At 49.4% G+C, this 44306-nt stretch carries 44 protein-coding genes and 5 pseudogenes; 34 read left to right on the top strand and 15 right to left on the bottom strand.

The genetic code is table 11. The annotated features are described in order from the left end of the window. From ABGT54_RS10715 to ABGT54_RS10675, 9 genes and pseudogenes are all read right to left on the bottom strand, one after another. Positions 1–138: Maff2 family mobile element protein (locus ABGT54_RS10715; protein ID WP_346664087.1), on the bottom strand; the 138-nt coding region annotated here is incomplete at its 3' end. Between the two features lie 214 nt (positions 139–352). Then, positions 353–2185 (bottom strand): annotated as a pseudogene (locus tag ABGT54_RS10710) (type IV secretory system conjugative DNA transfer family protein). Next, positions 2182–2682, bottom strand: coding sequence for a PcfB family protein (locus ABGT54_RS10705; protein WP_346664086.1), 501 nt, complete (start codon positions 2680–2682; stop codon positions 2182–2184). The pseudogene ABGT54_RS10710 and the gene ABGT54_RS10705 overlap by 4 nt, the downstream one beginning before the upstream one ends. Positions 2683–2769: 87 nt before the next feature. Further along, complete coding sequence (locus ABGT54_RS10700; RefSeq protein WP_346664085.1) at positions 2770–3537, bottom strand: BRO family protein; 768 nt, start codon at positions 3535–3537, stop codon at positions 2770–2772. Between the two features lie 39 nt (positions 3538–3576). Next, entirely contained in the window at positions 3577–4455 is an 879-nt protein-coding gene (locus ABGT54_RS10695) for a DUF6017 domain-containing protein (protein WP_346664084.1), read from the bottom strand. A 59-nt stretch (positions 4456–4514) separates the two neighbouring features. Continuing rightward, positions 4515–5018 (bottom strand): hypothetical protein, encoded by a 504-nt coding sequence (locus ABGT54_RS10690; RefSeq protein ID WP_054334596.1) that lies wholly within the window; start codon positions 5016–5018, stop codon positions 4515–4517. Further along, entirely contained in the window at positions 4993–5286 is a 294-nt protein-coding gene (locus ABGT54_RS10685; RefSeq protein ID WP_346664083.1) for a DUF5720 family protein, read from the bottom strand. The genes ABGT54_RS10690 and ABGT54_RS10685 overlap by 26 nt, the downstream gene beginning before the upstream one ends. 14 nt (positions 5287–5300) lie before the next feature. Further along, complete coding sequence (locus ABGT54_RS10680) at positions 5301–6236, bottom strand: ParB/RepB/Spo0J family partition protein (protein ID WP_346664082.1); 936 nt, start codon at positions 6234–6236, stop codon at positions 5301–5303. Next, the gene (locus ABGT54_RS10675) at positions 6193–7014 is read right to left on the bottom strand and encodes a ParA family protein (protein WP_346664081.1); all 822 of its coding nucleotides are present in this window, start codon (positions 7012–7014) and stop codon (positions 6193–6195) included. Before ABGT54_RS10675 ends, ABGT54_RS10680 begins: the two co-directional genes overlap by 44 nt. Before the next feature lie 303 nt (positions 7015–7317). On the opposite strand from ABGT54_RS10675, the pseudogene ABGT54_RS10670 reads away from it, so the two are divergent. From ABGT54_RS10670 to ABGT54_RS10655, 4 genes and pseudogenes are all read left to right on the top strand, one after another. After that, positions 7318–7488: pseudogene (locus ABGT54_RS10670) on the top strand (site-specific integrase); the annotation flags it as partial. 117 nt (positions 7489–7605) lie between these two features. Beyond that, a pseudogene (locus ABGT54_RS10665) lies at positions 7606–7980 on the top strand (transposase); the annotation flags it as partial. Between the two features lie 99 nt (positions 7981–8079). Further along, on the top strand, positions 8080–8463 hold the full coding sequence (locus ABGT54_RS10660; protein WP_346664080.1) for a TnpV protein: 384 nt from the start codon (positions 8080–8082) through the stop codon (positions 8461–8463). 12 nt (positions 8464–8475) lie between these two features. Further along, complete coding sequence (locus ABGT54_RS10655) at positions 8476–8760, top strand: DUF6809 family protein (RefSeq protein WP_346664079.1); 285 nt, start codon at positions 8476–8478, stop codon at positions 8758–8760. 59 nt (positions 8761–8819) lie between these two features. On the opposite strand, the gene ABGT54_RS10650 is transcribed toward ABGT54_RS10655, so the two are convergent. Next, entirely contained in the window at positions 8820–9665 is an 846-nt protein-coding gene (locus ABGT54_RS10650) for a helix-turn-helix transcriptional regulator (RefSeq protein ID WP_346664078.1), read from the bottom strand. A 219-nt stretch (positions 9666–9884) separates the two neighbouring features. On the opposite strand from ABGT54_RS10650, the gene ABGT54_RS10645 reads away from it, so the two are divergent. From ABGT54_RS10645 to ABGT54_RS10550, 20 genes and pseudogenes are all read left to right on the top strand, one after another. Continuing rightward, entirely contained in the window at positions 9885–10316 is a 432-nt protein-coding gene (locus ABGT54_RS10645; protein ID WP_346664077.1) for a hypothetical protein, read from the top strand. After that, positions 10300–10605 (top strand): molecular chaperone, encoded by a 306-nt coding sequence (locus tag ABGT54_RS10640; protein WP_346664076.1) that lies wholly within the window; start codon positions 10300–10302, stop codon positions 10603–10605. Before ABGT54_RS10645 ends, ABGT54_RS10640 begins: the two co-directional genes overlap by 17 nt. A 430-nt stretch (positions 10606–11035) precedes the next feature. Next, entirely contained in the window at positions 11036–12280 is a 1245-nt protein-coding gene (locus ABGT54_RS10635; protein ID WP_346664075.1) for a serine/arginine repetitive matrix protein 2, read from the top strand. After that, positions 12277–12978, top strand: coding sequence for a CHC2 zinc finger domain-containing protein (locus tag ABGT54_RS10630; protein WP_346664074.1), 702 nt, complete (start codon positions 12277–12279; stop codon positions 12976–12978). Before ABGT54_RS10635 ends, ABGT54_RS10630 begins: the two co-directional genes overlap by 4 nt. Continuing rightward, entirely contained in the window at positions 12938–14296 is a 1359-nt protein-coding gene (locus tag ABGT54_RS10625; RefSeq protein ID WP_346664073.1) for a virulence-associated E family protein, read from the top strand. Before ABGT54_RS10630 ends, ABGT54_RS10625 begins: the two co-directional genes overlap by 41 nt. A gap of 267 nt (positions 14297–14563) precedes the next feature. Beyond that, positions 14564–14731 carry a hypothetical protein gene (locus tag ABGT54_RS10620; RefSeq protein WP_346664072.1) on the top strand — a complete coding sequence of 56 codons (168 nt, stop codon included), beginning with the start codon at positions 14564–14566 and terminating at the stop codon, positions 14729–14731. A 72-nt stretch (positions 14732–14803) separates the two neighbouring features. Continuing rightward, entirely contained in the window at positions 14804–16447 is a 1644-nt protein-coding gene (locus tag ABGT54_RS10615) for a recombinase family protein (protein WP_346664071.1), read from the top strand. A 198-nt stretch (positions 16448–16645) separates the two neighbouring features. Beyond that, positions 16646–17248 (top strand): recombinase family protein, encoded by a 603-nt coding sequence (locus tag ABGT54_RS10610; RefSeq protein ID WP_346664070.1) that lies wholly within the window; start codon positions 16646–16648, stop codon positions 17246–17248. A gap of 219 nt (positions 17249–17467) precedes the next feature. Continuing rightward, a complete protein-coding gene (locus ABGT54_RS10605) occupies positions 17468–17884 on the top strand; it encodes a PqqD family protein (RefSeq protein WP_346664069.1) in 417 nt (138 codons plus the stop codon). 1 nt (position 17885) lies between these two features. Beyond that, on the top strand, positions 17886–18281 hold the full coding sequence (locus ABGT54_RS10600; RefSeq protein WP_346664068.1) for a hypothetical protein: 396 nt from the start codon (positions 17886–17888) through the stop codon (positions 18279–18281). Positions 18282–18360: 79 nt separating this feature from the next. Beyond that, positions 18361–19470: a radical SAM protein gene (locus ABGT54_RS10595; RefSeq protein ID WP_346664067.1), complete on the top strand. Its 1110-nt coding sequence runs from the start codon at positions 18361–18363 to the stop codon at positions 19468–19470. Beyond that, a complete protein-coding gene (locus ABGT54_RS10590; protein ID WP_346664066.1) occupies positions 19463–20329 on the top strand; it encodes a hypothetical protein in 867 nt (288 codons plus the stop codon). The genes ABGT54_RS10595 and ABGT54_RS10590 overlap by 8 nt, the downstream gene beginning before the upstream one ends. A 46-nt stretch (positions 20330–20375) precedes the next feature. Then, the gene (locus ABGT54_RS10585) at positions 20376–20744 is read left to right on the top strand and encodes a hypothetical protein (RefSeq protein ID WP_346664065.1); all 369 of its coding nucleotides are present in this window, start codon (positions 20376–20378) and stop codon (positions 20742–20744) included. Between the two features lie 49 nt (positions 20745–20793). Beyond that, complete coding sequence (locus ABGT54_RS10580; protein WP_346664064.1) at positions 20794–21660, top strand: AP2 domain-containing protein; 867 nt, start codon at positions 20794–20796, stop codon at positions 21658–21660. 79 nt (positions 21661–21739) lie between these two features. Next, positions 21740–22663: pseudogene (locus ABGT54_RS10575) on the top strand (IS110 family transposase); the annotation flags it as partial. A 560-nt stretch (positions 22664–23223) separates the two neighbouring features. Then, entirely contained in the window at positions 23224–24855 is a 1632-nt protein-coding gene (gene istA / locus ABGT54_RS10570; protein WP_346664063.1) for an IS21 family transposase, read from the top strand. Then, positions 24839–25588 carry an ATP-binding protein gene (locus ABGT54_RS10565; protein WP_346664062.1) on the top strand — a complete coding sequence of 250 codons (750 nt, stop codon included), beginning with the start codon at positions 24839–24841 and terminating at the stop codon, positions 25586–25588. Before istA ends, ABGT54_RS10565 begins: the two co-directional genes overlap by 17 nt. A gap of 370 nt (positions 25589–25958) precedes the next feature. Continuing rightward, positions 25959–26369 carry a transposase gene (locus tag ABGT54_RS10560; protein WP_346664061.1) on the top strand — a complete coding sequence of 137 codons (411 nt, stop codon included), beginning with the start codon at positions 25959–25961 and terminating at the stop codon, positions 26367–26369. Then, the gene (tnpB, locus tag ABGT54_RS10555) at positions 26363–26704 is read left to right on the top strand and encodes an IS66 family insertion sequence element accessory protein TnpB (RefSeq protein ID WP_072524981.1); all 342 of its coding nucleotides are present in this window, start codon (positions 26363–26365) and stop codon (positions 26702–26704) included. The genes ABGT54_RS10560 and tnpB overlap by 7 nt, the downstream gene beginning before the upstream one ends. Before the next feature lie 143 nt (positions 26705–26847). Beyond that, positions 26848–28464, top strand: coding sequence for an IS66 family transposase (locus tag ABGT54_RS10550; protein ID WP_346664060.1), 1617 nt, complete (start codon positions 26848–26850; stop codon positions 28462–28464). Positions 28465–28686: 222 nt separating this feature from the next. Here ABGT54_RS10550 and ABGT54_RS10545 read toward each other — a convergent pair whose 3' ends face one another. Together ABGT54_RS10545 and ABGT54_RS10540 are read right to left on the bottom strand one after the other, a co-directional pair. Beyond that, positions 28687–29565 carry a hypothetical protein gene (locus ABGT54_RS10545; RefSeq protein ID WP_346664059.1) on the bottom strand — a complete coding sequence of 293 codons (879 nt, stop codon included), beginning with the start codon at positions 29563–29565 and terminating at the stop codon, positions 28687–28689. Beyond that, complete coding sequence (locus ABGT54_RS10540; RefSeq protein WP_346664058.1) at positions 29547–30011, bottom strand: helix-turn-helix transcriptional regulator; 465 nt, start codon at positions 30009–30011, stop codon at positions 29547–29549. The genes ABGT54_RS10545 and ABGT54_RS10540 overlap by 19 nt, the downstream gene beginning before the upstream one ends. Positions 30012–30305: 294 nt before the next feature. Here ABGT54_RS10540 and ABGT54_RS10535 point away from each other — a divergent pair, with 294 nt between their 5' ends. The 5 genes from ABGT54_RS10535 to ABGT54_RS10515 all read left to right on the top strand — a co-directional run bounded on the left by ABGT54_RS10535 (position 30306) and on the right by ABGT54_RS10515 (position 34260). Then, positions 30306–31178 carry a tyrosine-type recombinase/integrase gene (locus ABGT54_RS10535; RefSeq protein ID WP_346664057.1) on the top strand — a complete coding sequence of 291 codons (873 nt, stop codon included), beginning with the start codon at positions 30306–30308 and terminating at the stop codon, positions 31176–31178. Then, a complete protein-coding gene (locus tag ABGT54_RS10530; protein WP_346664056.1) occupies positions 31171–32328 on the top strand; it encodes an IS91 family transposase in 1158 nt (385 codons plus the stop codon). The genes ABGT54_RS10535 and ABGT54_RS10530 overlap by 8 nt, the downstream gene beginning before the upstream one ends. A 435-nt stretch (positions 32329–32763) precedes the next feature. Then, positions 32764–32952: a hypothetical protein gene (locus ABGT54_RS10525; RefSeq protein ID WP_024720800.1), complete on the top strand. Its 189-nt coding sequence runs from the start codon at positions 32764–32766 to the stop codon at positions 32950–32952. A 31-nt stretch (positions 32953–32983) separates the two neighbouring features. Beyond that, complete coding sequence (locus tag ABGT54_RS10520; RefSeq protein WP_346664055.1) at positions 32984–33880, top strand: site-specific integrase; 897 nt, start codon at positions 32984–32986, stop codon at positions 33878–33880. 71 nt (positions 33881–33951) lie between these two features. Next, positions 33952–34260, top strand: coding sequence for a hypothetical protein (locus ABGT54_RS10515; RefSeq protein WP_346664054.1), 309 nt, complete (start codon positions 33952–33954; stop codon positions 34258–34260). A gap of 195 nt (positions 34261–34455) precedes the next feature. Here ABGT54_RS10515 and ABGT54_RS10510 read toward each other — a convergent pair whose 3' ends face one another. Further along, positions 34456–35082 carry a TetR-like C-terminal domain-containing protein gene (locus tag ABGT54_RS10510; RefSeq protein ID WP_087156614.1) on the bottom strand — a complete coding sequence of 209 codons (627 nt, stop codon included), beginning with the start codon at positions 35080–35082 and terminating at the stop codon, positions 34456–34458. A 198-nt stretch (positions 35083–35280) separates the two neighbouring features. Here ABGT54_RS10510 and ABGT54_RS10505 point away from each other — a divergent pair, with 198 nt between their 5' ends. Further along, the gene (locus tag ABGT54_RS10505; RefSeq protein WP_346664053.1) at positions 35281–38427 is read left to right on the top strand and encodes a YhgE/Pip domain-containing protein; all 3147 of its coding nucleotides are present in this window, start codon (positions 35281–35283) and stop codon (positions 38425–38427) included. Positions 38428–38544: 117 nt separating this feature from the next. On the opposite strand, the pseudogene ABGT54_RS10500 reads toward ABGT54_RS10505, so the two are convergent. After that, positions 38545–38727, bottom strand: a pseudogene (locus ABGT54_RS10500) (MerR family transcriptional regulator); the annotation flags it as partial. Positions 38728–38996: 269 nt separating this feature from the next. On the opposite strand from ABGT54_RS10500, the gene ABGT54_RS10495 reads away from it, so the two are divergent. The 4 genes from ABGT54_RS10495 to ABGT54_RS10480 all read left to right on the top strand — a co-directional run bounded on the left by ABGT54_RS10495 (position 38997) and on the right by ABGT54_RS10480 (position 42207). Beyond that, positions 38997–39329 (top strand): DUF3795 domain-containing protein, encoded by a 333-nt coding sequence (locus tag ABGT54_RS10495; protein ID WP_346664052.1) that lies wholly within the window; start codon positions 38997–38999, stop codon positions 39327–39329. 151 nt (positions 39330–39480) lie between these two features. After that, the gene (locus ABGT54_RS10490) at positions 39481–39840 is read left to right on the top strand and encodes a hypothetical protein (RefSeq protein ID WP_346664051.1); all 360 of its coding nucleotides are present in this window, start codon (positions 39481–39483) and stop codon (positions 39838–39840) included. Between the two features lie 592 nt (positions 39841–40432). Then, positions 40433–40903 (top strand): LURP-one-related family protein, encoded by a 471-nt coding sequence (locus ABGT54_RS10485; protein WP_346664050.1) that lies wholly within the window; start codon positions 40433–40435, stop codon positions 40901–40903. Positions 40904–41160: 257 nt separating this feature from the next. Then, positions 41161–42207, top strand: a complete 1047-nt coding sequence (locus ABGT54_RS10480; protein WP_346664049.1) for a helix-turn-helix transcriptional regulator — start codon at positions 41161–41163, stop codon at positions 42205–42207. Between the two features lie 710 nt (positions 42208–42917). Here the strand turns inward: ABGT54_RS10480 and ABGT54_RS10475 are convergent. Continuing rightward, a complete protein-coding gene (locus ABGT54_RS10475; protein WP_346664048.1) occupies positions 42918–44096 on the bottom strand; it encodes a tyrosine-type recombinase/integrase in 1179 nt (392 codons plus the stop codon). Between the last annotated feature and the right edge of the window lie 210 nt (positions 44097–44306).

Here is a 44306-nt window from a genome sequence, read left to right as displayed (position 1 = left end):
CATGCCCTGGCTTTTCGCGCCGGGGTTGTCGTTGCCGTAACCTTCCAGCAGGTTGATGACGCCCCATACGCCGAGACCGGCACCGAGGGCGATAACGAGGGTCTGGAGAACGGTGATTGCCTGATTGAAAAATTCCATAAATAAAGTTGGCCGGAATCAGTTTGAAAAGTTTGATTTAGTCATGGTTCATAGGCATACAAAAGCCGGATGATCGCCGCCCGGTTTCCGGGGGCTTGATTCCGGCCTTCCTCCTTTTTCATTTTTTTGATAGAGATCGTCCGCTTTGTACGCCGATGGCCCCTTCGGGGCGGTTGTGGCGAGTAGATAGGACCCCTCCTTTCACAGCGGAACATCATTCGCCAGCTGCGGCGTCGATCTCATACACGTCGCAGACCTGGTTGGGTTTGAGCTTCAGCCGGGCCTTGAGGTAGCCTTCGATGTCAAAGGCGTTCTTCGGGTCGGCGTCAGCGGTGTACTTGTAGTTGGGGTGCTGGGTGATGTCGTACTTATCCGACAAAAACGGCCGCACCCCGCGCAGCTGGAGGATGCACTTGCCGCCGTCCATAACGGCCAGCTCATCCTGGCTCATCAGCGCCTTGCCCAATTTTTGATAGTTGAGCGAGTGGGAAGTCTCCCGCCCCCCGGCTCTCGCCGGTGTTGTAGGTGTCGATGGTCTCCTTGCCCAGCACGGCCTCCAGCTCCTTGAGCGTGGTTGGCTCCTTGCCGCCTAGGAAAATGGAGGAATCCATATTTCCGATGATGGTGTCGGCGTTGTCCTTGTAGATGGCCTTGAGCTGGCTCTGTGCCTGCAAGACCAGGCAGGCGGAAATCTCCCGGCTTCGGATGGTGGCGACCAGCTTTTCCAGCTTGGGGATCTGGCCGATGTTGGCGCACTCGTCGATGAGGCAGCGCACATGGACCGGCAGCCGCCCGCCGTACACATCGTCGGCCTTTTCACAGAGCAGGTTGAATAGCTGGGTGTAACACATGGAGATTAAAAAATTAAAGGAATCGTCCGTGTCACTCATAATCAAAAACAGCGCCGTCCGCCGGTCGCCCAGCGTGTCCAGCTCCAGCTCGTCGTAGGACGTGACCTCCCGCAGCTCGGCAATGTCGAACACCGCCAGCCGGGCACCGCAGCTCACCAAAATCGACTTAGCGGTTTTGCCCGCGGCCAATTTATATTTGACATATTGCCGCACCGCGAAGTGGTTGGGTTCCCGCTCTTTCAGCTCATCGAACATCAGGTCCACGGCGTTTTTGAACTCCTCATCGTCCTCCGGACCTCCATGCTGTTGATCATCTCGATGAGGGTGGAAAAGTTCTGTTCCTCCACCGGGGCTTCGTAGTGGATGTAGCCGATCAGCGCGCAGTACAAAAGCGTCTCTGCCTTGACCCAGAAATCATCCCCGGCCTTGCCCTCGCCCTTGGTGTTGGCGATCAGCGTTGTCACCAGCTTCAAGATGTCCTTTTCGCTATGGATATAGCTGAAGGGGTTATAGTGCATCGACTTCTTGAAGTTGATGGTGTTCAGCACCTTGATCTGGTATGGCTCATACACGATTTTGCCGTGTTTGTCCTTCACCGGCTTGCCGTCCTTGCCCAGCTTGGGCGCACCCCGCTGGAGCATTTTGCCGCACTCCACCAGGATGGTGCCCTTGGGATCGGTAACGACGTAGGAGCTGTGCATCTGCATCAGATTGGGCTTGAGCCAGAAGCGGGTCTTGCCGGAGCCGCTGCCGCCGATGACCAGCACGTTCTTGTTGCGGGCATACTTGGGGTTTCTTGGGGCGGCTGGACATGGTAAGGCGCTCGGTTTGGGTCAGAATGACGTTATTCTGGAACACCGGGTCGATGTAGGGGGCAATATCCTCATGGGTGCCCCAACGGGCCGAACCATACTCCACGTTGTGGCGGTAACTTCTTGGCGTTCTTGCCTTTCAGGTACACCGCCAGCCGCAAGCCAGCGCCGCAGCAAAGCCCCACCAGAAAATCCAGCGGGTGCAGGCTGGGCCACCCAGCTCGCCAGCGCCACCGGCAGGGTGGAGAAGAACGAGAGCATCTTGGCCGAGGCATCCGCGCCGGTCGCCAGCCGCCAGGCTTCGCCCAGGTTGGTGGCAAACAGGCCCAGCAGGAAGTAGGGCAGGTTCAGCAGCACCAGCTTTTTCACATTCACCTGCTTCATCGTTCCAGCTCCTTCCGGCGGCTGCGGTCCACCACGGTATTTTTGAGCAGCTCTTTGAACTGGGCGAGCTTCTCCAGCACAGGCGGGCGCTCGCTGCGGTCCGCCTTCTTGACCTTTTTCTGGGTGTATTCAGAAAAAGCAGCGGTCAGCGCGTCGGCGTCCCGGCCCTTGAAGAAGATCAGGTACTTGGGCGGCGAAGTGCTGCGGTCCTTTTTCACCGCATAGTCCACGCCGTACTTGCGGGCGATACGCTCAAAGTCCCGGATGGACGGGTCGTTGATCTCAATGTTGGAAACGCCCTGGTTCTGCCCGATGAGCTGCTTTACCGTCTGTTTGCCCTTGGGGGTGACGGGGGAATCCCGGCTGCGCTGCTTTTCCAGCTTCTTCTCCCTGCGGTGGGCCATGTACTTGGATATGGCGGCCTTGAACAGCCGCCCGGTGAACTTTGTGCCGCTGACTACCAGCGTCAAAGTCCTGTTTTCCACTTCCTCCTGCATTTTTCTCGCCTCCCTTCGTCGGTTATGCAGAAAGCGGTCTTGGGTACTAAGGCGGGACCACCAGCCGCCGTAACAGGTGGCGGCCCGTCATACCGTCACCAAAATCAGGGACCGAAGTTCCGCAAAGTGCAGCTTGCCCTTTGGCGTCACCAGCGTGTAGGAGCCGGTGTGGCCGTTGCGGCAAAAATCCTTGACACAGAACAGGCCCTCGTTGCTGCCTTTGGCGTAGGGCAGCACACAGCCCGACGGAGTGCGGTAGACGTACCGGCGTTCCAGCAGAAAGCGGATAAAGCGCCGCTCCGGCACGTCCAGCTCCTTGGCGGTGGTGCGCAGGTTGGTGCTGTGCCGCAGGTCGATGAACAGGTCGTAGTAGACGGCCTTGCCTTGCAGCCGGGCGTTGTCCGCTTGCAGCGCCGCGTTCTTCTCGCGCTCCGCCAGCAGGTCGGAGCAGAGCTTCAACAGGGCTTCCGGCGAGGTGGCGACCTCCCACAGCTTCTCCCTGGTGAGGTAGGCCCCGTGCTGGCGGATGCTGGGCAGGACTTCATCGAACACCCAGCGTTCAAATCGCTCCGCCGAGGGCAGCTTGCTGTGGACGATGAGCCGGTAAACGTCGCCTTCGGGGATAAAGAGCATCTCCACCATCTGTACGGCGGGTGAGCCATCTGCCTTCTTGCCGGTCTGGACCCCTATGGAACATTTCGTTCCACAGCGGGTGTGGTCGCGGACGGCCTTACGGGGATTGGCATATCCCAAAGCAGTTGCTACATCCGTTCCGCAGAACAGCACCTTGCCGTCCTGCTCAAAAGTGCGGATGCTTCCAAACTCCGGGTTTTTGAAAATTTCCATCTGGTTCATATCGTGCCTCCTTGGGCGGTGCAGCAGAAAAGGCAGCCATTACCAGCCGCCTGCGTGCATATCGTGGTTGACCTGGGCCGTGTAGTGATTGTTCATGGTGGTGGGCGCGTTGAACAGCACGGTCAGCAGGTACTGCTTCATGTTGCGGACCTCGGTGGTGTTGTTGTGCAGGCACTCCATGACGAACTCGATGTGGGAGCTGTCCAGCTTCAAGAACCGGGACCGCACCACCTCATGGGGGAAGTCCGCCCCGGCGATCCGGGTGGTCTTACGCCTGGCGCAGACCGTCTCCACGATCAGCTCCACGATCTCGTCCAAATCCTCCCGGTAGGTGGCAAACTCCCGGCACAGGTGGTCGTACTCGATGTTCTCCAACACCAAATCCCGATAACTCTGCATTTCTTCCACCGACATCGCATCCCGTCCTTTCCGTTCCGGCGGCCTGGCCGCCGCAGTTTCCCGGAAGGGAATGGAATCGGTACTTGCTCCCTGGGTATTTGATTTTTGGGTCTTTGATTTCTCTATATTTAATTCTGCGGGCTTTTCCGTATCCGGGCTATCCAGATACGGGTTTTCCGTATCTGGTGAAGCCGTATCCGGCTGGGGCGTATCCGGCGCTTTGGGCTGGGGCTGCTCATAGATGACATACTCGGTGTCGCTGATGCGCCCCTGCCGGTCCCGCATCTGGTGGCGGACGATATACCCGGCGGCTTCCAGCTCCCGCAGCGCCCCGCCGATGGCGTCCACGCCCTCCTTGCAGATTTTGGCGAGGCCGCGTGTGGTGTAGTTCCAGTCCTCCGGCAAGGACAGCATCATGGAAAGCAGCCCCTTGGATTTCAGCGACAGCGCCTTGTCGCGCAGGTGGTGGTTGCTCATAACGGTATAATCACGGGTCCGTTCAATACGAAAAACGGCCATTTCATCACTCCTCTCGGCATTCATGGCATAAAAAAAGCCGCTGTCAGTTATGACGCGGCTCAAACTTCATAGAAAACTCCGGGCATCCCGTCAAAGGGATGGTCGTTGATGTCCTCAAAGGCATCGGCAATCTCCTCTGGCGGATAGCCCTGCCAGTCCCGGCCCTTGACGATATGGTGGACTGTGCGGTAGCAGGTAGAAAACCGCTCGTATGCCGAACGGTATTTTGTGGTTACACCGGACACCTCCACAAACCGTCCATTCTCCAGGAGCCACAGTTCCCGGATACAGGCGGCATCCACCTGGGTGGAATGACTTTGGACCGTTTTTTGATAAATGCAGCATCCCCGCTGGGGAAACAGCTCCGGCCCGTAATAGTCCAGGGCGCGCTCATGGCTGCCGGAAGTCTGGTAGGCAAGGACGGTTTCCCCACGATAGCGCACACCCTGCGCCACAAGCTCCAGGTCCAGTCTGGAGAGCGCCCGTTTCCGTTCCTTTTTATCAGGGAACAGGTGCAGATACGCTGTGCGAATGGCATCACAGATTTCTTTTTCTCTGAACATCTCGTTTCCTCCGTTTTTTCTTTACATACAGGACGTGGCCCTCAATCACATGGGCGCACTTTTTGATTTTGATCTCCCGGCGCTGCTGGCTGAGTAAGGCGGCCTGATAACTGTCCTCGGTGAGAAACAGCCGCATTTCATCGCCGGGGCTGCCGTAGGAGCCGGGGCGCAGGACGGAAAACTCGATCATCCAGCGGGTATTGTCCCGAAAACGCTCCACAGCCAAAATGTTATGTCCTTTCAGCTCACGGGCTGAAATATCCCTCATAGGCGGCTCCTTTCTCAGCGTTCGTGCTGTTGCTGGCGCTTGCGCTGCCACTGTTCCAGCAGCTTGATGATGGTCTCCTGCATCCGGGCGGGGGTGTAGCTCTTTGGAAAATACTTGCGCAGGGTGTCGCTGGTGAAGGTGATCTTGTCCAGGTCGTTTTTCTTTTCTTCCCCCATGATGACGCGCATCATGTCGAGGGTCAGGTGGCCCTCCTGGCTGTACTTTTTCAGCCGCTGGGCCTGAGAGAGCGACGGCGTGGCCTGTTCGCTGTCCATCGCGTCCAGCAAATCCCGCTGTTCCTCTTTCTTGAGAAAGGACAGCTCATAGGCCGGATTGAAGGCGATTTTCTTCTCATCCACCATGTCCAGCATCTCGGGAATCAGCTCGGTCAGGCGGATGTAACGAAAAATCTGGTTTTTACTCTGGCCAACCTGTTCAGCCAATACCTCGCTCGACTTCTTCCCAAAATCGTTCCCAAGTTGGGAACAATTTTCTTTAGACGGTCTGCCAGCCTGTCGCTTCATGGCCTCCAACTTCATCTTATAAGCAAAAGCCCGCTCACTGGGGAGCAGGCTTTCCCGCTGCAAATTGCTGTCAACCATGATAATGGTGGCCTGGTCATCGTCCAGATCCCGGACAATAACCGGCATGGTATCCTTGCCAGCCAGTTCGCTGGCCCGGTGCCGCCGGTGCCCGGCGACCAGCTCATAGCCGCCGTTCGGGTCCGGGCGGGCAATGGCCGGGACCAGCACGCCGTACTGCCGGATGCTGTCGGCGGTCTCCATCATGGCCTCGTCATCCTTGACCTTGAAGGGGTGGTCCTTGAACGGATGCAGCTCGGACAGGGGGATTTCCAGAACCTTCTCCCGCTGGGCATCGGCGCGGCTTTCCTCGGTAGAAAACAGGTCATCGACTGAGGCCAGCTCTACTTTTTTCGCGCTGCTTTTCAAGTTTTATCACCTCCCGTGTCAGATTTTTATAGGCTTCCGCCACCTTGCCGCCGGGGTCATGTGCGAAGATGCTCTTGCCCTCGGCGCTGGTCTCCTTGGCCCGGACCGAATGTGGAATCTCGGTGCCAAACACCTTGATTTTGCTGCCGTAGGTTTCGCGCAGCAGGGCGGCGATCTCTTTGGCAAAATTGGTTCGGTTGTCCACCATCGTCAGCAGGATGCCGTCGATCTGGAGCTTAGGGTTCAACTGCCGCTTGACCTTGTTGATGGTGGACAGCAGCTGTTCCAGTCCCTTGGCGGGCAGATACTCCGCCTGGACGGGGACTATGATCCTGTTGGCGGCGGCCAGCGCGTTGACCGTGAGCATTCCCAGGGAGGGCTGGCAGTCGATGAGGATATGGGAATACTGTCCCTTCACCGTGTCCAGATACTGCCGCAGGATGGTCTCTCGGCTCATGGCATTCACCAGGGATACCTCCATGCCGGAGAGCTGGATGTCGGCGGGCATGAGGTCCACGCCCTCCGGGTGGTGCAGGATGCCCTCGCCGGGGCGCAGCGGCTCGTCCATGAGGATGCGGCCCATCGCGTCCGAGAGGGTAAAGGGCAGCTTGTCCGGCTGCGGGTTGCCCAGGCTGATGGTCAGGCTGGCCTGGGGGTCAGCGTCCACCAGCAGCACCTTCTTTCCGGCCTGCGCCAGCCCGATGCCTAAGTTGGCGCAGGTAGTCGTTTTGCCGACGCCGCCCTTCTGGTTGGCAACGGCGATGATTTGTGGGTTCAATGACTTCACCTCATTTCTGATTGGGTGTTGTCATGTGCCTGCATAACAGCCCTGGAAACAACAAAAGCCGCCACTTAAAACAAGTGACGGCTTCGCTTAAATCCAATATTCTGTTGTGTTTGGAATCAAAAGGTTTTGAGTTCCTTTCTGCTATTCATTTGTCGTTAATGAAACACCACCTGCAATTCGACTTATTTCAGTATGATTTTTCGGTTTGGAAAAGGATGAAAAAATCAGACTGAAAACCTCAAAACCCTTGATCCTACGGGGCTTTTCCGGTTTGTCGTAATTATACCGTAAGGGCATTCGCATATTTCTCTGCTGATCAGTATGGGATTTTCGGCTGTATCAATTGGAAATAGGGTAGGACATGAAAGTGTTGATATTACTTATCGTTATGCCCATATGTTTCCAACAGAGCAAACAAAAATGGCAAAGTTATTGAACGAAGAATTTAAGGAGCTTCCTGTATAATTCAAATATAGGGAATCCCATGAAAGGTGGTTGAGAAAAAAGGATACCTCAGAGTAAAATAAGATTTGCTGACTTTGCGGGTTAGTAAAAATCTTATTAAACAGAGAGGTATCTGAAATGAAGTATAACACACAAAACGCAAAAATTGCATCTATTACGGAAGAAACTTTAGTCCTTGGGATTGATGTCGGAAGTGCAACCCATTATGTAAGGGCATTCGACTGGCGTAATTATGAATTTTCCGATAAGCCACTGGCGTTCAGTAACGATGAAGCAGGGTTCCTGACATTCATGGCATGGGTTGAGGATATCAAGGAGAAAGCTGGCAAAACCGCTGTGATCCCCGGAATGGAACCAACGGGACATTACTGGTTCAATTTGGGGAAGTTCCTGCAGGACAGTGGGATGAGGCCAGTCCATGTAAATCCGCACCATGTAAAAAAATCGAAGGAGATGGATGACAATAATCCGGACAAGAATGACCGTAAAGATATGCCATAATTCATGGTGACGAGTTCAGTTGCCTTGAATAACGGATGGACAGGGACACGATCAACTGGATTCGTACAAAAACGAATACAGGAGATCGATATGGAAGAATTGAACAAACAAATTCATGATGACAGCAACGGCCTGGATTATGTCCTTGCCGGAGATTACTACATTCCAGACCTGAAGCTGCCAGAGGAAAGCCGTCCCATCGGGCGGTGGGGACGGATCCACAGGGCATTTTTGAAAGAACACCGTCCCGGCAGGTACAATGAACTGCTTCTGTCAGGGACACTCTGGACGTATCTTGCCGACCTGAATGACCAGGCCGCTGACCGTCTGGCGTGTATCATCTCGCAGATGCAGGCGGCAGAAGGCATCACCGAGGAACTGAAATCCCGTGACCCGCTTGCCTGGGTCCAAGCCATGAACAGCATCCAAAGCCGGGCAGAGGAGATCATCTTCTCTGAGATGGTCTTCGTCTGAAGGAGGTGCTGCATGGTCCTGGAAGAAATGTATAACGGCAGGTTTTATCCCTGTGAAACGGTGGTTGCCGACTCGCAGGAATACAGGAGGGCAGTCAAAGCCTGTGCCGATCTGATGGAGAGCTTATCGGAACGGCTGAGCAAGGAAGACTATAACCTGGTGGAAGAACTGCGTACACAGGAGGCAATCATCCAGTGCGAGGAAAACGAAAGCCACTTTAAATATGGTTTTTCAGCGGGGCTGCTCGTCCAGCAGGAAGCCCGGGAGCAGGTGAAGCTGCGGGATAGAAACAAATAGTTCCGGTCCGGAGCCGGGAAACACGGAAGCCATTCACTTTTAACGGTGGATGGCTTTTGTTACCTGCGTTTCTTGCGCCTGGGTGCGCAGTGCGGCTGTAGCCTGGTTTTCCCCCGCATGTTGTTGGGATTTTTGAGTATCCGGGACAGGCTTAGTATCCGCAGGAATGCCGAGAAATCTTCCGAAGAGATCTTCTCAAAGGGGATCTGCAGCTTATCGCAGAACTCCTGGATCAACATTTCCAAATCGCTGCCCTGCCCCACGGCCTGCTCAAATTTTTCCTTCACATCCTCCAGCGAGGGCTGCGCATCGGCAGTGGTCCTGTCTTTCCTGTGGGCCTCCCGGATATCCCGGATGATGCCGTCCAGGTCCTCATGCAGGACATGGCTGAAAAAGTCGCTTTCCTGCACCTGCCCCAGTTCCAGTGTCCGCACATAGAGGTCGTTCTCTCCCGGGGCATATTTATCCAGGACAGCCTGCCGGGCGGCCTCCAGCACCAGGTTCATCTGCTCCACCCGCATATCGGCGATCCGGTCGATAAAGATTTCCATATCTGTCATGAACCGCTGAAAATCCGGATGCGTAGCCAGTTCGCAGAGAAGCCGGTTGTTGATCTTTCTGCTGCTCAAAAGTTCCACCATATCGTCACTCAGATGCAGGGCCTGGAGTTCTGTGTCTGGGTGATTTTTATTTTCCGCCAGCCCCATCAGGTAGTCGGTAGATACGCCGTAAAATTCCGCCAGCGTTGCGATCGCAAACGGGCTGATGTCCTTGTAGTCATCGCTCTCATATTTTCCCAGCGCCGATTTGGACAGGCCGGTCTGTTCCGCCAGCTGTTCCAGTGTCAGGTGCCTTTCCTTGCGCAGATCCTGGAGCCTTTCCGGGATCGTCAGTTTATAATGCATCCAATGCCCCCTCTCTCTTACATTTCCTGAAGTAGCTGCCCCCATTATAACACGATTCCAAAAGCGTGGAAATATAGGGATTTTGGGAAGTTTTCCAACGTCTTGGACATAGGAAGATAGCCCAGTTTTTTCGGTAAAATGGTTCCTGTAAGAAAGATATAGAACCTTAAAACTGAATGACCGGGCGCAAGGGGATATGCCCCCCGGGGAAGTGACGCCATGACGAGAGCGCACCAAAGGGGGCGATACGCCGGGAGAGATTCCGGGCAGGAACGGCTTGCGGGCAGACCGGCACACAGCAACAAGTTTATCATGCGGGGCTATGTCCCCGCAGCAAAGAAACGGAGGAATATCATTATGACATTGAGCAGGAAAGAAAAGAAGATTTTGTATGCTTTTGGTTGTCCCAGCCGCAATCATACGGTGACCCGGCTGAAGTGGCTGGCAGCCATGGCTGTTGACCCGGAGGCAAAACGCCGGATGCTGGGTCTGGTCCGGAAGATAGACACGGAGACCGGAGAAAGCTGGTATGAAGCTTTTTACCACCATCTTCGCAGGGAGATGGACGAGTGCCGCCGTCTCAAGCGCAGCCTGCGTGTACTGAAAACCACTACGGATTATGAGGAGGGAATGTATGACAAAGCTGTCTAAATATGAGAAGGAAACCATCATCAACTGGAATGAGGGGGAGCGCCTTGCCAGTATCTATACCTTCAACGCCAGCCTGAAGCGCAGGCTTGCCGATTTCAGCCGGAACTATCCGCTGCTGTGCCGGTTGGAGCGCAGCACACCGGAGGGCGGCGTGGTCTATGTGCTGGACAAATCCCGGCTGTCCATCCGGCTGGTGCCGCCCTACAGTGAGGAACGGAAAGCTGCCGCCAGCGCCTACGCCAGGGAACACGGCTTTCAGGTCCTGACACCAGGGAAGAAAACCGCATGATTTCGGGGCATTTACGGGAAAAACAGCGGGCCTGTATCCGATACTTTGACCGGCAATCCCCGCAGGCGTATTCCGTATCCAGATCCCGCTTATGGGCGCAGCGGTGTGGATACGGAACCGGTGAAACGGGCGGGCACCGCTCTTTGGGTGGATGCCAGGTTCACCGGCGGGAGTACAGAGGGCAGCCAGCCCTTTGTTGGAGTCAAGGGGCAGCGCCCTTTGGCCGGGTACAGGGCGGCAGCGCCTGTGCGGCGTGGAGAGGCGGCGAGCCTTTCCTCCGGTGTCCAGAGGTGGAAAACCTTGGCCCAGGGAAAGTTGATGCCTGCGTCAACTTGTACTGGGTATTACCTGACGCAGACTTTCGCAGGATCTGCGGCTTCGCCGCCTTTCCCCGTCCCCGGAACATCTTCGCAGGAAGGAGGAAAATTGTTTGAAACTGACACGACACAACGGGCGCTCCGGCAGGCATGGCACCTACAATCCCCGCCACAATGACCGCCGGTTCGATGTGGAGAACAGCGAACACATTGACGCCGGGCGGGCCAGGCAGAATGTCTACTGGGACTGCTATCGGGGCTTCACCCTCCATGCGTTCCGTGAGAACCCGGAGCAGCCGGATTTCAGCTTTGAGGAAATCGAGCGGATGTACTACACGGAGCATTACGGCGGGCATGTCCTGGCCCAGAACGCCCGGAATGAAAAGACCCGGCATACCGAACGCAACCGCACGGTGGAAGACCTGCTGAAGAATAAAAAGACCTGCCCGGAGGAGACGCTGTACCAGATCGGCACGGTGGAAGGATCGGTTCCGCCGGAGGTGCTGTTTACGGTTGTCCGGGAATTCCAGGAAGAGTTTGAGCGCCGCTTCGGCTCCCATGTCCACATCTTAGATTGGGCGCTCCATCTGGACGAGGCCACGCCCCATATCCATGAGCGCCATGTGTTTGACTGTGGGAACCGCTACGGGGAACTATGCCCCCAGCAGGAGAAGGCGCTGGAGGAATTGGGCATCCCCCTCCCGCACCCGGAGAAGCCAAAAGGCAGGCACAATAACCGGAAGCAGACCTTTGATGTGGTCTGCCGGACACTCCTGTTTGAGATAGCAAAGCGCCATGGGCTGCAACTGGAACAGGAGCCGTCCTACGGCGGGCGAGAGTATCTGGAAAAGCAGGATTATATCCTGATAAAGCAGAAGGAACAGCTGACGGCCCAGGAGCAGAAGCTGGAAGAACTGACGCTCAAAATCGGGGACGTGGAGACGCTTATTGATGAGGTTTCCGATGCGGCCTATGACAAGGCGGTGGAGGTGGTGGCCGATACGGTCCGGCAGGAAACCCACAAGGAAGATATCCGCCTGATCGAGGAGACAAAGAAGTGGGTGCTTTCGCCGGAGCGCAAAGCACCGAAGAAGGAGCGTGACTACGCCGCCGCCCGCCTGGATGGCGTGATCAAAAAGATCAAAAATGCCATGCAGAACGCCCTGGCAAACATCCAGAAAATACTGATGCAGCCGGAGACCAAACAGGCCGGGAAGGCGCAGATCAAAGAAAAAGCCAGGGAGACAATGAAAGACCGTCTGGCAAGGGCAAAAGCGGACGCTGACCGGAAGAACCGGGAGCGCTGGGAACGTGAGGGGCGGACCGCTCCTGCAAAGAAACACAATGTGGAGTTATGAGGCATCTGATTTCAGGATTCAGATGCCTTTTCTTAAGTCTGGAGGTGACAACATCGAATGTGTTTGAAGCGGTGAAGCAGGCTGTCCCCACAAGGCAGGCTGCGGAATTTTATGGGATCCAGACCGGCAGAAATGGGATGGCCTGCTGTCCCTTCCATGATGACAGGCATCCCAGCATGAAGGTGGACCGCCGGTTCCACTGCTTCGGCTGTCAGGCGGACGGGGATGTGATTGATTTTACCGCCCGTCTGTTCGGGCTGAGCAATAAGGAGGCGGCGCTGAAGCTGTCGGAGGATTTCTCTGTCAGCTTTGATGCCAAAGGACATGACCCGCCCCGCAAGAGACCGATCAAACGGAAAATCAGCGAGGAACTGCGCTACCGGCAGGCGGAGCAGAAATGTTTCCGGGTACTGTGCGATTATCTGCATCTGCTGGAACGATGGGAACAGGAATACGCCCCGCAGACGCCGGAGGAAGCATGGAACCCGCTGTTTTTGGAAGCATTACACAAAAAAACCTGTACCGAATATCTGCTGGACGTGCTCCTGTCCGGCAGCATGGAGGAACGGGCATCTATTGTCGCTGAGCACGGAAAAGAGGTGAGGAAGATTGAAAAGCGATTATCAGAGTTTACCGCCAGCCACCCGGCAGGCCGTCATGAGCGCAGCCGAAGCATTAGCGCCGGTGCAGAGCGTTGACGAGGTGCGGGAAAGCCTGTCCGTCACGGAGAAGGGCCAGCCCGCCAACACCATCGGCAACTGCCGGACGGTGTTCTGCCATGACCCGCTGCTGCGGGACGCCATCCGGCTGAACCTCCTGACGGGCCGGGTGGATATTGTGCGGGATCTGGGCTGGCGCAGGGATACCAGCGCCCTGACGGATACGGACGTGAAGTACCTGCTCCTTTATTTTGAGCAGAACTACGGCCTGACCAGCGAGAAGAAAATGACGGCAGCCCTGTCCATTGTGGCGAATGAGAACTGCTACCATCCCATCCGGGATGTGCTGAACGGCCTCGTGTGGGACGGGACGCCCCGCATCCGCTCCTGCCTCCACCATTTCCTGGGTGCAGACCAGAGCGACTATGTAGAGGAAATGTTGAAGCATTTCCTCCTGGGCGCCATCCGCCGGGTGTTCTCTCCCGGTTCCAAATACGAGGAAATGCTCTGCCTAGTGGGCGGGCAGGGGGCCGGGAAATCCAGCTTCTTCCGCCTGCTGGCGATCCGGGACGAGTGGTTTTCTGACGACCTGAAAAAACTGGATGACGACCGGGTGTATCTGAAGCTGCAGGGTCACTGGATCATCGAGATGTCGGAGATGCTGGCTACTAGCAGCGCCAAAAGCATTGAGGAAATCCGTTCGTTCATCAGCCGCCAGAAGGAAACCTACCGGACGCCCTATGAAGCCCAGCCCAAAGACCGACTGCGGCAGTGTGTGTTCGGCGGTTCATCCAACACGCTGGACTTCCTGCCCCTTGACCGGGCCGGGAACCGGCGTTTCCTTCCCATCATGATTTACCCGGAGAAAGCGGAGGCCCACATCCTGGAAGACGAGGACGCTTCCAGGGCCTATCTTCTGCAGGTCTGGGCAGAGGCCATGACCATCTACCGGAGCGGGAAGTATTCCATGAAGTTCAGCAAGCCCATCCAGCGGCAGCTTGTGGAGGTGCAGAAGGATTTCATGGCGGAGGACACCGAGGCCGGGCAGATCCAGGGTTTTCTGGAACATTACACCGGCAGCATGGTCTGCTCCAAACAGCTGTTCCAGGAGGCGCTGGGCCACACCTATGAGGAGCCGAAGCGGTGGCAGCTGCACAATATCAACGAGATCATGAACACGGTGGTAACTGGCTGGAAGCCTTTCTCCAATCCGAGGATGTTCGCCGGATATGGCAGGCAGAGGGGCTGGGAACGGGACGGTTCCGGCAACGAACTGCCCGGCAACAAAGATGGATTTTTGGAATTGAGCGAGGATGAATGCCGCCAGCTGGAACTTCCAAAGGAGTGGATCGCATAAAATCAGCAGTCTGTTGCCGGGATGGTTGCCATTTGGTTGCCGGGTTCGTTGCCGGGAATTTCCCTGCCTGAGTACGGGAAAAGCCTGTAAATCAGAGATGTTTTACTATTTATCTTTATCTCCGGCAACGAAAGCAACGACATTTTTCAGGAAAATTTATAAAATAAGATTTGCAGGCCAGACGGTAGTTTACAGGTTTTTTAAGGCTCGTTGCCGGATTTCGTTGCCGGTGCTGCCCACAGGCCTGCCATTCTATGGAGGCAGTCTATGGAAAAAAGCAAAAATCAGAACAAGAAAATACGTTTTATCGTGGTTCGGGAGTTCTCCGGGGAGAAGCCCATGGAGGAGGCTTTTGAACAGGTCATTGAGCGCCAGGCCTGCAAGCGTTTCGAGGACTGGCTGGACACCCGGGAAACCAGGAAGGAAGCTGCGTAAAAACGGTTGAACCAGGGGCAGGGACATGGTATTATCATAGTATCGTGTCCCTGTTCATAGAAGGAGAACGCTATGAGCAGGAAAAAACAAGTCTATGAAAAGATCACCGCTCTCTACTGCCGGATCTCTCTGGATGACGGCGGCGACAATGAGAGCATGAGTATCAGCAACCAGAAATCCATGCTCCGGGACTTCGCAGAAAAGAACGGGATGTTCCGGTATGAGTATTACGTGGACGACGGCTATACGGGCCGCAACTTCAACCGCCCGGCCTTCCAGCGCATGATCGCTGACATTGAGGCGGGCAAGGTCGGCTGCGTGGTCACGAAAGACCTGTCCAGGCTCGGCAGGAATTATATCGAAGCCGGAAGTTATATCGAGATCTTTTTCCCCCAGCACAAGGTACGCTATATTGCCATTACGGACGGCGTGGACAGCCTGACCCGCCAGGAGATGGATATCACGCCCTTTAAGAATATCCTGAACGATATGTACAGCCGGGATATCTCCAAAAAGGTACTGGCCGGGCGCATGGCCCGTTCCCGGCAGGGAAAGTTCTGCGGCGGGAGGCCTCCTTTCGGCCTGATGCGTGACCCACAGGACAAGGGGCATCTCATCCTGGACCCGGAGACAGCGCCGATCATTCGCAAGATTTATGACTATGCCCTGGACGGGATGGGTTCCATGAGGATCGCCAAGCGGTTGATGGAGGAAAAGATCCCGATCACCCAGGTGCGGGCGAACACGGAATTTGGCGCTAACTATTACGCTTGGGGCGTGACCAGGATCTGCCATATCCTGCGGAATCCTTTTTATAAGGGGGCGCATCTGGTCTGCCGGACCCACCAGAAGGGCATCCGCTCCAACACTTATGACATCATCCCCCGTGACCAGTGGGAAGTGATCGAGGGCTGCCATGAGGCCATCGTGACGCCGGAGGAATGGCAGAGGGTGCAGGAACTGATCGACGGCAGGCCCACGATCATGGAAGGGAACGCCTGCCCCTACTACAACATCTTCCACGGCATCATCTACTGCGCCACCTGCGGAAAATCCATGCAGGTGCGGTATGAAAAGGTGGGCAGGACAGACCGGAACCGCTTCACCGGGAAAATGCGGGAACCCATTGACCGTGCCTATTATATCTGCCAGACTTACAACCGGATGGGATGCAAGGTGTGCTCCAGCCACAAGATCGAGGCCAGAGACCTGTACGACCTGGTGCTGAAGGACATCCAGGAACTGGCAGCCCAGGCCATGAAGGACGCTGATGCTTTTTACCAGCGCCTCAGCCTTCGGATGGAAAGCCGGTATCTGGCAGACACGGACGGGCTGCACAGGGAAAGGGAGCGGCTCCAGAGCCGCAACCAGGAGATCGACGATATGTTCTTAAACCTTTATACGGACAAAGCAAAAAGGATCCTTTCAGAGCAGCGTTTTTTGAAGCTGACTGCCGCCCTGGAACAGGAGCAGGAGGGGAACCAGCGCAGGCTCCGGGAACTGTCCGATATGGAGCGCCGTTCCAGTGAGCAGGAAAGGGACGTGCGGGCGTTCCTGTCGGAGATCCGGCAGTGCGCCGCCATCACGGAACTGGACGAGACGGTGCTGCACCGGCTGATCCATAAGATCCTGGTCGGTGAGGTCCAAAAGGTGGACGGCCAGAAGGTGCAGGAAGTCAGGATCGTGTATAACTTTGTCGGGGAACTATCGGCATAAAGAATAAGGATACTTTTTAAGACCGTAAAAATGCCGGAAGGCAGAAGAAAATAGAAAATACGGTAAAAACCTGGTAAAATCCAGGAAGGCAGTGTGTCAGCAAACGATGCACTGTCTTTTTTATTGCCTTCCGGCAGGCACACAGACAGTGGCGGGACGGGATATTTTTCCCGGCATCCGCCAGGAAAGGAGGAACGATTGGCAATGACATATGGCTATATCCGTGTCAGCAGCCGGGACCAGAACGAAGACAGGCAGCTGACTGCCCTGAAAGCATGGGTAACGCCCGAAAATATTTATATGGATAAACAATCCGGAAAAGACTTTAACCGTCCACAGTACAAAAAGCTGGTCCGGAGATTAAAAAAAGACGACCTGCTCTATGTCAAGAGCATAGACCGTCTGGGACGCAACTATGAGGAGATCCAGAACCAGTGGAGGATCCTTACGAAAGAGAAAGGGATCGATATCGTAGTCCTGGATATGCCGCTTCTGGACACCCGCCGGGGGAAAGACCTGATGGGAACCTTCCTGAGCGATATCGTGCTGCAGGTACTCTCCTTCGTTGCGGAAAACGAGCGAACCAACATCCGCCAGCGGCAGGCGGAAGGGATCGAAGCGGCGAAAGCCAGGGGCGTCCGGTTTGGAAGGCCGCCGCTGGAAACGCCGGAGCATTTCGAGAAAACTGTGCACCTGTGGGAAAAGAAAAAAATAAACATCCAGGAAGCCCTCGAACGCAGCGGAATGAGTGAATCTACGTTTTACCGGAAGGCCCGGATGTACAGAACACCGAAAAAATAAGTTGTCAAATAGTACACTTTATAACATCAAATTTACAGATAACATTATAATGCATATCTCTTAAAATGGCAAGCATTTTCCGTTTTTTTGTAAGATTTTCTTTGCTTTTTCGGCGTTTATGCAGGTAATGCAGGCTGATTTTAGAAACATTCATAAAGTGTACTATTTGATTGATGTCCCTACTTAAGAGATATCCAGGAAAAGTGAGGAAGGTGTTATGTGAAAGAATACAAAAGCCCGGAATACCACTTTGTCCGTAATCCAGGCGGGCTAAGCGGTAGCGAACTTGCAAAGCTGTCCGATGACGAACTGTCCAGATATCTCAGCGGTGACAGTTATCAAAGGGAAAAGAAGAAATACCGGATCAAATCCGGATACATACTCAGGGAGATCGCCGGAGAATATGCGATCGTCCCGGCCGGGGCGGAAAGTGAAAGCCCGCTGGAGAACACAGTAATGGCTCCAAACGGTTCGGCGGTTTTTATCTGGAAAAGCTTTGAACAGCCCAGCACACTGGAAGATGTGGTCATCCAAGGAATGCTGGAATATGAAGTCGAAGAAGAGACGATCCGGAGATCGATCAATCGTTTTATAAAGGAAATGCTGGAGTATAAAATTTTAGAGGAGGTAGATTGAAATGAAAAAGAGATGGGAAGAGCCAAGAATTCTGGTTCAGAAGTTTATGCCGAATGAATATGTGGCAGCGTGTGGAGATGAGAATAAGGTTTATAAATTTACATGTGATGCTCCAACTGAATGGGGAAGTGGACTTGTATATGTAGAGAGTAATGGAGAACCTGGTCTACAAGTGAGTCTCTTTGGAGGGGGAGATACTTTTAGAAGTAACTATCATCCTTGTGGTGAAACACATGAAGCACCTGTTACAGATGACTTCCTGCAAGGATATTATATCCATGATTTGGAAAGTGTCTTTAATCCAACACAAATTATAATTTGGACAGGATTGAACAACGATAATACACATTGCACTACAAATCTTGAGATGAGTACTTGGGAAACAGATAAATCCTGATACTAAATAATGAAAAAATAGCAATTATTTTAGAACCGGGGGCTTCGGCTGCCGGTTCTTTTCATAAGAGAGGGAATCAATGGCTTGTATAGACAATATCACTTCTTCCGTAGAACGTGCTTTGATTAACCAGGCAAAAGAGAAAAAAGTACCTATCAACGGAAGTCTGGAACTGCTTCCGCTATGCAACATGAACTGTGATATGTGCTATGTCCGGCTGAGCCGGGAAGAAATGGAGCAAAAAGGTCGGCTTCGCACAGCAGATGAATGGCTGGAGGTCGGGCGGCAGATGAAAGACGCCGGTGTGCTGTTCCTTCTGCTGACAGGAGGGGAGCCGCTGCTGTTCCCGGATTTTAAACGCCTGTATCTGGAACTGCGTAAAATGGGTTTTATTCTGACGATCAATACGAATGGAACCTTGATAAATGAGGAGTGGGCCGATTTTTTTGGAAAGTATCCGCCCCGCCGAATAAACATCACCCTTTATGGCGCTGACGGGGAGGATTATAAGAGACTCTGCCATTATCCCGGCGGATTTCAAAGGACAATACAGGGAATGCGACTGCTCCGTGATCATGGGATTGATGTGAAAATCAGCTTCAGTATCACAAAAGCAACCCGTCATAGCATGGGCAGAGTGTTTTCTATCGGGGAAGAGTTGCAGATTCCTGTACATATCGATCCTTATATGATGCCTGCAATACGGGAAAGAAACCGTCCTTTTTCAGAGCAGACCCGTGTCCTGCCGAAAGATGCAGCTGTAGCCGCTCTGGAGGCGCTGAAACTCCAATTTCCAGGAGAAATCTATGATCAGTATGTTAAGCAGGCAATTGCCCGGGTGGAAGATCCGGATTTTCCCCGTGGAGACGGACATGTATCCTGTTTGGCTGGAAATTGTTCGTTTACCATCAACTGGCAGGGACAGATGCGTCCCTGTGTTGTGATGTCTTCTCCATCCGCTTCAGTCTTTGAGAAAGGGTTTGCGGCTGCCTGGGAAGAGGTAAAAAAGGAAGCATGGAAGCTGACAATTCCTAAAGAATGTACAAAATGTAAGTTCAAGCCAATCTGTAAAGTATGCGTGGCTGCTTCTCTGCTGGAGACAGGGGCATATGATGGGATTCCGGATTATCTCTGCCAGTATTCCCAGGAGTATTACCGTCTGTTGTTGGAGGAACAGAACCATGGATAAATTATTTCGGATCGGTGATTTCTGTTTCCGTGTTATCTCAGAGTTGCCCTATGCGGCCCCGGATCATTTCCAGCAGTTTGCTATAGAAGCTGGAAGACCGGAGTATACCTACCATATACAGGAGGCACAGGTCCTTCCAGGATTGGAAGGAAAGCGGATCGCCCGTCGTCCGGATATGGAAGTGATCCGAGAAGGAACGAAAGAAAGCCGTTTGATCGGGATAAAAGGGACACCCGGATATTATGCATGTTATCGGGAAATCTCTTCAGGGAAAGCGGATATATGGGTGACAAAACTGGTCCAGGAACTTATGCCTTCGGATACCGTGTATGGTTCTCTGTTTGCCCTGGATCGAAGGATGATTGAGCGTGGAGGGCTGATCCTGCACTGCGCATACATAGAATACCATGGAAAGGGCATTCTTTTTTCGGCTCCGTCAGGAGTAGGAAAATCTACACAGGCGGCATTATGGGAGAAATACAGGAATAGTGTAACTGTAAATGGGGATCGGGCGCTCCTTCGGAAGAAAGAAGGAAAATGGCTTGCCTGCGCATGGCCAGTCTGCGGCTCGTCACAAATCTGCAAGAGGGTTGATGTTCCTGTCCATGCAATCGTCATGCTGTGTCAGGGAAAGAAAAACAGCGTGATGCGTTTATCACCCATAGAGGCATTTCGCCAACTATATCCTCAAGTAACAGTCAATCAATGGAATCCGGAATTTGTCCAGGCTGTGATCAATGGGATGGAAGACCTGATCTTGCAGGTTCCTGTCTGGCAGCTGACCTGTGACATCTCAGAAGAAGCCGTACAGTGCCTGGAGAACGCACTCTTTCCGGACGATACAAGTAAGGCGAGATAAAAAAATAAAAACATAAGAAGGAAAGGAAGGCGGTGAATCTTCTATCATGGATGAAATCAGATATATTGCGGAAAATTTAGGAAAAACAGGAATGTCCATAGAAAAGATCGCCAATGTCCTTGAAGTGGATATTCATACCGTAGAACTATGGCTGGATGATGCGGGGATCAATCCAAGGGAATACAAGGATATGCTCTATCAGCGGCAGATGGATGGGATCGCTGAGGCAAAAGCCAAAGGCATAAAATTCGGACGCCCGAGGGTTGAGCCGCCGGATAATTTTTCAGAGATAGTAAACGCATTGGAAAATAAGGTGATCACTACAAAAGAGGCGATGCAGCAAAGCGGTATGGCGGAAGCTACCTTCTATCGTCGGCTGCGGGAATACAGAAAAAGACGCAGTGAAACTATTTAAAAAGTTCCTTTTCGGCTCAAGAGTGCCAGGTATTGATGGGGGTGGTGTTTTGAAAGGGAAAGACCTGACCGGAAAACGTTTCGGAAAACTAACGGTTCTGGAGCCAACAGATCAGCGTGTGCGGGATGCGGTGGTGTGGCGCTGCCGTTGCGAATGTGGAAACGAAATATTGGTAGAAAGCCGCCGGTTAAAACCGGGTGCAATCTTTAGCTGTGGCTGTGAACCATCTCCCTATGAAGGAGTCAAAGACTTAACAGGATATCACTTTGGAAAACTGCTTGTCAAAGGCCGGTCTGGAAATAAAGCAAAAGATGGCAATCCCCTCTGGCTCTGCCAGTGTGATTGCGGGAAGGAAATCGAGACAACAAAGCGGAGACTGATCACAGGCGGAGTGAGAAGCTGCGGCTGTGGAAAAAGACCGCCTTTAAAAGACTGGGTGGGAAAACAGTTTGGTGCACTGACGGTTCTGTCTTATGCCCGCAAAGAGAACGGCTTCCATTTGTGGCACTGCAAATGTGACTGCGGAAAGGAACTGGATGTACGCCAGTCCAATCTGCAGAACGGATGGACGAAAAGCTGTGGGTGCCTGCGTCAGCCTCAAAATAATCTCCACTATGAAAACGGCACGTGCGTGGAGATGCTCCAGCCGGGCGTTATGTATAAAACAAACACCAGCGGAGTCCGTGGTGTCTATTACAACAAGAAACGCCATAAATGGATCGCCCAGATCATGTTTCAGCAAAAATGCTATTACCTGGGCGGATATGACCAGATTGACGATGCTGCTGAAGCACGAGCCGAAGCTGAAGAAAAACTTTTCGGGGATTTCCTGAAATGGTATGATACGGCGTATAAAAAATCGAAAGAGGATATTCGGAATAAGATCGAGGCTGACAATGCTGTTAAAAGTCAATAACGTTTATTTACAGTACCCTTCTCCTGGCGGAGAGGGGTTATTTTTTTGCCCTTTTGAATTCATCACTTGACATTGTGGCAAAGATCCAAAGACTATCGCTGCATTGGTAAATGAAGGACGCTTTTCCTATCCCTATATTCCAACAGGGGTTTATGCAGAGATCCGGAGCCTTTCAAATCTGCGTTTTCAGACGCAGGAAGAGATCACAAGGATCCGGAACCGGATTGCACGATGGATCAGTATCTATTTTCCCGAATATAAAGACGTTTATGGGAAACTGGATGCAGTAAGCGGGATGATGGTGCTTAAGGAGGCACCACTTCCGGTGCAGATAAAAGAACTGGGAGCGGGAGGGATCAATCAGATCTGGCGGGACGCAAAGCTGAGGGGCGCCGGGATGAAGAGGGCAAAGACCCTGTTATCGGCAGCGGAGCACAGCGTTGGGAGCCAGGAAGCACCAGAAGCGGCAAGCATGGAGATCTGGAACCTGTTGGAAGACTATGAGAAGTACAGCAGCCGCATGGATGACCTGATGGCTAGGATAGAAGAAAAGATCAAAGAAGTCCCCTATGTAGATAAACTTCTTGAGATCAAAGGGATCGGGCTGAAAACGGTATGTGGATTTATCGCAGAGGTCGGCGACCTGAGCAGGTTTGATGACCCAAAGCAGCTGCAGAAGCTGGCAGGATATGCGATTGTAAAGAACAGCTCCGGGAAACATGCAGGTGAAAGTCATATCAGTTACCGAGGACGGAAGAGACTGAGATATGTGCTGTACGAAGCAGCGATATCCGTGATAGGAAAAAATGGTGAATTCAGGGAGATCCATCGGTATTATCAAACCAGAGAGAAAAATCCCCTGAAGAAGATGCAGTCGGTGGTAGCGATAGCATGTAAAGTCCTTCGAGTTTTCTATGCCATACTAACAAAAGGTGTAGATTATGATGGAGAAAAGATGCTGGGAGATATCAGGAGACCCGCAATGAGTGTCCAGGCTGCATAAGAAGCTCAGTAGTCCTAGGGAAGACTGACGTGGTTGAAGTGAGCAGTCAGATACAAAGCGTTCTGTCTGCTGACCTCAGCCACGCCGGGAAGAAAACGGAAGACTGAAAGAACTGCTGTGAAGCAGAGGAAAAGGTAGAACGTGGAAGGGGAACGTCCGCTGGGAACAGCGCTGTCACGGGAAGCCGATCAGCAAATGTTATGAATACAAAGAATGAGCCAGTAGTCGGCAGGAATATTTTCCATAGGGCAAGACCCTGGCAAGGAGCTAAGCTGACACCCTGGTTATGGGCAGGTGGAACGAAGGAAGTGAGGACTAGTACAGAAATGTGCAGAGATCCTGGTAGACACGGGAGGTGCGCCGCCATAGATGGATGGGGTATATACAAGGCCATGTAAAACGGAAAAATAGAGACGTTTTATTTCGTATACCTATAACCACCTATTTTCGTACCAGATACAGAAAAATGCTCATGATCGAGGCTCATTCATCTGAGATAGAAACTTAGAAATCCCTTGATTTTAAGGGAAAAAACACTTGACTAAATAGGGAGGTAATGTATGCTCGATTACAAAGACATCATTATCAAGCACTATGCTCTGCATATGTCTGGCAGGCAGATTGCAGCAGCTATAGGTGCAAGCAAATCAGGAGTCAACGATTTCCTGAAAGCGTTTGAGCAGTGTGAATCACTGTCGTATCCGTTGCCTGCCGGGATTACCAACTATGGCATAGCGGAACTGGTCTATGGCAGAAATCCTGAAGGAGTGAATGGACGAGATCTAAGCTTTGAGCTTCCCGACTTTGCTGAAGTGGAAAAGCAAATGAGCAGCCGGAAGAACATGACGCTGGTGTTTCTTTGGGGACGGTATAAAAACCGCTGCATGGCAGAAGAGAAAAAATTTTATTCCTATCGCCAGTTTTGCGACCGATATATGTCTTGGCGTGAGGCGAATTATGAGACACTGCATTTCAATGCTGTGATCGGCGAAAAAATGGAGGTGGACTTTGCAGGGAAAACATTCTCTATGATCAACCGTCTGACCAGAGAACTCAGTACGATCGTCGTATTTGTGGCAGTGCTTCCCTATTCTCAGTACATTTACGCAGAAGGGATGCTCTCTACCAAGGAACCTCAATGGATTGATGTAAACAATCATGCATTGCGCTTTTTTGGCGGCGTTCCTGCCATTGTCGTTTGCGATAACTGTAAACAGGCTGTGACGGTCAATAAAGACTGGATCGAGCCGGAGCTTAATAAGGATTACGCTGAATGGGCCGAGCATAATGGTACTGTGATCCTTCCAGCCAAAGTACGGAGGCCCAAATTTAAGAGTTCAGTTGAGAACTCCGTAGGCATTCTTGAAAAAGGATTTTTCCATGATCTAGAGGAGCGGCAGTACTTCAGCCTTGAACAGTTTAACGCAGATTTATGGGAGAAGCTGGATGAACTGAACGAGCAGAACCTGAAAAACCGAGACTATAGCCGCCATGATCGCTGGCAGGAAGAAAAAGATGAGTTGATGCCGCTGCCTTCTACTTTTTATCACTACATGGAACGGAGAGAGGCCAAAGTATCAAGTGATTTTCATGTCCGTTTTGATAATGCGTATTATAGTGTTCCCCGGCAATACGTACATAAGCGGGTACTTATCAAGGCAACTGCAACACTGATCCAGATCAGTGCATTATCAGGCGATCTCCTTTGCGAATGGCCCAGAGCCAAATATAAAGGTCAGTGGCTCACAAATCCAGAACACCTGCCTGGGAACAGCCGTGAAATGGCTGAATGGAATGGCCCATACTTTATACAGAAAGCGATGACGATTGGCCCCAATACCGTGGAGGTGATAAAACACATCCTCTCCAGCAGGAAATATGAGGTGCAGACCTATCGGCAATGCGTTGGCGTACTTGGTTTTGCTAAGAGATACGGAAAAAAAGTGCTGGAAGAATGCTGCAGGCAAGCGCTTGGACTGAATAAAATCACCTATACTTTTATTAAGAACTCTGTTCCTGCGATTGCCGAAGAACTGACTGACAGTACTAAGATTTCGCAAAGGAATGAAGAAAAGAATAAAGGCGCTTATGTCATGAGTTCCGCATCTGCTGATATCAATCGCCTTCTGGCCAAAAGCCAGTCCCTTGTAGAACAGACACAGAAGGGAGGGCATCATGATGAAAAACGCTAATTCCCTGCTTATGGATCTGGAAGAACAGATGAACATGATCGGACTCCCGCTGATGGCGCTCAAGTTGGATGAACTCTACCGGTCATCAGATTTTCTTACCATGGATCGGCTGGAGATGGTATCATCACTTCTGAAACCGGAATACGAAGATAAAACAACAAAACGCTTTAACAATCGGCTCCGCACTGCCCATTTGATTGGCACGCCTTGTGATATCTCGCAGTGCAGAGACTCTTCCCAGCGGCGATATGAGCCAACCGATGCACCGAAAGTATTGTCAACCCTCCAGTTTATTGAAGACGGTCTGAATGTCTGCATACTTGGACCATCAGACAGCGGTAAGACGTTCCTGGCAAAAAGCCTTGGTGTAGCTGCTTGTGAAAAATACCGCGTTAATTATTGCCATTGCAGCGAATTATTGGAACGCCTTGTTGCTGCGAAATCTGCAGATTATACAAAATACCTGCGTGAAATAAAAAAGATTCTTGGGTTTCAACTCCTGATCCTGGATGATTTTTTGTTAAATACAATCATGGATGAACGGGAAGTCAAAGTATTGATGGAAATCCTTGAAAAACGCATCGAAGCATCCAAAAGTACCATCGTCTGTTCTCAGCGTGAACCTGGGAGTTGGAAAGCGATGATCATGAATGACGAAGTATCGGCCAACGCTATAATGAAGAGGGCAACGAAGCACTACATTGTTGTCATTCAGCCTATCGAAAACCCTTAATAAAGGTGGCCGTTGTGCTCCGCCGAGTGGCCGCTGGCAAACGCACCAGTGGCCGCTGCTCGGCGCAAATTGCACACCAACGGTTGTTATGAGAATAAAAGATAAAAAATAATGCAAATCTTCCAGTTTTTTGGATATAATTACATGGTGCTAGCACCATGTAGATAGAGTGATTAAGAAGAAATATTCGTGATACCCGTATGATACCTGTTTGATGGGAAACTATAAATAAGGCGTGAAATTTGGATATTATGAATATAAAAATCGTAAGCGCCAAATATTCCTGCGGATTTCCTGATCCCCAAGTTTTGCCTATAATTGTAGTCGATAGATATTTAGACTATTTCACTACAATTATGGAGGATAGGTTATGGCAGGTACTCGCAAAGCCCGGGTTCCGATGGCGGAACAGATCCGGCTTATCAATGAATGCCGCAAAAGCGGCATGACAGATGCTGACTGGTGTCGTGAAAACGGCATTGCAGTAAGCACCTTTTATAACTGGGTCAGCCGGTGTCGGAAAGCGGCTCCGGATCAGATCCCAGCGGCGAATTATGGTCATCTTGAGGCCCCACGCCCGAAACAGGACGTGGTCCCCATTGACATTGTTCCGGATCACATTCCGGAACAGCATACAGCATCACAGATGCAAAACCCGTACCTTGACAATTCACATACGATTGAAGTTGCTATGAAGGATATCACAGTCCGCATCAGCAATGATGCCGATCTTGTCCTGCTCACCAGGACATTCCGCCTGCTTCAGGAGTTCTCGTGTTAGGTGATATCTCCGGGCTTGAGAAGATCTACATTGTCTGCGGCTATACCGATATGCGGAAATCCATTGACGGACTCTGCGCCGTTATCGAGGACCAGCTTAAGATGGATCCGTCGTCCAGTGCTCTCTTCCTTTTCTGCGGAAGAAGACGGGACAGGATCAAAGCCTTGTTCCGGGAACCGGACGGCTTCGTTCTGATCTACAAGCGGTTGTCTGTCCGCGGCGGCTATCAATGGCCCAGGAAGCAGTCGGAAGTCCGGAATCTTTCCTGGCGGGAGTTTGACTGGCTGATGTCCGGGATTGATATTGACCAGCCCAAAGCCCTCAAAGCAGAGTAAAAAATCATCTGGATTTCAGCAGAAATCCTGCACAGAAAAATCCGAAAATCCCCTGTAGATTCGGCATTTTTCAGGAGCCATTTTCCTTTAGTAAAATCTCCGTTTCTGGTATAATAAAGGTATCAAATCCGAGGAAAGAAACGATGGCTTCCAGTGCGAAAGATATGCAGCTTCGAGAGCTGAAAGATACCGTATCACAACTGAAAACAATGATATCTGAACAGACGGAACTGATCCGATCTCTCCGTCTTGTGATTGATGAAAAATCCAATCACGAGAAAGCGCTCCAGGAACAGGTAGACTATCTGACCAAAAAGCTTTTCGGCTCATCCAGCGAAAAAAGATCCGATGACATTCCGGGACAACAGAATCTCTTCGATGAAGCGGAAATGGAACAAGCCCCGTCTTTGCTGGAAGAAGAGACCGTGATCCGGGAGCATACCCGTAAAAAGAAGGCAACCCATGAGGAACTTTTCAAAGGCCTGAAGGTTGAAAAAGTAGTGATCCCTCTTCCGGAAGAAGACCAGATCTGCCCGGTCTGCGGTACGCAGATGGTCCTGATCGGTGAGGAGTATGTCCGCCGGGAACTGGAATTCATTCCTGCCACCTGTAAAGTGATCGAATACTACAGCCAGAGTTACGGATGCCCATCCTGCAAAGAAGGACTCGGTGATACGGAAAAGCCTGTGATCGTAAAGTCTCAGGTTCCGGCGGCTCTGGTTGGGAAAGGTCCTGCCTCAGCATCCACTGTTGCATGGACCATGTATCAGAAGTATGCCAATGGGCTTCCCCTTTACCGGCAGGAGAAAGACTGGAAACAGTATGGGGCCCAGATCAGCCGCACCACTCTTGCCAACTGGATCATCTACTGTTCACAGAACTATTTCCAGCCATTGTATGATTACTTCCACCGTGAGCTGCTGAAGCGCAGTTTTGCAATGGCAGATGAGACACGGGTCCAGGTATTGAATGAGGAAGGCCGCAGAGCACAGATCCAGTCGTTCATGTGGCTGTTCCGAAGCGGCGAGGACGGGCTACCGGCAATCATCCTGTATGGCTATTCCCCGACCAGGAGCGGCAGCCATGCAAAGGAGTTCCTGGAAGGCTACAGCGGATACCTGGAAACGGATGGATATCAGGGATACAACAATCTTCCAGGGATCAGACGCTGCTCTTGTTGGGCGCATATCCGCCGATACTTCATCGATGCCGTTCCCAAAGGAAAACAGTATGACTACAGCCAGCCGGCAGTGCAGGGAGTCCAGTACTGCAACCGGTTATTCGCCATTGAGGATTCTATTAACAAAAAGTATCCCGGTGATTATGAAAAGCGGAAGCAGCTGCGTCTCGAGAAGGAAAAACCTGTTCTGGAGGCTTTCTGGTCGTGGCTCGATCAGCAGAAGCCAGTCCGGAATACCCGGATGGATAAAGCTGTGAATTATGTTCTCAACCGGCGTGATACAGCAGAGACCTATCTGGAAGACGGACGATGCAGCTTTACTAACAATCTCAGTGAGAATGCGATCCGTCCATTCGCAGTAGGCCGGAAGAACTGGCTGTTCAGCAATTCCGTAGAGGGAGCGAATGCCAGTGCCGTGGTCTACACAATGGTTGAGATGGCAAAAGCACACGATTTGAATATTTACGGATATCTTAAATTTCTGCTGGAGCACCGGCCAGGTAAAGACATGACCGATAAACAGCTGGCAGAGCTGGCACCTTGGAGTGAAAAACTCCAATCTATCAAAAATCGCATGTGAATTATAGTGAATTACTCCAACTCGCAAAGGGCTGGGGTAATTTTAAATTTTACCGCGGTATTATTTGGCGGTTACTAAAAATCGGCAAAAGGTAATTATATATTTAACAATTATGTTATAGATGCAGGGAGTTTGAATAGGAGAGTAAAGCCCACAATCCCAGCATTTATGCGGGGTTGCGGGCTTTTTCTATGTTTCGTGACAATCAAATGACAATAATAATTAAGTATGAGATTGGATATTTTTGTTTAAACTAAATAAATTATTTGGTAGATTACAAGATTTATGAAGTCTACAAAAGGTAATTTCTTCAAAATTTTTTGAAAATTCATCAGATTCTTCTTGGGATATTTCAAATTCGTAGGTGCATTGTTTACATTTATCAACACCATAGTGGATAGAGAGATTCAATAAATATTTGTCTGCTTTCCAATAAAAATATTGTTTTAAAGTTTTATTTATTGAAGAGTATTCGTTTGTTCGTTTATATCCAGCTTTGATAGAGGCAATTGTTGTTTTCAGTTCATCAATAGTTTTGCATGAGCTGATTTGGTAATCAGGATTGAAATGCATAAATTGAAAAAGAGAAGTTTCATTAGCATTACATTCAGAATTAACTTTTGACGCATCATCTTGAATTAAAAATTCGATAATAAATGGTTCTAATGTATTTTCCTTAATTTTGTAAGGGCGGGCATATGTTGCAGAGTTTATTCTATTTGCTGTGTTATTGCCAAACCAATTTAAGTATATAGAATCAAGGGAAGACCATTTGTATGTTTTTTCCCATGTATCAGATTGTCGTTTTAAGGTAACCTCAATTGATGTGATAGTAGTATCCTGATTTTCACATTGAATGCAAAACATTAGTTTAAAGTAACATCCAGATTCATTAAATAATAATGAAAGAGGGTTATTTTCAAAAGGTATAATAGACAACTTTAATCTTTTTGTCTTTTTATAAAGCCACTGTAGGAGTGGTACACCTATTGAAATAGCAATTGCAATAATAGAAATAATCAATGAATATTTTTCGTAAGAACTCATTGCAGAATTCGTGGTGTTCTGAATGATAGTTGAAGCTAATATTTCTGATGACATTTTAATCCTCTCAAGATATTATTTGGATATTTACTTCTCCAAGCTAAGTATTCCTCTTCTGTAATTTCCTCGTTTCTGTATTTCTGGTACATATCTGCCCATTCACCAACTTGATCCAGCATATTTAATGAATCATGTCCTTTATCCTTGAACATCAATTGAGGCACCCCGGATTCATCTCTGTAGGCATGGAGTCCATACTGGTCTTCCAATGCGAAAAGAGAATGCATAACACTTATATAGGTATCAAAGTTAGGATCTGCCAGTGCGAACGGGCTGATTTTTAATGCATTGGCAATTTTTTCTAATTGATCCTGAGAAGCAGTGCGGTTCCCAAGTTCATAATTTCTTACAGCTGACTCACTTAGTCCTGCCTTTATGGCCAATTCTTTTTGGGTATATCCTTGTTCTAACCGATATTTCCTGATTTTATCTCCAACAGTCATAATTAATCGCTCCTTCGCAGTTCTTGTCTCTTATTGTACCAAGCCGCTAGCGCGGCGGCTAGCCCTAAGTACGTAAAACCACCACTTTTTCAAAAAAAGTAGCAGTTTTTGAATATATGTTGTATTGTTAAGTTACCACACGAAACATCCCACATATACACAAAAACTGCTATGCTTAGTTTACCATGGATTTTCAAACTCAACAACTACATATCTTATCTTTTTCCAAGACCACCCCCCTTGAAAGAACTTTCTCTCATTGATTAAATTACATTCTTTCAAGGAGGTTCCGTCATGGACTATTTCAAAGTTTACCGGGAGATGCTTTCTCTCCGGGGTCTTACTGACCATACTGTAAAATCTTATTCCACTTACATCCGCTCTTATCTGGATTACCTTCAGACTGTCCTCTGCAAACAGCCAGAAGACGTTTCCTGGGAGGAACTCCGGGAGTATATCCGCTGGCTGCAGAAGAAGCGTTCCCTCTCCGACCGTACCATAAACGCCTGTATCTCCCAGCTGCGTTTCTTTACCATGTTTGTTCTCCATAAGCCCTGGGATCCCACCCGGCTCCCCATGAGGAAGTTTGACTCTTATCTGCCCTTTGTCCCTTCCCGGGAAGAAATGCAGATATTCCTTTCTTCTATTACCGACCCGAAATTTAAAGCACTCCTCTGCCTTATGTTTTCTGCCGGGCTTAGGATTGGTGAAGTCCGCCATTTAAAATGTTCCGATATCGAACACTCCAGAAACAGGATCCTGGTCCGTTCCTCCAAAAACCGTTCCTCCCGCTACGCGCAGCTCTCGGAACAGGCATGGCGGCTGGTCCTGCAATACTGGTATTCTCTTCCGGCTGATGAGCGCCCCCGCGACTGGCTTTTCCCTCAAAAAAGAGACCCTTCCAAGCCCATCGACCATCAGCGTGTCCCTGACTTTATCCTGGCCCATGAAAAGCATCTTGGCTGGGAACACCGCTTTACCTGCCATACCTTCCGCCATGCGTTTGCTACCTATCATTATGAAGACGGTACGGATCTTCTGACTTTAAAAGCGTTAATGGGGCACCGTTCGGTTTCTTCCACTGTGCTTTACGTCCATCTGTCTTCCCAGACTTTTTCTTCCGCTCCCAGCCCGTTTGAAAAGATGGGAGGGATGCTCCATGAGTAACTTCAGGATCCAGGACATCTGGCAGAATTCCTATGCGGATTACTGTCGGTCCGGACATTTCCAGTCCCAAGAACAGAGAAAAGCTTCCCGTGCCATCCTCGCCTGCAAGTCCGGCAGGCTGGGTATCAATGTCAGTGAATGCAGCGAATGCGGGCACATGGAATTCCACAAGAATTCCTGCCGTAACCGGAACTGTCCCATCTGTCAGGCTGTCCGCAAAGAACTCTGGGTGGACCAACGCAGGGCGGAAGTCATTGGCTCCCCTTACTTCCATGTGGTATTTACGCTCCCTCACGAACTCAACCCCCTGCTCTTCTGTAACCAGAAGCTTCTTTACGGGCTGCTCCATAAATGCTGTGCGCAAACACTCCTGGAACTGTCTGCCGACAAAAAATACCTCGGGGCACAGCCCGGGATCATCCAGGTGCTCCACACCTGGAACCAGGAACTGGGCTACCATGTCCACATGCACTGCATCATCTCCGGGGCAGGGCTCACTCCTGACCGCAGGATCCGCAGCGCCTCCGCTAAGTTCTTTATCCCTGTCCGGGTACTCAGGGATAAGTTCAAGGGGAAATATCTTTCTCTTCTGGACGCCTGTTACCAAAAGGGGGAACTTGTTTTTTCGTCCTCCTGCAGTACTTTGCAGGATCCCTGCATCTGGAAGACGTTCAAAAACAGCCTTTATGAGAAAGACTGGTGCCCATACATCAAAGAAACCTTCAACGGTTTCGGGAATGCGATCGAATATCTGGGACGGTATACCCACCGGGTTGCCATCTCCAACAACAGGATCCTGTCCGTAACGGAAACAGAGGCCACCTTCTCCGCACGGGGGAAAAAGCCCGGTGACCCAAAACGGGAGATCACCATCAGCCACGAAGAATTTATCCGCCGGTTCCTGATGCACGTGCTCCCCGCCGGTTTCCAGAAGATCCGGTATTATGGTTTCCTTAATAACCGGATGAAATCCAGAAACCTGAAAATAATCTTCCGGATCCAGGGCGGCCAGAGATTCCGGCAGCGTTATGCCGGGCTGTCCATGGCAGAACTGCTCAAGGCGGTCTGGAACATTGACCTGTCCATCTGTCCGGAATGCGGCTGCGCTTCCATGCAGCAGCTGGGGAGGAGTTATGCTCCTTTCCCATAAGCGAAAGTCCTTTTCATACGGTTTTTTTAAGGCCTCCCTCTGGAAGGCCTGCGAAGCATGCCCGGAAATCCGTTTTCCGTTAGAAATTTCCCCCAGTCTTACCGTTTTTCACAGGAAATGGGAACTTTCTCGGCCCTCCGGAAAGATACAATCCCCATAGGTCTCCCAGCTGACCGTCCGCGGCCTGGTACAATTGGAAAGAATCACATTCAGAGCAGTTTTATCTTTTGTATAGAACTGCTCTTTTTGTCTGCTCTGAATCTGATACTTTCCTAATGAATTATAGCATGAACAGTTCAAAAATGAAATATAAAAATAAACCGTTCAATATTGAAATTATTCTGTTGACATTTCGAAAATGAAATGTTATGATACAAGCGTACCGTTCAGAAATGAACTGATAGAATTTATAAAAAGGGAAAGGAGGAAGAAAATATGGCGAGCAAATTATTTATCTCAGCAAAAGAAGTTGCCCGGGAATTAGAAGTATCTGATTCCTTTGCTTATCGTCTGGTACGCAAGCTAAATGATGAACTGGAAAAACAGGGATTTGTGGTTGTTAAGGGTAAAATTAGCCGTAAATATTTTGAAGAACGTGTTTATGGTATGAGCGAAACAAAATAATGTGAGAGTTCAAGAAAGAAGGTGAAAATGAATGGCAGTTATTAAAAACAAAAAGACCAATACTTATGAAGTTCGCACTTATTATAAGGATTGGACAGGTGTCAGAAAGCAAAAGACAAAGAGAGGATTTAAGCGCAAATGTGATGCGCAAGACTGGGAGAGAGCGTTCAAATTAAAGGAAAATAGAAGTCTGGATATGACATTCGGAGATTTTGTAAATATTTATCTGAACGATATTAAACCCAGGATTAAATATAATACCTGGCTGACTAAAAAGCACATTGTCGATAAGAAGATTCTCCCGTATTTTACGGACAGAAAACTACAGGAGATCAAGACGGCAGATATCCGTCAGTGGCAAAACATGATCATGAATCATCGAGATGCCAATGGAAAGGGATATTCGCAGGTATATCTTAAGACAATCCACAATCAAATGAGTGCGATTTTGAATCATGCGGTTAACTTTTATGATTTGAAAAGTAATGTTGCACGTAAGGCGGGATCAATGGGAAAAGAAAAATCAAAGGAAATGCTTTTCTGGACAAAAGAAGAGTATACACAGTTCATTGAGGCGGTTGCAGATAAGCCCATATCCTTTTACGCATTTGAAATTTTCTATTGGTGTGGATTGAGAATGGGGGAGCTTTTGGCCTTAACACCTGCAGATCTGGATTTTCGATCCCATACTATACGCATCAATAAATTGGACAAGGATAGTGGATTTGAATGGATCGGGGAATATGACATCAGCGCTGACGATTTGCTTAGCGGCAACTGCCGGGGAAAGAAAATAAAGGAGGCAAAAGAATTACTGCTTGAGATATTGGCAGATGGGGCGGTTGAACAGAATGTAATCGTCAAGAAGTCAGAAAGCCGTGGCATGCGCCTGTCTATTACAGACAAGAGAAAGGGTGATATTAGATGATCATTCAGCCGGACAGGAAAAGCCGGAACGAAACGGAATTATTCTATTAAAATGAAGCTGGGAGAATTGCCATGCTCAATGAGGTTTTCGGGAATGTGGAGTTGAGCGAGGCAGAAATGCAGACGCTAATCTGGCTTGTAAAACGGGCGGAAAATACTGTGGCGAATGTAGTCTCTGCGATCCGAAAGGCGATGACTTCGGATGCAAGCGGCGGGAACTGCAGCCCCGTCCATAGGACGGGAAAGGTCTACGCTCCGCTTCGGTCGGTGCAGAGCAGACGTCCACCGGACGTCTTGCACCCCCGGCAGGGCGCAAAGGCAGCTTTTGATGGACGGAACGGCTGTCAAAAGTGCTTTTTGCGTTACTTTCGACGAAAGTAACAAAGCTTATGCGCCGTATCCGGCGCTGATTACTACCCGACAAGGGAGAAAGGAGAGTTATTGAAGAGGACAATCAGCTTTATGACAGGGAAAAGGAGGAAAAAATCAAAGAACTGAAGGAAGAGTATCAGAAAGCTCTGGAAAAGCAATAAAAATCCCGGTCAGACACAGATCCTGAAGAAGTGTCTGCCGGATCTATTCCGGCAGAGGGCTTTTGGAACCTGACAGAGGTGTCTGTGAGGGCGTGTTATCAGGATACATATGACGGAGGGCGTTCATGATCAGCCGGAAGGTGAGCTGGGCCATATATTGAGGCGTTTCATCGGTATCGGATGTTAGCCAGGTTTTCACCAGACCGATGCAGCCGGAAAGACAGAAAGAATAGGAATATTTCAGGTCTTCAATAGTGTCCGGAAAAGTTCGGCGCAGTACGTTAAGACTGTGGGTGGAAATCAGATTTTCAATGCGATGGATAAACGCGATATCCCCGTTTGGCCCCAGCAAGGCGTTGCAGATATCTTTGTTTTCTGCCAGGATATGAAAAATATCCTCAATAAAAGGAAAGCTGGATTCGTTAAAGGGACTGACCGGATGATTCTGAATGGTCTGGCGGATCTCTTCCAGCAGTTCTTCTTCAATGGTGGAAAGCATATTGAAAATATCCGTATAATGGAGATAGAAAGTAGAACGGTTGATATCCACTTCCTCTACCAGTTCTTTTACAGTAATTTCTTTAATACTTTTTTCCTGCATAAGTTTTGCAAGCCCGGCTCGAAGCTGGGCTTTTGTTTTGCGGATTCTCCGGTCAGTTTTTTCTTTCATAGATTTCTCCTTTCGAAAATATAAAAAAATTATAAACCATAGACACTAGATAGACATTTTGTCTATTAATAGACGCAACGAAGGATTATTGTCGGTTGTAAGGTATTTATAACCCTAGTATAATGCAGTATGTGTAAATAATCAACATAGTATCTATTAAACTATAACTAGTTGCACAGACAGAAAGGAGACAGGAGAATGCTGAAACTAGAGTGGAAAAAGCTACTGAGTAATAAACTCATGTTGGTAGTTATTGTTGCGATTATTGCAATTCCTACCATTTATACCACCCTTTTTCTGGGATCCATGTGGGACCCTTATGGCAATATGGACAAATTGCCCGTGGCTGTGGTGAATGAGGATAAACCGGTAGAATATGAGGGAGAAACATTAAACATAGGAAAAGAAATGGTGGAGAATCTGAAAGAGGACAGTTCTCTGAATTTTTCTTTTACAGATAAGGAAAGGGCCCGGCAGGGGCTGAAAGACGGAAGTTATTATATGGTCATTACCATACCGGAGGATTTTTCAGCCAATGCAGCCACCCTTACCCGGGAAAAACCTGAAAAAATGGAACTTTCTTATGAAACAAACCCGGGTACCAATTACATTGCTTCTAAGATGAGCGAGACAGCTATGGAGAAAATCCAGAGTTCTGTCCGGGAAGAAGTTACCCGCACCTATGCAGAAGCGGTTTTTGAACAGATCGGTAAGGCCGGGGACGGAATGGAGGAAGCGGCAGATGGTTCCGGGAAGCTCCAGGAGGGAACCCGGGCACTTGCCTCAGGAAATGAACAGATCGAAGAGAATTTACAGGTTCTGGCAGATAGTACTCTGGTATTCAGAGATGGCAGTCAGACCCTAGAAGAGGGACTAAAGACTTATACAGATGGAGTAACAGCCGCAGACAAGGGAGCACGTGAACTTCAGGATGGGGCCAGTGAACTGAACAAGGGGACGAAAACCCTGGACAGCGGGGCAAAAGAACTTGCCGGCGGAAGTGAAAGCCTGGATGCAGGAGCCCAGTCCCTGGAAGAGGGCATGGGACAGTTAGAAGGAAAGATCCCGGGACTTTCTCAGGGAGTCCGGGCATTATCCCAGGGGGCTTCCCAGCTTGCCGCAGGTGTCAAGACAGCGGGAGAGGGAAGCAAAAGTCTGAAGGCAGGAGCTGAACAGACAGACAGGGGTCTTGCATCTTTACAGGAAGGACTGGATCAGCTGAACAGTGCAGCATCCCAGCTTCCCGGGCAGACACAGAAACTTCAGGAAGGTACAAATGAGGTTTATGAAGGGGCAGCTCAGCTTTCCCAGGGAATGAAGCTTCTGGAAGAACAGGCAGTCCCCGGCATTTCTGCCAGTATTGATCAGGTAAACGGACAGCTGCAGGATGGAGGAAAACAGGTTTTTGACTCTGTGAAAGAGGGCGCGGACCAGTTAAAATCCAGTGCCGATCAGCTCCTTGCGGGGATTCAGGGAACGGAGAGCATGTCCCAGGAAACAGGAAGTGGGGACCAGCTGGGCGATACTTTAGAGAGGAATGCCCAGGAAGCCGGAAACCAGGCAGAGGCAGCCCAGGCTGCGGCAGAAAATCTGGGAGGTGTGGAAAGTACAGACGCCTCTTATTTAAGTGATTCCTTGCAGCAGGCAATTGATTCAGGAGATATAGATGCAGTGGCATCCGTTGCCTGGGAGGCAGTGGCAGCTGCACAGCAAAACGCCGATGCAGCCAATGAGGCGGGAAGCCGTCTCCAGGAAGCTTCTCAGGCTCTTGGGAACAGCAGTGCCGCCCTGTCTCAGGATCAGCAGACCATGGCAGAGGCAGCCCGGCAGGCCCGGGATATGACCGGGGCCGGTTTGGCAGGGGAAAATTCTACAGACCTGAGCAGTGTGGTAAAGGGTCTTCAGGCATTATCAGAAGGTCTGGGACAGTTGTCTGCTCAGACAGAAACAGCCGGAGAACAGTATCTGGCAGGAGTGGACAGCGGCATGGAGCAGCTGAAGAGCGGAATCGGCACACAGGTTGGAGACAGTCTGTCTCAGCTGAGGGAAGGTGCTGACCGTCTTACCCAGGGAAGTGGAGAAGTGAACCGGGGAGTAGAACAGCTGACTGAGGCGGCACCTGCACTTGCCGGCGGAATCCAGAGTGCAAAGGATGGAGCCGGAGCACTGAAGACACAGGGAACGGAAGCACTGGTACAGGGAGCCGGGCAGCTGGATGAGGGATTTGGCCGTCTGGTACAGGGGAGTTCTGATCTGGATAAAGGAGTACAGGAAATGCAGGGACAGCTTCCGGCTCTTTCCCAGGGAGTGGAACAGCTGTCCCAGGGAGCAAAGGATCTGAAACAGGGAACTGGAAGTCTGAAGACAGGAGCCCAGACCCTTTCTCAGGGAGCAGGAACTCTTTCGGCGGGTATGGATACCTTGGTAGCCGGAACCAGCAAGTTGTCCCAGGGAACCGGCCAGCTTACTGCAAACAATCAGGCTCTTCTTGGAGGAGCGGTACAGCTGGAGGACGGAGCCTCCCAGATCAGCAGCGGAGCTTCCCAGCTTCATGATGGAAGTAAAACTCTTGGATCCGGGATTGAACAGCTGGCGGAAGGAACTAGGACTTTAAAAGACAGTCTGGCAGAGGGGGCAAAACAGATCCGGGATACGAATAAAGGAGAAGATACGGCGGATATGTTTGCAGCTCCTGTGGAAACAAAAGAAACACAGATCACCAGGGTAGAAAATAACGGCCATGCCATGGCCCCCTATATGATGTCTGTGGCACTTTGGGTAGGCTGTATTGCCTTTAGTCTTATGTATCCGCTGACAAAGTACAGCGGAAAGCTGAAATCCGGTCTGGCCTGGTGGGGAAGCAAGGCATCGGTACTGTATCTGATTGCCCTGCTCCAGGCAGCGGTGATGATCTTTATGCTTCATCTGTGTGACGGTTTTGAGCCGGTGGAAATGGGGAAAACCCTGGCGGTGGCCTGTCTGGCTTCGGTGGCTTTTATGTCTGTGATGTATTTCTTTACCAATACTTTTGGCAAAGTGGGAAGTTTCCTGATGCTGGTATTTATGGTGATCCAGCTGGCAGGTTCTGTGGGAACCTACCCCCTGGAACTGTCCGGAAGCTTTGTCCCTTATCTTCATGACTGGGTACCGTTCACTTATACGGTGGAAGCCTTCCGAAGTACCATATCAGGAGGAGAAAGTATTCAGGAAGCCGTAATATTCCTGACCGTTTTGTGGATCGTCTTTACCCTGCTGACCATTCTGGAGTTCCAGATCCGAACCCTTAAGATGAAAAGAGGAAAAAGGACTCTGGATAACTGGTTAGAGGAAAAGGGACTGGCATAAGAGAAAAAAGAAGGGAAAGGACTTTGTACTGCCTTTGAAAAGACAGTGCAGGGTCCTTTTTTTCGGCCATCCATACACTATAATTTATATAAGCTTTACAAATTTATCCTCTGTCCGCATTTCTTCCGGTATCTGTGAATACCAGTCTTCCATTACCTCAGAGAAATGTTCCAGATTATGTTTCATCTCTTCAGTGTATTTTTCAATACTGCCAAACTGCTGGATGGCGAGCTTTGCCACATGCTCTTCATCATCTTTGATTTTCCGGATGAACATATCAAAATTTTCAATACTTCCCCAGTCCGGCCGGCATGTGGTATGATAAAACTATTACAAAGGAATGTGCTTGCAGCAGCGGGAAAGTGCGCCGGTTTTGGAAAAACGGCCGGCAGCGATTGGCAGGGAGCTGAGCGAAGTGGTTAATCGGAAGAAACTGCGGTTGCAAATGCAGTAGATCCAAAGAGGGTATGGGCAGAAGCTGTACCGGAAGAAGGAATTGAGCTTCCCCAATCGGATCATTCAGCAGAGGAATGGGAGGATAAAATTAGAAGTTACGGAGGTACATGAGCATGAATAAAATGATTGCATACTGTGGGCTGGATTGTGAGAAATGCGATGCATATCTGGCAACCATCAATGACGACCATGAGCTGCGCAGAAAAACGGCGAAGTTATGGGCAGAATTAAATAATGCACCGATTCTTCCTGAGCATATTAACTGTCAGGGCTGTCGGGCTGAAGGAGTTAAAACTGTGTTTTGCGATCGTATGTGCGGCATTCGCCAATGTGCATCGAAGAAGGGTGTTGCCACTTGCGGTGACTGTTCAGATTTAGAGAGATGTCCCACAGTTGGGGCAGTCCTGAAGAATAATCCGTCTGCGCTGAAAAATCTGAAAGGATAAATTATGCATAAACTGATTATACTCAGAGGAAATTCTCTTATGGTTTAAATTTTGGAATGGCGAACTTGACATGTGGATTGATTTCCATTCAGCCCATAGAATAAAGGCGTTGAGTGTAAATTTGTGATTGCAAAAGGGGGAAAATCGTCCAATGAAATATATGACCTTTAATTCTTCCTGCGCCTATGCAGGCGTTGCCAATATGCTGGAACAGTATGGTGTGGATACCGATGACAGATCCATCGCAATGGGAATGAAACTGCCGTACCTGTTTTCCTATGAGAATGGGACATATCTGGCAGGCCCCATGCTTCAGAATGCAGAGTGGTTCAATCTCTTTCTTATCCCACAAGGTTTTGAGATGTGTGAAATAGAACTGCCTGCGGAACAAGTTGCAGACTATTTGAAGAAGCAGAAAACCGCCATGCTTGGCTTTCGAATGAACGAGAATAACAAACACGCTGTTGTGTACATCGGTAGCCATGATGGAAAACTGGTGTTTCTAAAATAACAAGTGGGAGCATGATCCTGTCCCGGAGCAGTTTCAACTTGCTGATACAGAGATTTTGAATCATATAAGCTCGTCCGTAATGATTGCCACATTAAAGCAGATCACTCCCAAAGAAGTTAACCTGAACGGCAAGTTAGCAGACTCTGTTTCAGTGATTCGACGGAATCTGGCTGAGATTAAATCGTGAAGTAGAATTGGCCGGTAAATTTTCGCATATTCAAAAGAGTTTTCTCAATGTTCTGCGGCAAGATCCCAATACAATGGTAGTCCTTGGAGAATATGTCTCTACGGCTGATTTGGAAAATGCTGTGGACGGCTATATAATGTTGATAATGGTTACAGTTCAGCCAGGTCTGTGCATTCGCTGCACAGATCATGTGAATGCATAGTGCCTGTGGGCATCTGGCCCATTGTGAAGCGATTTACAATGACCGGATGGAGCAAAGATACCGGAGAAAATCGAAAAGGCGTCTGAAGAGACAGAAAAAAGCGAGAAATGCCATTCACCGTTCAATTGTTTTTTTATGATAAAAGAGACAGATACGGAAGTCACGAGAAGTGGATGCGGAAATGCATCAGAGAGGACGGACATATGAAGTTATTATTTAAACAGAGATTATTTTCCTGGCTGGACAGTTACGATATTTATGATGAGCATGAAAATACGGTTTATACGGTCAAAGGACAGTTGGCATGGGGACATTGCCTTAAGATTTTTGATCCCTGTGGCCGGGAACTGGGAATGGTGAAGGAACGTGTGCTTACGTTTCTTCCGAAGTTTGAGATATATGAAAGGGATCGGATGATCGGATCTATCTGTAAGGAACTGACCTTTCTGAAACCACGCTACCATATTGAATTTAACGGGTGGAATATTGAAGGGAGCTGGACAGAATGGGATTATTCTATTACGGATCACGTCGGGAAAGTGGTGGCAGTCATATCTAAGGAACTGTTCCATATGACAGATACATATGTTCTGGACATTGTAAATCCGGAAGATGCACTGTATGTGCTGATGTTTGTACTGGCAATCGATGCGGAAAAATGTTCGAGACAATAAGGCGGAGTGGGAATTTGATGTTCAATGGATGGTGTAACCGTTCTGCTGACCGAACACTTATGAATAATCAATGTTAAAACTCCCGGATCAATCAGGTAAAGAGCAGATAAAATAATGCGCATGGAAGAAAACATGAGCACTGGTTAATTTTTTTGAGGATTACTTAACGGAAGTTCAGTTGTGGATATTACTCATGTCTGATAAGATGGAGTAAAGCAGCAAAGGCCTATGCAAATCAAAGTGAAGGAGATGTTCCTATGTCCTTGGGAAAAGTGATCAGAAAATACAGAAAAATCAGAAATATGACGCAGGAAAAAATGGCAGAGAGACTGGGAGTGACGGCTCCGGCAGTAAATAAGTGGGAGAATGAAAATTCTTATCCGGATATTCTGCTCTTGGCGCCGATTGCCAGACTGTTAGGGATTTCATTGGACACATTGCTGTCATTCAGAGAAGAACTGACAATGGAAGAGATCACAGGGATTCTTTATGAAGCGGAGAAGAAATTAAAAGAGGAATCTTTTGAGGATGCGTTTCAATGGGCAAAGAAAACATTGGAAGAATATCCGAACTGTGAGCTGCTGATTCTGAATCTTGCGATTCTCTTTGATGCACAGTGTATTATGCAGGAGATTCCGGAAGAGGCAGGATATGAGGATTATTTTTGTTCCCTGTATACCCGTATTGTAGACAGTGCGGATGAGGCTGTACGGGTCAGCGCTGCAGATGCGTTGGTGAATCTCTATATACGCAAAAAGAAATATGATATGGCAGAAAAGTATCTGGAGTACTTTTCCATTCAGAATCCGCGAAGAAAACAAAAACAGGCACAGATCTATGCAGAGACCGGCCGGATAAAGGAAGCGTATAAAGCGTACGAAGAACTTTTGTTCTCGGATTATCAGCGAAGCAGTATGGAACTGCAGGGGATGTATCTGCTTGCGGTGCAGGATGCAGATCAAGAAAGAGCGCGTATGCTGGTGGATAAGCAAAAAGAGATTGCAAAATGTTTTGAGATGGGGAAATATTATGAGATTTTCGGCGAGCTGACAATTGCAACAATGGAGAAAGATGCGGATAAAGTGATCGCTGCAGCAGAAGAAATGCTTTCCAGCATGGAAGAAATCGGAAGTTTCAGATATTCTCCCCTTTATGAACATATGGAATTCAAAGAGGTCAACAAAGAGTTTACCACAGAAATGAGAGAAAATCTGTTGAGATGTTTCCGGGAGGAAGAAAGGTATAGTTTTTTACAGGATGATGAGAGATGGAAGAAACTGGTACAGCGTTCGACAGATAACTGAACCAATCGGGAAAACAGGCAGCGAGACATATGGGTATTTAAAGCGGATGATATTGGTGATCTGATGATTGAGGTTGACGCAGAAAGTTGATCCCCGGCCGTTTGTCGGGAGCCTTATCAGAAAAGGAAAGGCTCCCGGCAAACGGCCGGGGTTTTGACTTTAAGAAATTTCTACCGCTTTTTCCGGGGAATTCTGCTGTTTTTTTTTCGCTAAATTTCGTGTATCATATATAAACGAGCTCAGCGAATTGAGATTTGGGGTTAGGGCAGCGTCCTGCAGGATTCCGTATGATTTGATGAATCGGGTGCTGTATGACTGATTGAGCAGATACCAGGGCCAGGGTATCAAGGCAAAAGATCTCCGGGATTTCAGAACAGTATCCGGTCTGAAATTCGTCGGAGTCTGTCGGGTTCTGCAGAATACATGTAAAAGTGGAAGGAAAGAATCGTAAATGAACTTTGCGTGAAAAGACCAAAAAGAGGAACTTTTTTAAAATAAAGGAGCGAAGAGCCTATAAGACATATTTGTGTGAATGGAAAGGGGAAGGCTGATATTTCTGAAGACATTGAATAGATACAAAAAGCAATGAAAAGTGTTTTTTTTGGGATAATTTCAAAAAATCCCGCAAAGCAGAAAACTGCTCTGCGGGATTTTTGTTTATAGAATGGGCGGTAAATTTCTTAAAGTAAATAACTATAGGAGATTTCTGTTTAAGCTTTTATTTCATCGACAGCGGGAGAAGGCTGACCATTTGTCTGACCAAGAACAGAAATTTTTCCGAGCTTCTCCATCTGAGATTTTTTCAGTTCCATGGAAGGATGGACATACCGTTGAAGCGTGGTGTTTACACTGGCGTGTCCCAGGATTTCACTCAGAGATTTAATGTCGAATCCGCTCTCAATACAGCGGGTTGCAAACGTATGCCGCAGCACATGATAATTGAAGGGTTCAAAACCGTGTGCTTTCAGAATCGCTTTGTATCGGTTCAGATAGCAGCGAGGCTCCATAAAAGTTTCTTTTCCGGTGAGAATAAAACAGGAATTCTGCTTCTGAAAGGTTCGCAGATAAGATAAGGCAAAAGCCGGGAGGGGAATCTGCCTTCTGGAACAGTCTGACTTTGGCTCGTTGAGAATTACTTTTGTTTTTGCCGGTGATTCCTCCGAAAAATTTCTTACACGGATCACTGTGTTGCGCACTTCCAGGATGCCTTCCTCAAAATTGATATCTCCCCACCGGAGCGCGCACATTTCACCGATTCTGATCCCTGCATACAGAGAAATGAGAATTCCCAGATAGGCTGGCTCCGGATGATTCAAAATCACATACTCCAGTCTTTCCTGTTCCGTTCGTGTCAGGATCTTAATCCTGGGTATACTGTTTCTGGGACTTTTGATTGGAATTGAGGCCATTCCTTCTATGCCATTGTTTTCCCCGTATTTCAGAATCAGCTTTAGTACAGACAAAAGATCTGTCACCGTCTTCGGTGAAAGGCCGCCGGTTTGACTGCGTTTCAGTTTCTTCTGGGTAAACTGTTCAATCACTGCAGAATTCAGTGCACTGACATTGATATCTCCAAGGCCCGGGCGAAGATGAGCTTCACACAGATACGAATACTGGGAATACGTCGATTCTTTGACCCTTGTGCTGACGTAATGCAGCCAGGAATCCATCACCTCCTCAAAACGGACGTTTTCGCCGTGTTTATTCTTCGATACTTTCACGGATTCCCGGTCTGTTTGAGCTTTTATCCGTTTGTTTTTGACTTCCTGATACGTTTTCCCGTAAAAATAAAGATAGCGGGCTTTTCCCTGCTCGTCGTGATCATACAAAAGGCGTGCCTCCCACCTCCCATCTTTTCTTTTTCGGATATTTTCACCATGTCTTCCCATAATCACTTTTCCTTTCCGTCAAAAATCTAATAGCCTTAATTATATGGGGTTATTATGACCAGAATTATGACCATTAATGATTCTTCACATAGTTTCTCTTCATGCAAAAGTTTAAAAAAAGGTTAGAAAACCGCCCGCTTTCCGTCTGATTGTATTTGACATATGCTAAGTTTCTGTGCTAATATATTACAAAGTTGGAAGAAAATCTCA

Origin of the sequence: uncultured Merdimonas sp., assembly GCF_963929015.1 — a bacterium.
Taxonomy (GTDB): Bacteria; Bacillota; Clostridia; order Lachnospirales; family Lachnospiraceae; genus Merdimonas.
This window is presented reverse-complemented; position numbering and strand designations above follow the sequence as displayed.

Excerpts from the sequence above, each read along its gene's own strand:
- ABGT54_RS10585 (WP_346664065.1), top strand. The coding sequence starts at position 20,376 with ATGGATGAAATCAGATATATTGCGGAAAATTTAGGAAAAACAGGAATG.
- ABGT54_RS10530 (WP_346664056.1), top strand. The coding sequence starts at position 31,171 with ATGAGTAACTTCAGGATCCAGGACATCTGGCAGAATTCCTATGCGGAT.
- ABGT54_RS10545 (WP_346664059.1), bottom strand. The coding sequence starts at position 29,565 with ATGTCATCAGAAATATTAGCTTCAACTATCATTCAGAACACCACGAAT.
- ABGT54_RS10620 (WP_346664072.1), top strand. The coding sequence starts at position 14,564 with ATGGAAAAAAGCAAAAATCAGAACAAGAAAATACGTTTTATCGTGGTT.
- ABGT54_RS10495 (WP_346664052.1), top strand. The coding sequence starts at position 38,997 with ATGAATAAAATGATTGCATACTGTGGGCTGGATTGTGAGAAATGCGAT.
- ABGT54_RS10660 (WP_346664080.1), top strand. The coding sequence starts at position 8,080 with ATGGAAGAATTGAACAAACAAATTCATGATGACAGCAACGGCCTGGAT.
- ABGT54_RS10645 (WP_346664077.1), top strand. The coding sequence starts at position 9,885 with ATGACGAGAGCGCACCAAAGGGGGCGATACGCCGGGAGAGATTCCGGG.
- ABGT54_RS10475 (WP_346664048.1), bottom strand. The coding sequence starts at position 44,096 with ATGGGAAGACATGGTGAAAATATCCGAAAAAGAAAAGATGGGAGGTGG.
- ABGT54_RS10650 (WP_346664078.1), bottom strand. The coding sequence starts at position 9,665 with ATGCATTATAAACTGACGATCCCGGAAAGGCTCCAGGATCTGCGCAAG.
- ABGT54_RS10615 (WP_346664071.1), top strand. The coding sequence starts at position 14,804 with ATGAGCAGGAAAAAACAAGTCTATGAAAAGATCACCGCTCTCTACTGC.
- ABGT54_RS10505 (WP_346664053.1), top strand. The coding sequence starts at position 35,281 with ATGCTGAAACTAGAGTGGAAAAAGCTACTGAGTAATAAACTCATGTTG.
- ABGT54_RS10560 (WP_346664061.1), top strand. The coding sequence starts at position 25,959 with ATGGCAGGTACTCGCAAAGCCCGGGTTCCGATGGCGGAACAGATCCGG.
- ABGT54_RS10705 (WP_346664086.1), bottom strand. The coding sequence starts at position 2,682 with ATGCAGGAGGAAGTGGAAAACAGGACTTTGACGCTGGTAGTCAGCGGC.
- ABGT54_RS10685 (WP_346664083.1), bottom strand. The coding sequence starts at position 5,286 with ATGAGGGATATTTCAGCCCGTGAGCTGAAAGGACATAACATTTTGGCT.
- ABGT54_RS10510 (WP_087156614.1), bottom strand. The coding sequence starts at position 35,082 with ATGAAAGAAAAAACTGACCGGAGAATCCGCAAAACAAAAGCCCAGCTT.
- ABGT54_RS10540 (WP_346664058.1), bottom strand. The coding sequence starts at position 30,011 with ATGACTGTTGGAGATAAAATCAGGAAATATCGGTTAGAACAAGGATAT.
- ABGT54_RS10690 (WP_054334596.1), bottom strand. The coding sequence starts at position 5,018 with ATGTTCAGAGAAAAAGAAATCTGTGATGCCATTCGCACAGCGTATCTG.
- ABGT54_RS10625 (WP_346664073.1), top strand. The coding sequence starts at position 12,938 with ATGAGCGCAGCCGAAGCATTAGCGCCGGTGCAGAGCGTTGACGAGGTG.
- ABGT54_RS10480 (WP_346664049.1), top strand. The coding sequence starts at position 41,161 with ATGTCCTTGGGAAAAGTGATCAGAAAATACAGAAAAATCAGAAATATG.
- ABGT54_RS10535 (WP_346664057.1), top strand. The coding sequence starts at position 30,306 with ATGGACTATTTCAAAGTTTACCGGGAGATGCTTTCTCTCCGGGGTCTT.
- ABGT54_RS10655 (WP_346664079.1), top strand. The coding sequence starts at position 8,476 with ATGGTCCTGGAAGAAATGTATAACGGCAGGTTTTATCCCTGTGAAACG.
- ABGT54_RS10515 (WP_346664054.1), top strand. The coding sequence starts at position 33,952 with ATGCTCAATGAGGTTTTCGGGAATGTGGAGTTGAGCGAGGCAGAAATG.
- ABGT54_RS10640 (WP_346664076.1), top strand. The coding sequence starts at position 10,300 with ATGACAAAGCTGTCTAAATATGAGAAGGAAACCATCATCAACTGGAAT.
- ABGT54_RS10490 (WP_346664051.1), top strand. The coding sequence starts at position 39,481 with ATGAAATATATGACCTTTAATTCTTCCTGCGCCTATGCAGGCGTTGCC.
- ABGT54_RS10630 (WP_346664074.1), top strand. The coding sequence starts at position 12,277 with ATGAGGCATCTGATTTCAGGATTCAGATGCCTTTTCTTAAGTCTGGAG.
- ABGT54_RS10600 (WP_346664068.1), top strand. The coding sequence starts at position 17,886 with ATGAAAAAGAGATGGGAAGAGCCAAGAATTCTGGTTCAGAAGTTTATG.
- ABGT54_RS10520 (WP_346664055.1), top strand. The coding sequence starts at position 32,984 with ATGGCAGTTATTAAAAACAAAAAGACCAATACTTATGAAGTTCGCACT.
- ABGT54_RS10485 (WP_346664050.1), top strand. The coding sequence starts at position 40,433 with ATGAAGTTATTATTTAAACAGAGATTATTTTCCTGGCTGGACAGTTAC.
- ABGT54_RS10700 (WP_346664085.1), bottom strand. The coding sequence starts at position 3,537 with ATGAACCAGATGGAAATTTTCAAAAACCCGGAGTTTGGAAGCATCCGC.
- ABGT54_RS10695 (WP_346664084.1), bottom strand. The coding sequence starts at position 4,455 with ATGGCCGTTTTTCGTATTGAACGGACCCGTGATTATACCGTTATGAGC.
- istA (WP_346664063.1), top strand. The coding sequence starts at position 23,224 with ATGCTCGATTACAAAGACATCATTATCAAGCACTATGCTCTGCATATG.
- ABGT54_RS10525 (WP_024720800.1), top strand. The coding sequence starts at position 32,764 with ATGGCGAGCAAATTATTTATCTCAGCAAAAGAAGTTGCCCGGGAATTA.
- ABGT54_RS10595 (WP_346664067.1), top strand. The coding sequence starts at position 18,361 with ATGGCTTGTATAGACAATATCACTTCTTCCGTAGAACGTGCTTTGATT.
- ABGT54_RS10550 (WP_346664060.1), top strand. The coding sequence starts at position 26,848 with ATGGCTTCCAGTGCGAAAGATATGCAGCTTCGAGAGCTGAAAGATACC.
- ABGT54_RS10565 (WP_346664062.1), top strand. The coding sequence starts at position 24,839 with ATGATGAAAAACGCTAATTCCCTGCTTATGGATCTGGAAGAACAGATG.
- ABGT54_RS10590 (WP_346664066.1), top strand. The coding sequence starts at position 19,463 with ATGGATAAATTATTTCGGATCGGTGATTTCTGTTTCCGTGTTATCTCA.